The sequence below is a fragment of the Pseudomonas sp. C9D1 genome (genome assembly GCF_056491235.1).
In genome coordinates this window covers 1,916,792-1,972,068 of the sequence record NZ_JBSZIE010000002.1, presented here as the reverse complement: position 1 = coordinate 1,972,068, position 55,277 = coordinate 1,916,792, and the positions used below count along the sequence as shown (strand labels likewise).

Sequence of the window (55,277 nt, the reverse complement as noted above, 5' to 3'; positions counted from 1 at the left end):
CTGCGCCGTGCCTACAAGGTGGTCTACCGCCAGGGGCTGACCGTCGAGCAGGCGCTCGCCGAGCTGGCCGAATCCTCCGAACAGTTCCCCGAGGTTGCGGTGTTCCGCGACTCGATCCAGTCCTCGACCCGCGGCATCACCCGCTGAGCCCATGACCCGTCCATTGCGCATCGCGCTGGTCGCCGGCGAGGCGTCCGGCGACATTCTCGGCTCCGGCCTCATGCAAGCCCTCAAAACCCGTCACCCCGATGCCGAATTCATTGGCGTCGGTGGACCGTTGATGGAGGCCGAAGGGCTGGTTTCCTATTTCCCCATGGAGCGTCTCGCGGTGATGGGGCTGGTCGAGGTACTCGGCCGCCTGCCTGAGCTGCTGCGCCGTCGCAAGCGGCTGATCGCCACCCTGATCGACGCGCGCCCAGACGTTTTCATCGGTATCGACGCCCCCGACTTCAACCTGGGCGTCGAGCTCAAGTTGCGTCGCGCCGGCATTCGCACCGTGCATTACGTCAGCCCCTCCGTGTGGGCCTGGCGGCAGAAGCGCGTGCTGAAGATTCGTGAAGGCTGCGACCTGATGCTCACCCTGTTCCCCTTCGAGGCGCAGTTCTACGAGGCCCATCAGGTGCCCGTGCGTTTCGTCGGGCACCCGCTCGCCGACACCATTCCGTTGCAGGCCGACCGTGCCGCCGCCCGCGCGGCCATCGACGTCCCGGAGGATGTGTCGCTGGTTGCGCTGATGCCCGGCAGCCGGGGCGGCGAGGTGGGCAAGCTCGGCAGCCTGTTCCTCGATGCCGCCGAGCGCATGCGTTCCATGCGTTCGGGCCTGCACTTCGTACTGCCGTGCGCCAGCCCCGCTCGACGCCAGCAGCTGGAGCAGATGCTGGCGGGCCGGAACCTGCCGCTGACGCTGCTCGATGGCCGCTCGCACCAGGCCCTGGCGGCCTGCGACGCGGTGTTGATCGCATCGGGCACTGCGACCCTGGAAGCCTTGCTGTACAAGCGCCCGATGGTGGTGGCCTACAAGGTTGCCCCCATGACCTATCGCATCCTCAAGCGATTGGTGAAAAGCCCCTATGTTTCGCTGCCCAACCTGCTGGCCCAGCGCCTGCTGGTTCCCGAGTTGCTGCAGGACGCGGCCACGGCGGAGGCGCTGGCGCAGACGCTGGTGCCGCTGCTCGATGGCGGTGATGTGCAGACCGAGGGCTTCGACGTGATCCATCGTACCCTGCGCCTCGACGCTTCCAAGGAAGCGGCCGGTGCAGTACTCGAGCTGATAGGGAGCCGCTGATGCAACTCGGACTGGATTTCGCCCTGGTGGAAGAACTGGTTGCCGGCGTCGACGAGGTGGGCCGTGGCCCGCTTTGCGGCCCCGTGGTCACCGCTGCGGTGATCCTCGATCCCGCGCGCCCCATTCTTGGCCTCAATGATTCGAAGAAGCTCACCGAGGCACGCCGTGAGGCGTTGTTCGACGAGATCCGCGAGAAGGCCCTGGCCTGGTGCATTGCCCGCGCCGAGGTGGAGGAGATCGATCGCCTGAATATCCTCCACGCCACCATGCTGGCTATGCAGCGTGCGGTCGAAGGGCTGAGCATCACCCCGAAACTGGCGCTCATCGACGGCAACCGCTGCCCGAAGCTCGCCGTGCCCAGCGCACCGGTGATCCAGGGCGACGCCAAGGTGCCGGCCATCGCCGCTGCCTCGATCCTGGCCAAGGTCAGCCGTGACCGCGAGATGCAGGAACTGGACGCGCTGTACCCCGGCTACGGCATGGGCGGGCACAAGGGTTACCCCACTCCCGTGCATCTGGAAGCCTTGCGCCGCCTGGGCGCTACGCCCATTCACCGGCGCTCCTTCGCGCCGGTACGGGCGGTGATCGAAGGCGCCGACTGACGCTCGTCAGCCCGCCTGATCCTCATTTGATCGGCCTGCCGGAGCGCGTTCCGGCAAGCGGCCGTTTCCGACTTGAAGCCTGCTGCCGCTTCCGCTGTACAATCCCGGCCTTGCCGTTTTTGCGTTTTGAATAGGACCGCCATGACTGTCGCCTTCGTCCATCTCCGTCTGCATTCCGAATACTCCCTGGTCGACGGCCTGGTACGGGTCAAGCCCCTGATCAAGGCTGTTGCGGGGGCCGGTATGCCCGCCGTCGCGGTCACCGACCAGAGCAACATGTGCTCCCTGGTCAAGTTCTACAAGGCGGCCATGGGCGGTGGCATCAAGCCGATCTGCGGCGCCGACATCTGGCTGGCCAGCCCTTATGAGGACGGCCCGCTGACGCGCATGACCCTGCTGGTGATGAACGCCAAGGGTTATCGCAACCTTACCGAACTCGTGTCCCGGGGCTGGTCGGAAGGCCAGAGCAACGACCTGGTGATCATCCAGCGCGACTGGGTGAAGGAGGCCGCCGAAGGCCTGATCGCCCTCTCCGGTTCCAAGGAGGGCGAGATTGGCATGGCGCTGCTCAGCGGCGACCAAGCGGGGGCCGAGGCCTTGCTGGCCGAGTGGCAGGCCGTTTTCCCCGATCGCTTCTACCTGGAGCTGCAGCGCACCTCCCGGGTCAACGATGAGGAGCACGTGCACGCAGCCGTCGCCCTGGCAGACCGCTGTGGTGCCCTGCTGGTGGCGACCAACGACGTGCGCTTCATCAAGCCCGGCGACTTCGATGCTCACGAGACCCGCGTCTGCATCGGCGAAAGCCGTGTCCTTGACGATCCGCGCCGGCCACGCAACTTCTCCGACCAGCAGTACCTGAAGTCCCCGGAGGAGATGGCCGAGCTGTTCGCCGACATTCCCGAGGCGCTGCAGAACACCGTCGAGATCGCCAAGCGTTGCAACATCGAGGTGCAGCTGGGCAAGCACTTCCTGCCCGACTTCCCGACGCCCAACGGCATGGGCATCGACGACTACCTGCGCCACGCCTCCTACGAAGGGCTGGAAGAACGCCTCAAGGTGCTCTGGCCCAAGGACACCACGCCCGACTACGAGGAAAAGCGCCAGCTTTACATCGACCGGCTGGAGTTCGAACTGGGCACCATCATCCAGATGGGCTTCCCCGGTTACTTCCTGATCGTTGCCGACTTCATCCAGTGGGCCAAGAACAACGACGTGCCGGTGGGCCCTGGTCGGGGCTCGGGTGCCGGCTCCCTGGTGGCTTACGTACTCAAGATCACCGACCTCGACCCGCTGGCCTATGACCTGCTGTTCGAACGTTTCCTCAACCCCGAGCGGGTCTCCATGCCCGACTTCGACGTCGACTTCTGCATGGACGGCCGTGACCGCGTGATCGACTACGTGGCCGACAAATACGGGCGCAACGCGGTAAGCCAGATCATCACCTTCGGCTCCATGGCGGCCAAGGCGGTGGTGCGCGATGTGGCGCGGGTGCAGGGCAAGTCCTACGGCCTGGCCGATCGCCTGTCGAAGATGATTCCCTTCGAAGTGGGCATGACCCTGGAGGCCGCCTTCAATCAGGAGGAGGCGCTGCGCGACTTCCTCAAGGTCGACGAGGAAGCCCAGGAAATCTGGGACATGGCCCTGAAGCTCGAAGGCATCACCCGTGGTACCGGCAAGCACGCCGGTGGCGTGGTGATTGCGCCGACCAAGCTCACCGACTTCTCGCCCATCGCGTGCGACGAGGAGGGTGGCGGCCTGGTGACCCAGTTCGACAAGGATGACGTTGAAGCCGCCGGCCTGGTGAAGTTCGACTTCCTCGGCCTGCGTACGCTGACGATCATCAAGTGGGCCATGGAGATGATCAACCGGGAGCGGGTCAAGGAAGGCAAGCCCCTGGTGGATATCGACCGCATCCCGCTGGATGACAAGAAAACCTACGACATGCTGCAGAAGGCGGAGACCACTGCGGTCTTCCAGCTCGAATCCCGCGGCATGAAGGAGCTGATCAAGAAGCTCAAGCCCGACTGCCTGGAAGACATGATCGCCCTGGTGGCGCTGTTCCGCCCGGGCCCGCTGCAATCGGGCATGGTGGACGACTTCATCAACCGCAAGCACGGTCGGGCCGAGCTGTCCTACCCGCACCCGGACTACCAGTACGCGGGCCTCGAGCCCGTGCTCAAGCCCACCTACGGCATCATCCTGTACCAGGAACAGGTGATGCAGATTGCCCAGGTGATGGCGGGCTACACCCTCGGCGGCGCGGATATGTTGCGCCGTGCCATGGGCAAGAAGAAGCCCGAGGAGATGGCCAAGCAGCGTGGCGGCTTCATCGAAGGCTGCTCCAGCAACGGTATCGACGAGAACCTCTCGGGCAACATCTTCGACCTGGTGGAAAAGTTCGCCGGCTACGGCTTCAACAAATCCCACTCGGCAGCCTACGGCTGGGTCTCCTACCAGACCGCCTGGCTCAAGGCGCACTTCCCGTCGCCCTTCATGGCTGCGGTACTCACGGCGGACATGCACAACACCGATAAGGTGGTGACGCTGATCGAAGAGTGCCGGAACATGAAGCTGCGCATCGTCGCGCCGGACGTGAATAACTCCGAATACCGCTTCACCGTCGATGACGCCGGGCAGATCATCTACGGCCTGGGCGCCATCAAGGGCGTGGGCGAGGGCCCGGTGGAGGCGATCACCGAGTGCCGCGCCGAGGGCGGCCCGTTCAAGGACCTCTTCGATTTCTGCAACCGCATCGACCTCAAGCGCGTCAACAAGCGCACCCTGGACGCCCTGATCCGAGGCGGCGCACTGGATCGCCTCGGCCCGTTCTTCAGTGAAGAGCCCAAGGCCTACCAGGCGGGCATCGACCGCAACCGCGGGGTGCTCCTGGCGTCCATGGAGGAAGCCATCCAGGCTGCCGAGCAGACGGCGCGCAGCCACGACAGCGGACACATGGACCTGTTCGGCGGCCTGTTCGCCGAACCCGAAGCGGACATGTACGCCAACCATCGCAACGCCAAGGAGCTGTCCCTCAAGGAGCGGCTCAAGGGCGAGAAGGATGCCCTGGGGATCTACCTCACCGGGCACCCGATCGACGAATACGAAGGCGAGGTGCGTCGCTTCGCCCGCCAGCGCATCGTCGAGCTGAAGCCTGCGCGTGACACCCAGACCATCGCCGGCCTGATCGTCAACCTGCGGGTGATGAAGAACAAGAAGGGCGACAAGATGGGCTTCATCACCCTCGACGACCGTTCCGGTCGCATCGAGGCGTCGCTGTTCGCCGATGCCTTCAACTCCGCCAGTGCATTGCTGCAGACCGACGCGCTGGTGGTGGTCGAGGGCGAGGTCAGCCACGACGATTTCTCCGGCGGCCTGCGCCTGCGTGCCAAGCGCGTGATGAGCCTGGAGGAGGCCCGCACGGGGCTCGCCGAGAGCCTGCGGATGAAGGTCGACCACAGCGCCCTGCAGGGCGATCGCCTGCGCTGGCTGGCTGATCTGTGCAATCGCCATCGTGGCTCCTGCCCGATCACGCTGGACTACAGTGGAGCGAGTGCCAAGGCGTTGCTGCAGTTCGGTGAGCAGTGGCGGATCGACCCCGCCGACGCTTTGATTCAGGCATTGCGTGACCAGTTTGGGCGCGACAACGTCTTCCTGCACTACCGCTGAAGCGAAGGGGCGCCCGGTCGCCCCTCGTTTTCTCGACCCACACGCGCCCTTCCTTTAAGGTAGGGCGCCAAATGGAACCAGCCGCCTGGCCCCACGCGCACGACGGAAGCCTATGAACCCGAATTTTCTGGATTTCGAACAGCCGATCGCTGACCTGCAAGCCAAGATCGAGGAGCTGCGCCTGGTCGGCAACGACAACGCGCTGAACATCACCGACGAAATCTCCCGCTTGCAGGAGAAGAGCAGCGCGCTCACCGAAAGCATCTTCGGCAACCTGACCAGCTGGCAGATCGCCCAGTTGGCACGCCACCCGCGCCGCCCCTACACCCTCGATTACATCGAGCACATCTTCACCGAGTTCGACGAGCTGCATGGCGATCGCCACTTCTCCGACGACGCGGCCCTGGTCGGTGGCGTTGCCCGCCTGGATGACCAGCCGGTGATGATCATCGGCCACCAGAAAGGCCGTGAAGTGCGCGAAAAGGTACGCCGCAACTTCGGCATGCCGCGCCCCGAGGGTTATCGCAAGGCCTGCCGCCTGATGGAAATGGCGGAACGCTTCAAGATGCCGATCCTCACCTTCATCGACACCCCCGGCGCCTACCCGGGCATCGATGCCGAAGAGCGTGGCCAGAGCGAAGCCATCGCCTGGAACCTGCGCGTGATGGCGCGCCTGAAGACCCCGATCATCGCCACCGTCATCGGTGAGGGTGGTTCCGGTGGTGCGCTGGCCATTGGCGTCTGCGACCGCCTGAACATGCTGCAGTACTCCACTTATTCGGTGATCTCGCCGGAAGGCTGCGCGTCCATCCTGTGGAAAACCGCCGAGAAGGCACCAGATGCCGCCGAGGCGATGGGCATCACCGCCGAGCGCCTCAAGGGCCTGGGCATCGTCGACAAGGTGATCGGCGAACCCCTGGGTGGCGCCCATCGCGAACCGGCCGTAGCGGCCGCGTCGATCCGTGCGGAACTGACCTCGCAACTGCAAGCCCTGAAGAAACTCGACACCGACGACCTGCTGGCTCGCCGTTACGAGCGCCTGATGAGCTATGGCGTGGCCTGACGGCCATGGGGACGAGCGCGTGACCGCAAGCGGCCACTCGCTCGTCCTGAAGCTCGAATCCCTCCTGTTGGTTGCCGTCGCCCCCTGGCGTGACGCACCGGCCTGGCGGGTGGCCTTCTCCGGAGGGTTGGATTCCACCGTCCTGCTGCACCTCCTGGTGCGCCTCGCCGAGCGCGAGCGCCTGCCACCTCTCTCCGCCATCCATGTTCACCACGGCCTGCAGCCCGCTGCAGAGGCCTGGCCTGCCCATTGCCAGCGCATATGCGACGGGCTGGGTGTGCCGCTGGATGTGGCGCGGGTGCGGGTGGCGCCGGGCAACAGCCTGGAGCGTGCTGCGCGCGATGCCCGTTATGCCGCCTTCATCGCTCGGCTCGGGGCAGGGGAGGTGCTGATGAGTGCCCAGCACCGTGACGACCAGGCGGAAACCCTGCTGTTCCGCCTGCTGCGTGGCGCAGGGGTGCGTGGCCTGGCGGGTATGCCGGGCAGTCGCGTGCTGGGGGGTGGTGTTCTGCTTCGGCCGCTGCTGCAGGTGCCTCGCGCTGAACTCGAAGCCTGTGCGCGTGAGCTGGGGCTGGAGTGGGTCGAGGACCCGTCCAACGATGACACCGAATTCTCCCGCAACTACTTGCGTCAACGGATCATGCCGGCACTTGCCGAGCGCTGGCCGCAGGCGTCGTCGAGTATCGCCCGCAGTGCCGAGCATCTGGCCGAAGGCGAAGCGCTGCTCGGCGAACTGGCGCAACTGGATTTGCAGGCGGCACGTACCGACAGCGCTTTCCCCTGGCTGCTGCTGCCGTCCCTGGAGCTGGCGCCGTTGATCGGCTTGTCTCCGGCCCGGCAGCGCAATGCCCTGCGCCACTGGCTCAACGCGTTCACCGCGATGCCGGACAGCGGGCACTGGGCTGGCTGGGACGACTTGCGTGATGCCGGCTCCAGTGCCAGCCCGGTCTGGAAACTCCAGGGCGGAGAACTACGGCGCGCCGACGGACGGCTGTGGTGGTTGCCCGGCAGTTGGCAGCAGGGGCTGTTGGCGGGCGGGCAATGGCCTGAGCCCGGCAAGGTGCTGGAGTTGCCCGGCAACGGCCAGTTGCAGCTTGTCGGCGAGCCCCCGCAAGGTGCGCTCGAGGTGCGCTACCGCCAGGGCGGTGAAGTGCTCGATGTCGCGGGGCGTGGGCGTCGCGACCTCAAGCGCCTCCTCAACGAGAGCGGCTTGCCGGCGTTCGTCCGTGGGCGCCTGCCACTGCTCTACCGCAGGGGGGAACTGCTTGCCGTGGCCAATCTCCCGGGCCTCGCCGGGCCTGCGGATGCGCGCTGGCGACTGCGCTGGACACCGCCGACGAATGACCAAGGTTTGAGCTGAAAGGGTCTTTCCGGTAGACTACGCTCCCGTCTTACAGAGCTCTTGCTGATTCCTTCGGAGTCGGCGGGAGTTTGCCGTTTTGGCACTGTTCCAGATTGCAGGCTTCGGCCTTACTTCGCTCTCCCCGGCGGCCTTCCGCCTAAACGCAGACTTCTAGGGTTTTTCATGACGCGCTACATCTTCGTCACGGGTGGTGTTGTTTCTTCATTGGGGAAAGGCATCGCCTCGGCATCCTTGGCCGCCATTCTGGAAGCGCGGGGGCTGAAGGTCACCATGCTCAAGCTGGATCCGTACATCAACGTCGATCCCGGCACCATGAGCCCCTTCCAGCACGGTGAAGTGTTCGTCACCGAGGACGGCGCAGAGACCGACCTCGACCTGGGCCACTACGAGCGCTTCGTGCGCACCACCATGACCCAGAACAACAACTTCACCACCGGCCGCGTCTACGAGGACGTGCTGCGCAAGGAGCGCCGTGGTGACTACCTGGGCGCCACCATCCAGGTCATCCCGCACATCACCGACGAGATCAAGCGTCGCATCATCAAGGGCGCCGGCGATGCCGACGTCGCGATGGTCGAGATCGGCGGCACCGTGGGTGACATCGAGTCCCAGCCCTTCCTCGAAGCCATTCGCCAGTTGCGCGTGGAAGTGGGCGCCAAGCGCGCCATGCTGATGCACCTGACCCTGGTCCCCTACATCGCCACTGCCGGCGAGACCAAGACCAAGCCGACCCAGCACTCGGTGAAGGAACTGCGCTCCATCGGTCTGCAGCCCGACGTACTGATCTGCCGCTCCGACCATGAAGTCGACCTGTCTTCGCGTCGCAAGATCGCCCTGTTCACCAACGTGGAAGAGCGCGCGGTCATCGCCCTGCAGGACGTCGACACCATCTACAAGATTCCTTCCGTGCTCCACGCCCAGGGCCTGGACGACTTCGTCGTCGAGCGCTTCGGCCTGCAGTGCGGCGGTGCCGATCTTTCCGAGTGGGATCGCGTCGTCGATGCCAAGCTGAACCCGGAGAAGGACGTCACCATCGCCATGGTCGGCAAGTACATGGAGCTGCTGGACGCGTACAAGTCGCTGATCGAAGCGATGAGCCATGCCGGCATCCAGAACCGCACCAAGGTCAACCTGCGCTACATCGATTCCGAAGATATCGAGAACCAGGGCACCAGCCTGCTGGAAGGCGTCGACGCCATCCTGGTTCCCGGCGGCTTCGGCCTGCGCGGCGTGGAAGGCAAGATCACCACCGTCAAATACGCACGCGAGAACAAGATCCCCTACCTGGGCATCTGCCTCGGCATGCAGGTGGCGGTCATCGAGTTCGCCCGCAACGTGCTGGGCTGGACCGACGCCAACTCCACCGAATTCGACAAGGCCAGCGGCCACCCGGTCGTGGGCCTGATCACCGAGTGGGAAGATGCCACCGGTGCCACCGAGATCCGTACCGAGGCGTCCGACCTGGGCGGCACCATGCGCCTTGGCGCCCAGGCCTGCCAGCTGGAAAGCGGCTCCCTTGTGCATGCCTGCTACGGCAAGGACGAGATCGTCGAGCGCCACCGCCACCGTTACGAAGTGAACAACAACCTGCTGCCGCAACTGCGCGAAGCGGGTCTGAAGATCACCGGTCGCTCCGGCGACGGCGCCCTGGTCGAAGTGGTCGAGGCTCCGGATCATCCCTGGTTCGTCGCCTGCCAGTTCCACCCGGAGTTCACCTCCACGCCGCGTTACGGTCACCCGCTGTTCAGCGGCTTCGTCAACGCCGCCCTGGCGCAGAAAGCGAAGAAGGCCTGACCTATGGCGCAGAAGATCATCCGCGTCGGTGACATCGAGATCGCCAACGACAAGCCCTTCGTGCTGTTCGGCGGCATGAACGTGCTGGAGTCCCGCGACCTGGCACTGAAGGTCTGCGAGGAATACGTCAGGGTCACCGACAAGCTCGGTATCCCCTACGTCTTCAAGGCCAGCTTCGACAAGGCCAACCGCTCGTCGGTGACCTCCTTCCGCGGCCCCGGCCTGGAAGAGGGCCTGAAGATCTTCGAGGAAGTGAAGAAGACCTTCGGCGTGCCGATCATCACCGACGTGCACGAGCCGCATCAGGCCGCGCCCGTCGCCGAAGTCTGCGACATCATCCAGCTGCCGGCCTTCCTTTCCCGCCAGACCGACCTGGTCGTGGCGATGGCGAAGACCGGTGCGGTGATCAACATCAAGAAAGCCCAGTTCCTCGCGCCCCAGGAGATGAAACACATCCTGGCCAAGTGCGAGGAGGCGGGTAATGACCAGTTGATCCTCTGCGAGCGCGGCTCCTCCTTCGGGTACAACAACCTGGTGGTGGACATGCTCGGCTTCGGCATCATGAAGCAGTTCCAGTACCCGGTGTTCTTCGACGTCACCCATGCCCTGCAGATGCCGGGTGGTCGCGCCGACTCCGCCGGTGGCCGCCGCGCCCAGGTCACCGACCTGGCCAAGGCCGGCATGAGCCAGGGCCTGGCCGGCCTGTTCCTGGAGGCGCACCCGGATCCGGACAACGCCAAGTGCGACGGCCCCTGCGCCCTGCGCCTGGACAAGCTGGAACCGTTCCTCGCCCAGCTCAAGCAGCTGGATGATCTGGTCAAGAGTTTTCCGCCGATCGAGACTGCCTGAACGGGCAAATCTCCGGTAAAGTGCCGGGCGCGCGTTATCTGACCGATCGGTCAGGTCAAGGGCCGGATCTGCCCAAGTGAACGTCCGCCCGCGCCGCCCCTCTAATTCCGCTGCAGCGTCATCGTCAACTTTGGAGTGCTAACAACAATGGCAAAGATCGTCGACATCAAGGGCCGTGAAGTCCTGGATTCCCGCGGTAACCCCACCGTCGAGGCGGATGTGATCCTGGACAACGGTATCGTCGGCAGCGCCTGCGCGCCGTCCGGTGCCTCCACCGGTTCCCGTGAAGCCCTCGAGCTGCGCGATGGCGACAAGAGCCGCTACATGGGCAAGGGCGTGCTGAAAGCCGTTGCCAACATCAACGGCCCGATCCGCAGCCTGCTGCTGGGTAAAGACCCGGTCGACCAGAAAGCACTCGACCAGGCGATGATCGCCCTCGACGGCACCGAGAACAAAGCCTCCCTGGGCGCCAACGCCATCCTCGCCGTGTCCCTGGCCGCCGCCAAGGCCGCCGCCCAGGACCAGGACCTGCCGCTGTACGCGCACATCGCCAACCTCAACGGCACCCCGGGCCAGTACTCCATGCCGGTGCCGATGATGAACATCATCAACGGTGGCGAGCACGCCGATAACAACGTCGACATCCAGGAGTTCATGGTCCAGCCGGTTGGCGCCAAGACCTTCTCCGATGGCCTGCGCATGGGCACCGAGATCTTCCACCACCTCAAAGCCGTGCTGAAGGCCCGTGGCCTGAACACCGCCGTGGGTGACGAAGGTGGCTTCGCCCCGAACCTGACCTCCAACGAAGACGCCCTGGCCGCCATCGCCGAAGCCGTCGCCAATGCCGGCTACAAGCTGGGCACCGACGTGACCCTGGCCTTGGATTGCGCTGCCAGCGAATTCTTCGAAGACGGCAAGTACAACCTGTCCGGTGAAGGCAAGTCGTTCGACGCCGAAGGCTTCGCCGACTACCTGAAAGGCCTGACCGAGCGCTTCCCGATCATCTCCATCGAAGACGGCCTGGACGAGTCCGACTGGGCTGGCTGGAAGATCCTCACCGACAAGATCGGCGAGAAGATCCAGCTGGTGGGCGACGACCTGTTCGTCACCAACACCAAGATCCTCAAGGAAGGCATCGAGAAGGGCATCGGCAACTCGATCCTGATCAAGTTCAACCAGATCGGCTCGCTGACCGAAACCCTGGAAGCCATCCAGATGGCCAAGGCCGCTGGCTTCACTGCGGTGATCTCCCACCGCTCCGGTGAAACCGAGGACAGCACCATCGCCGACCTGGCCGTAGGCACCGCCGCCGGCCAGATCAAGACCGGCTCCCTGTGCCGTTCCGACCGCGTGTCCAAGTACAACCAGCTGCTGCGCATCGAAGAGCAACTGGGCGGAAAGGCGCCTTACCGTGGTCGTGCCGAGTTCCGCGGCTAAGCCGGGGATGATAAAAAGGGCAGCGAAAGCTGCCCTTTTCGTATGGAAACCTCTCTTTCGATGGCCAAATCCCCTTACTGGTTGTTCGTCGTACTGATCCTGGCCTTGTCCGGGTTGCAGTATCGCCTGTGGGTGGGCGACGGCAGCCTGGCGCAGGTGACGGACCTCGAGCGGCAGATCGCCGACCAGAAGGGCGAGAACGAACGCCTGCTGGAACGTAACCGCATCCTCGAGGCCGAAGTTTCCGAGCTCAAGAAGGGCATGGAGACCGTGGAAGAGCGCGCGCGTCACGAACTGGGCATGGTCAAAGAGGGCGAAACCCTCTATCAGTTGGCCGAATGAGTCCCCCCGAACTCCCCGCCTTCTGGGCCGTGATCCCGGCCGCCGGTGTCGGCGCCCGGATGCGTGCCGACCGCCCCAAGCAGTATCTGGAACTGGCCGGGCGGACCATTCTCGAACACAGCCTCGCCTGCTTCCTCGACCATCCGAACCTCAAGCGCGTGGTGGTCGGCCTGTCCGTCGATGACCCGTACTGGCCCGAACTGGATTGCGCCAGCGATTCGCGCATTGAGCGGGTGGATGGCGGCAAGGAACGTGCCGATACCGTGCTCAAGGCGCTGCTGCGCCTGGACGAATTGGGCGCACGCCCGAATGACTGGGTGCTGGTGCACGACGCTGCCCGGCCCAACCTGTCGCGCGGTGATCTCGACCTGCTGCTGGCCGAATTGGCCCATGACCCTATCGGCGGCCTGCTGGCGGTGCCGGCACGCGACACCCTGAAGCGTGCCGGGCCTGATGGCCGTGTGGCCGAGACCGTCGACCGCAGCGTCATCTGGCAGGCCTATACGCCGCAGATGTTCCGCTTTGGCAGCCTGCATCGCTCCCTGGCCGATGCCCTGGTCTCAGGCGTCGCCGTGACCGACGAGGCCTCGGCCATCGAATGGTCGGGACAGGCGCCGCGCCTGATCGAAGGACGTGCGGACAACCTCAAGGTCACCCGCCCGGAAGACCTCGACTGGCTGCGTCAGCGCTGGGCCGGCCGGCACTGATCGCGATAGGCCGGATGGTTCGCCAGGCCTTCCTTCAACAAATCCACCAATTGGCGCACCTTGGGCGACAGGTGACGCTGTTGTGGATAAATCGCCCAGACTGCCGTGTTCGGCGGCTGATGCTGCTCCAGCAGTGAAACCAGCCGGCCGTTCTGCAGGTGTTCCAGCACGTAGTAGTCCGGCAGCTGGCATAGGCCGAAGCCTCGCAGCGCCGCATCCAGCACCGCCTCGCCACTGTTGCAGCGCCAGTTGCCCTGAACCCGTACCGTCTGTTCCCGCCCTTCGGCGAGGAAGCTCCACTGGTCCGAGCTGCCGATCAGGCAGTTGTGCCGGCCGAGCTCCGACAGGCTGTGGGGGCGACCGTAGCGTTCCAGGTAGGAAGGCGCGGCACACAGGTACATGACCCGGGGTGCCAGGCGCGTGGCCACCAGCCGCGAGTCCTGCAGGCGGCCGAGGCGGATGGCCAGGTCCAGGCCTTCGTGGACCAGGTCCAGCGGGCGGTTGCTCAGCTCGATCTCCACCCGCAGTTGCGGGTGCCGGGCCATGAACTCATTCACCAGGGGCACGATGAAGCGCTCGCCGTAGGCGACGGCGCAGGTCATGCGCAGCAGCCCCTTGGGTTCGCCGGTGAGGTCGTTGACGGCGCGCAGGGCTTCGTCACGCGCGTCCACCAGGCGCTGGCAGTGCTGCAGGAAGGTCTGCCCGGCTTCGGTCAGTGCCACCTTGCGCGTGCTGCGATAGAACAGCCGGGTCTGCAGCCGCTCTTCCAGTCGCGCCACCTGGCGGCTGATATGGGACGAGGACAGTCCCAGGCGTTCGGCGGCGGCGGTGAAGCGGCCGGTCTCGGCCACGGCGACGAATTCGTCCAACCCTTCCCAACGGCTCATCGATTATCCCCATTCAGCAATAATGTTTTGCTTTGTGGCGGATTATTTACCATTGAGCGCTCATCTACACTCCCCGTCATCGTTAAATCCACTGGAGAGTCACCATGATCAAGTCGCGCGCCGCCGTTGCCTTCGAGGCCGGCAAACCCCTGCAGATCGTCGAAGTGGACGTCGCTCCGCCGAAAGCCGGCGAAGTGCTGGTGCGCATCGTTGCCACCGGCGTCTGCCACACCGACGCCTACACCCTCTCCGGTGCGGATTCCGAAGGCGTGTTCCCCTGCATCCTCGGCCACGAAGGTGGCGGCATCGTCGAGGCGGTGGGTGAGGGCGTGACCTCCCTGGCTGTGGGCGACCACGTGATCCCGCTCTATACGGCCGAATGCCGCGAGTGCAAGTTCTGCAAATCCGGCAAGACCAACCTGTGCCAGAAGGTGCGCACCACCCAGGGCAAGGGCCTGATGCCCGACGGCACCAGCCGTTTCTCCTACAACGGCCAGCCGATCTACCACTACATGGGCACCTCGACCTTCTCCGAGTACACCGTGGTGCCGGAAATTTCCCTGGCGAAGATTCCCAAGGAAGCGCCGCTGGAGAAGGTCTGCCTGCTGGGTTGCGGCGTGACCACCGGCATCGGCGCGGTGCTCAACACCGCCAAGGTGGAGGAGGGCGCCACCGTGGCCATCTTCGGCCTGGGTGGCATCGGCCTGGCGGCGATCATCGGCGCCAAGATGGCCAAGGCCTCGCGCATCATCGCCATCGACATCAACCCGGCGAAGTTCGATGTGGCCCGTGAGCTGGGCGCGACCGACTTCATCAACCCGAAGGACCACGACAAGCCGATCCAGGACGTGGTGGTCGAGCTGACCGACGGCGGCGTCGACTATTCGTTCGAGTGTGTCGGCAACGTGCAACTGATGCGCGCCGCCCTCGAGTGCGCCCACAAGGGCTGGGGCGAGTCGGTGATCATCGGTGTCGCCGGTGCCGGCCAGGAGATCAGCACCCGTCCGTTCCAACTGGTGACCGGTCGCGTCTGGCGCGGTTCGGCCTTCGGCGGCGTGAAAGGCCGCACCGAGCTGCCGAGCTATGTGGAAAAGGCCGAGAAGGGCGAGATCCCGCTGGATACCTTCATCACCCACACCATGGGGCTGGACCGCATCAACGAAGCCTTCGACCTGATGCATGAAGGCAAGAGCATCCGCACCGTCATTCATTACTGAGCTAGCTAGAAGCCTGAAGCTTGAAGCTGGAGGTAGCGATGCCTTTTGCTTCGGGCTTCCAGCTTCTGGCTCACTGCTCGGACGGAGTCCGTTCAATGACCCTTGAAATCGTTTCCAGCAACAAGAGCTTCGGTGGCTGGCACAAGCGCTATCGCCACCGTTCCACCACGCTCAACTGCGACATGATCTTCGCCGTCTACCTGCCGCCCCAGGCCGAACAGGGTGCGAAGCTGCCGGTGCTGTACTGGCTGTCGGGGCTGACCTGCAGCGACGAGAACTTCATGCAGAAGGCCGGTGCCCATCGCCTGGCCGCCGAGCTGGGGCTGATCATCGTCGCCCCGGACACCAGCCCGCGCGGTGCCGATGTGCCGGGTGACCCGGACGGTGCCTGGGACTTCGGCCTGGGCGCCGGCTTCTACCTCAACGCCACCCAGGAACCCTGGGCGCGCAACTACCGGATGCACGACTACGTGGTGCAGGAGCTGCCGGCGCTGATCGAGGCCAACTTCCCGGTCTCGGACAAGCGCGGCATCAGTGGGCATTCCATGGGCGGCCATGGTGCGCTGGTCTGCGCGCTGCGCAACCCGGGTCGCTATCAGTCGCTGTCGGCCTTCGCGCCGATCGTCAACCCGATGGCGTGCCCCTGGGGTGAGAAGGCATTTTCCCGCTACCTCGGTGATGACCGCTCGCGCTGGCGCGAATGGGATGCCTGTGCCCTGATCGCCGAGGCGGGCGAGCGCCTGCCTATCCTGGTGGACCAGGGCGACCGCGATGATTTCCTGGTCAACCAGCTCAAGCCCGAGGCGCTGCAGGCCGCCGCCAAGGCTGCCGATCATCCGCTGACGCTGCGCCTGCAGCCGGGCTACGACCATAGCTACTACTTCATCGCCAGCTTCATCGACGATCACCTGCGGCACCACGCCGCTGCGTTGAAAGGCTGATGAGTCGGCTTGGGGTGATCTGAGGGCTGGAAGCCGGTCTGGCTTCCCGCTTCCCGCTTCCGCTTTCAGTTAGAATCGCGCCCTGACTTTTCAGGGCGTTTTTCTGACTATGCGAATTGGCCACGGTTACGACGTGCATCGCTTTGGCGAAGGGGATTTCATCACCCTGGGCGGCGTGCGCATCCCTCACAAGTTCGGGCTCATTGCCCATTCCGACGGCGACGTGCTGCTGCACGCACTCTCTGACGCGCTGCTGGGCGCGGCGGCGCTGGGTGATATCGGCAAGCACTTCCCGGACACCGACCCACAGTTCAAGGGCGCCGACAGCCGCGCGCTGCTGCGCCATGTGTTGGTGCAGGTGCGCAACAAGGGCTGGAAGGTCGGTAACGTCGACGCCACTATCGTCGCCCAGGCGCCGAAGATGGCCCCGCATATCGAGACCATGCGTGCGCTGATCGCCGAAGACCTCGGCGTCGAGCTGGACCAGGTCAACGTCAAGGCCACCACCACCGAGAAGCTCGGTTTCACCGGGCGCGAGGAGGGGATTGCGGTTCACGCAGTCGCCCTGTTGCTGAAGGCATGAACGAACTCGAACTGCTGGGCCCGCGTGCCTATGGGGAGCCCCTGGGGCAGGCCGTGCTCAAGGCCATCGCCGAGGACTTCCAGGTAGACGAAGTGCTGGACATCCCCCTCGCCGGCGAGGGCGAGCACCTGTGGCTGTGGGTGGAGAAGCGCGAACTGAACACCGAGGAGGCCGCACGGCGCATCGCCCGTGCCGCCGGAGTGCCGGTGCGTACCATCAGCTACGCCGGCCTGAAGGATCGTCAGGCACTGACCCGCCAGTGGTTCAGCCTGCACCTGCCGGGCAAGGCCGACCCGGACCTTTCCGCTGCCGAGAACTCGAGCCTGCGCATCCTCAAAAGCGCCCGCCACAAGCGCAAGCTGCAACGCGGCGCGCACTCGGCCAACGGTTTTACCCTGCGCCTCACGCGCCTGGCCGCTGACCATGAGGCCCTGGATGCACGGCTGACCGCCATGGCTGCCGGCGGCGTGCCCAACTACTTCGGCCTGCAGCGCTTCGGCCATGGCGGTGGCAATGTCGTCGACGCCCGTGCCTTTGCCGAGCGGCGTGAGCTGCCGGAGCAGCGCAACCTGCGTTCACGTCTGCTGTCGGCCGGGCGTAGCTACCTGTTCAACCGCGTGCTCGCCGAGCGTGTCGCCAGCGGCAACTGGAGCCGTGCCGAAGTCGGCGACCTGCTGGCCTTTACCGACAAGCGCAGCTTCTTCATGGCCGGCGAGGAGGAGTGCCGGGACCCGCGCCTGGCGATCCTCGACCTGCATCCGACCGGTGCCCTGTGGGGCGAAGGCCCGTCCCCGGCGGGCGGCGACAGTGCCGCGCGCGAGCAAGCGCTGGCCGATGCCGAGCCCGCCTTGCGCGACTGGTTGGTGGATGCGGGCATGGCGCACGAACGGCGCATCCTCCGCCTCCCCATCGGCGGCCTTACGTGGCATTATCCCGAGCCTGACGTTCTGCAACTGGAATTCGTCCTGCCGGCTGGATGCTTCGCTACCGCAGTGGTTCGCGAGCTTGTCGATCTGGTGCCGGCAGGGCAGACGGACAACCCATGCGTATTCTGATTTCCAACGACGACGGGGTGAATGCACCCGGCCTCGCCGCCCTGCATGCTGCGCTAGAAAGTTATGCCGATTGCGTGGTCATCGCCCCTGACCAGGACAAGAGCGGTGCCAGCAGCTCGCTCACCCTGGATCGGCCGCTGTGCCCGCAGCGCCTCGACAACGGCTACATCAGCATCAACGGTACGCCCACCGATTGCGTGCACCTCGGGCTCAACGGCCTGCTGGAGCAGACGCCGGACATGGTGGTTTCCGGTATCAACCTCGGTGCCAACCTGGGTGACGACGTGCTTTATTCCGGCACGGTCGCGGCTGCTCTCGAGGGCCGCTTCCTCGGGCTGCCGGCGTTCGCCTTCTCGCTGCTTTCGCGGCAGCCGGAGAACCTCGCCACTGCCGCGCATTTCGCTCGCAAGCTGGTCGAGGGGCATGCCCAGCTCGATCTGCCGCCGCGTACCGTGCTCAACGTGAACGTCCCCAACCTGCCGCTGGATCGCATCCGCGGCATCCAGGTGACCCGCCTCGGCCATCGCGCCCGTGCGGCGGCGCCGGTCAAGGTGGTCAACCCGCGGGGCAAGGAAGGTTATTGGATCGCGGTCGCCGGCGACGCCGAGGATGGCGGCCCGGGTACCGACTTCCATGCGGTGATGCAGGGCTACGTCTCCATCACGCCGTTGCAGCTGGACCGTACGTTCACCCAGGGCCTCGACAGCCTCGAAGGCTCACTGGGGAGGCTGTTCTGATGGCTCGCGAGCAGGACGATCTGCTGCGCCGGGGGATCGGCATGACTTCCCAGCGCACTCGCGAGCGTCTAATCCAGCGCCTCTATGAGGAAGGGCTGTCCAACGCCCATGTGTTGGAAACCATCCGTCGCACGCCACGTCATCTGTTCGTCGACGAGGCGCTGGCGCATCGCGCCTATGAAGATACGGCGCTGCCCATCGGGCACAACCAGACCATCTCCCAGCCGTACATGGTGGCCCGCATGAGCGAGCTGCTGCTGGCGGCAGGGCCGTTGGACAAGGTGCTGGAGATCGGTACCGGCTCCGGCTACCAGACCGCCATCCTGGCGCAGCTGGTGGAGCGGGTGTTCTCCGTCGAGCGCATCCAGAGCCTGCAGGATCGCGCCAAGGAGCGCCTGGTCGAGCTCAACCTGCGCAACGTGGTGTTCCGCTGGGGCGATGGCTGGGAGGGCTGGTCCGCGCTGGCGCCCTACAACGGCATCATCGTCACCGCCGGCGCAGCCGAGGTGCCCCAGGCGCTGCTGGATCAACTGGCTCCCGGTGGGCGCCTGGTCATTCCGGTAGGTGCGGGCGACGTTCAGCAGCTGATGCTGATCATCCGCGAGGAGCAGGGCTTCTCGCGCCATGTGCTGGATGCCGTGCGCTTCGTGCCGCTGCTCAATGGGCCGCTCGCCTGAACTCGGTGGGTGAGTCGACGTACTATCCTCCGACCTTCGGGGAACCCGCGCGCCGATCGCCTTTCTGATTGGCAGACAGATGATGCGTCGTTGCGGCCCGGCCATGTAGCGGCCAGCCTGGAACGAGCAAAGGGTAACTGGCCCTGAACGATAAATTCGACACAATAAGTACGACCTTTGGGCGTTGGGGAAAGGGGACAGGAATGAGCCTGGCCATTAGGCAGAGGATCAGCATGGGAAGCACACGAGGACTGTTGTCCGTCGTTGCCGTCGGCTTGTTGCTGGCAGGGTGCGCCAGCTCGCCGCCTGGCGGTGTGCAGGTGGTCGACCGCGATGGCCGTGCCGCTGCCCAGCAGCGCCAGCCGGTGACCACGGGTCAGTACCGTGTCCAGCGGGGCGATACCCTCTATTCCATTGCCTTCCGTTTCGGCTGGGACTGGAAAGCCCTGGCTGCCCGCAACAACATTCCCGCGCCCTATGTGATCCGTCCGGGGCAGACGATCCGCTTCGACGGGCAGTCCAATTCCGCTCCGGTACGTTCCGTTGCGACAGCGCCTGTCGTCACTACGCCACCGCCAAAGCAGCCCACTACGCAGCCGAGCCAGCCGGCTCAGAATCAGCCCACCAAGCCCGTGCCGCCACCTGTCGCGACCACGCCGGCAACGACCTCGACCTTGCCTGTAACCCGCTCAGCGACTGGCTGGGCGTGGCCTGCGAACGGCACGATGATCGGCCGTTTTTCCTCAAACGGTAGTTTGAATAAAGGGATTGATATAGCAGGTGAATTAGGCCAGCCTGTTTTGGCTGCATCGGATGGTTCCGTTGTTTACGCCGGGAGTGGATTACGGGGCTACGGCGAATTGGTGATCATCAAGCACAGCGATACCTACGTAAGCGCCTATGGTCACAACCGCAGGCTGCTGGTACGGGAAGGACAGCAGGTCAAGGTCGGACAGACCATTGCAGAGATGGGCTCAACGGGTACTGACCGGGTGAAGCTTCACTTTGAAATTCGCCGCCAAGGTAAGCCTGTAGATCCACTGCAATATCTGCCTCGTCGTTGATCCGACGTCGGCCCGTCACCCACGTGGGATGGACGGGCTCAGGCGTAGCCAGGGAAATGGCGTCGTCAGAGCTTGTTGTCGAACTCAGCAAGGGACAACAACAATGGCACTCAATAAAGAAGCGCCGGAGTTTGACGTCGACGACGAGCTGCTCCTCCTGGAGCCAGGCGTCGTCATGGACGAGGGATTGAGCGAGGAGCACGAGTCTCCCCCCAGCACCAAATCCAAGTCGAGCTCACTCAAGCAGCACAAGTACATCGACTACACGCGCGCCCTAGACGCGACCCAGCTTTACCTCAACGAAATCGGCTTTTCCCCCCCTCCTGACTCCGGAAGAAGAAGTGCACTTCGCGCGCCTGGCGCAGCGTGGTGATCCCGCCGGACGCAAACGCATGATCGAGAGCAACCTGCGCCTGGTGGTGAAAATCGCCCGACGCTATGTCAACCGGGGGCTCTCCCTGCTGGATCTGATCGAAGAGGGCAACCTCGGCTTGATCAGGGCGGTCGAGAAGTTCGACCCGGAGCGGGGCTTCCGCTTCTCCACCTATGCGACCTGGTGGATACGCCAGACCATCGAACGCGCGATCATGAATCAGACCCGGACCATCCGGCTGCCGATCCATGTGGTCAAGGAACTCAACGTCTATCTGCGCGCAGCGCGGGAGTTGACCCACAAGCTCGATCACGAGCCCTCCGCCGAAGAAATCGCCAACCTGCTCGAGAAGCCGGTTGAAGAGGTGAAGCGGATGCTCGGCCTGAACGAGCGGGTTACCTCGGTGGACGTTTCCCTGGGCCCGGATTCGGACAAGACGCTGCTCGATACCCTGACCGACGACCGTCCTACCGACCCCTGCGAGTTGCTGCAGGATGACGATTTGTCGCAGAGCATCGATCAATGGCTTTCCGAATTGACGGACAAACAGCGTGAGGTCGTCGTGCGCCGCTTTGGCTTGCGCGGCCATGAAAGCTGCACGCTCGAGGAAGTCGGCCAGGAAATCGGACTGACCCGGGAACGGGTGAGGCAGATCCAAGTGGAAGCCTTGAAGCGCCTGCGGGAGATTCTTGAGAAGAACGGCCTTTCGAGTGATGCCTTGTTCCAATAACCGATAGTGATCCGAAGAAACCCGGCCTTGGCCGGGTTTCTTTTTGGGGAGCCGATCAGGAACAAGTGGTTATGCCGCCGTTTCGTTGTTTGCGCATAACGTACTTGTAAGTATTCGCTTACAAATGGTGTAAGTGTTATGGGTCAAAAGCCAGTCGATAATGTGGCGAGATCACTGAGGTTTATTTTTAAGTTATTGAAAATAAAGGCTTTTCATTTTTAAGCCTAACGCCGCACGCCGCTGTTTCACCAACAAGTGCCCTTGTTCGATTACCTGGAGTCGCTATCATCAGCCCCATGCAACACGGAACGTTGCGGGCCGATACGGACTTCGGCCAGGAGCGTCACGGGATGTGACTCATCAGGATGATGAAAGGGATTTAAAGGGATAGGGACAAAAGAGTGGGCGGGCAACCGCCCCTTTTTTTGCCTGCAAAAAACAAAGGCCCGCGATTGCGGGCCTTTTTGCTGTCTGTCGATCAGCGCTCCAGTTGCGGGAGCTTGCCTTTGACGCCATCCCACTCTTCGGCGTCTGCCAGGGCGTCTTTCTTCTCGGTGATGTTCGGCCAGACTTCAGCGAGATCACGGTTGAGCTCGATGAACTCCTGCATATCCTCCGGAACTTCGTCCTCGGAGAAGATGGCCTGGGCCGGGCATTCGGGTTCGCACAGTGCGCAGTCGATGCACTCGTCCGGGTGAATGACCAGGAAGTTCGGGCCTTCGTAGAAGCAGTCCACCGGACAGACTTCCACACAGTCAGTGTATTTGCATTTGATGCAGTTGTCGGTGACGACGAAGGTCATTCTAATTCTCTCCTCAGCGGCGGCTCGGAAACCCTGGCTAATTGGGCTCCCCGGCTCTGGAATGGCGTCTCCGGCTCAGGCTTGTGGTCGGAGCTCGTCCAGAGCGCGCGGGATTCTAACAGCTTGTGCGCTATGGCGTTAGATTCGAGCCTTCAATGTATATAACAACTCCAACGCGCGGCGTGGGGTCAGGTCGTCTGGTTGCAGCTTCGCCAGCTCGTCCAGTACCGGGTGCGGGAGGCTCGCGAACATGTCGCTCTGCATCGGCGGTACGGGTTGCCCAGGTGCTGCTTTCGGCGCTTCGTGGGGCAGGCTGGTGGTCTCCAGGCGCGCCAGATGCTGGCGGGCGCGCTGGATCACGTCGGCTGGAACGCCCGCAAGCTGAGCCACCGCCAGGCCATAGCTCTGGCTGGCAGGGCCAGGTAGCACATGGTGCAGGAAGACGATGCGCTCGTTGTGCTCGGTGGCATTGAGGTGGACGTTGGCCACCACCGGCTCGCTTTCCGGCAGCACGGTCAGCTCGAAATAGTGGGTGGCGAACAGCGTGTAGGCGCGCAGGCGCGCCAGGTGCTCGGCGGCGGCCCAGGCCAGGGACAGACCGTCGAAGGTGCTGGTGCCACGGCCCACTTCGTCCATCAGCACCAGGCTGCTGTCGGTGGCGTTGTGCAGGATGTTGGCGGTCTCGCTCATCTCCACCATGAAGGTGGAGCGGCCGCCGGCGAGATCGTCGCTGGAGCCGATGCGGGTGAAGATGCGGTCCACCGGCGACAGTTCGCAACTGGCTGCCGGCACGAAGCTGCCGATATGGGCCAGCAGGACGATGAGGGCGGTCTGGCGCATGTAGGTCGATTTACCGCCCATGTTCGGGCCGGTGATGATCAGCATGCGCGTGGCGTCGTCCAGCGACAGGTCGTTGGCCACGAAGGGGGTATCCAGTACCTGTTCCACCACCGGATGGCGGCCTTGCACGATGCGCATGCAGGGCTCTTCGACGAAGCGGGGGCGATTCAGGTCGAGGTTCAGCGCGCGCTCGGCCAGGTTGCTCAGCACGTCCAGCTCGGCCAGAGCGGCAGCGGTGTCCTGCAGCGGCGCCAGCTGTTCGATCAGCTGCTCCAGCAGTTCCTCGTAGAGCATCTTTTCACGGGCCAGGGCGCGACTCTTGGCCGATAGCGCCTTGTCCTCGAATGCCTTGAGCTCGGGGGTGATGAAGCGTTCGGCACCCTTGAGGGTCTGTCGACGGATGTAGTCGGCGGGAGCCTGCTCGGCCTGCACGCGGGGCAGTTCGATGAAGTAGCCGTGGATGCGGTTGTAACCGACCTTGAGGTTGGGCAGGCCGGTGCGCGCCTTCTCGCGGGCCTCCAGATCCATCAGGTATTGGCCGGCGTTCTCGCTCAGGGCTTGCAGCTCGTCCAGTTCCGCGTCGTAGCCGGTCTTGATCACGCCACCGTCACGGATCACCGCGGGCGGTGTTTCGATGATGGCGCGGGCCAGCAGCTCCGCCAGTTCCGGGTAGGTGCGGATGTTGGTGGCCAGGACGCCAAGGTGCGGTGCTTCCAGGCCGGTCATGGCCTGCTGCAGCTCCGGCAGGGCGGCCAGGGCGTCGCGAAGGCGGGCCAGGTCGCGAGGGCGGGCGTTACGCAGGCCGATACGGGCGAGGACGCGCTCGACGTCGCCGATTTCCTTCAGCTGGGGTTGCAGGCCTTCGAAGCGGAAGCGCTCCAGCAGGCAACTGATGGAGTCCTGGCGTGCTTCCAGTACGGCACGGTCGCGCAGCGGGCGGTTCAGCCAGCGGCTCAGCAGGCGGCTGCCCATGGCGGTCTGGCAACGGTCGACCACCGATTGCAGGGTGTTGTCACGCCCGCCGGCGAGGTTGATGTCCAGCTCCAGGTTGCGGCGGCTTGCGCCATCGAGGATCACCGTGTCATCCAGGCGATCATGGCGCAGGCTGCGCAGGTGGGGCAGGGCGGTGCGCTGGGTTTCCTTGGCGTAGCCCAGCAGGCAGCCGGCGGCGCCGATGGCCAGGGTCAGGTTTTCGCAACCGAAGCCCTTGAGGTCCTGTACGCCGAACTGTTGGCACAGGCTCTTGCGTGCGGAATCCCGGTCGAAGTCCCAGGGCGCGCGACGGCGCACGCCACGGCGTTTCTCCGCTGGCAGGCCTTGGGGCCAATCGTCCGGGATCAACAGTTCGGCAGGGTTCATGCGCTCGAGTTCGGCCAGCAGGTTTTCCCAGCCCTTGATCTCCTGCACGCTGAAGCGGCCGCTGGTGATGTCCAGCACGGCCAGGCCGAACAGGCGTTCGTCGCCCAGTACCGCACCGATCAGGTTGTCGCGGCGCTCATCCAGCAGCGCTTCGTCGCTGATGGTGCCGGGAGTGATGATGCGCACCACCTGGCGTTCGACCGGGCCCTTGCTGGTGGCCGGGTCGCCGATCTGCTCGCAGATGACCACCGACTCGCCCAGCTTCACCAGTTTGGCGAGGTAGCCTTCCACCGAATGGAAGGGAATGCCCGCCATGGGGATCGACTTGCCGGCGGACTGGCCACGGGCGGTGAGGGTGATGTCGAGAAGCTTGGCCGCCTTCTTGGCGTCTTCGTAGAAGATCTCGTAGAAGTCACCCATGCGATAGAACATCAGCTGGTCCGGGTGCTGGTTCTTCAGCCGCCAATACTGCTGCATCATCGGGGTGTGGTCGGAGAGGTCCTGGGTATCTTTGGCCATCTGTCAGCGCATCTGTCTTGAATGTGGGGCGGCAAGGCGCGTTCGGGAGGAGGAATCCATGCCCGGCCTTGCGCGCAAAAGGCGCTAGTGTACGGTATCCCGCTGGCCCGCTTTAACCCCGGAGTGCACATGTCCGATATCGATTCACGGCTGACCGAGCTCGCTGCCCGCCTGGGCGATTCGTTGCGTGAGCTCGCTGCCCAGGTGACCACTGCCGAATCCTGCACCGGGGGAGGTATCGCCGAGGCGATCACTCGCATTCCCGGCAGCTCGGCCTGGTTCGAGGCCGGTTACGTCACCTATTCCAATCGTCAGAAGACCCGGCAACTGGATGTACCCGAAGAGCTGTTCGGTCGCGTAGGCGCAGTCAGCCGCGAAGTGGTCGAAGCGATGGCGCAGGGGGCCCGGCTCGCCAGTGGTGCGCGTTTCGCCGTGGCGGTCAGTGGGGTGGCAGGGCCTGATGGCGGCTCGGCGGAGAAGCCGGTGGGCACGGTCTGGCTGGCCTGGGCCGATGGCGATTCCTTGTCTTCGTGCCGTTGCCGGTTCGATGGCGATCGACAGGCCGTTCGCCGGCAGACGGTCGCCAGGGCCCTGGATGGGCTTATCCGACTAGCTGCAGGAGAAAAAGCGTCCGAGGGGTAGGCGTGGGTCTTGCCCTATGGAATAATACTGGCTACTTATACAGTTGTTGGTGGCCTGTCAGGCCCTCTTGATTAGCGAGGACTTCAATGGACGAGAACAAGAAGCGTGCTTTGTCGGCTGCCCTGGGCCAGATCGAGAAGCAGTTCGGCAAGGGCGCGGTCATGCGCATGGGCGATCATGATCGCCAGGCCATTCCGGCTATTTCCACCGGCTCCCTCGGCCTGGATATCGCTCTCGGCATCGGCGGCCTGCCCAAGGGCCGTATCGTGGAAATCTACGGTCCGGAGTCTTCGGGCAAGACTACTCTCACCCTGTCCGTGATCGCCGAAGCCCAGAAGATGGGCGCCACCTGCGCCTTCGTCGACGCTGAACACGCACTCGACCCGGACTACGCCGGCAAGCTCGGCGTGAACGTCGACGACCTGCTGGTTTCCCAGCCGGACACCGGCGAACAGGCCCTGGAAATCACCGACATGCTGGTGCGTTCCAATGCCGTTGACGTGATCATCGTCGACTCCGTCGCGGCCCTCGTGCCCAAGGCCGAGATCGAAGGCGAGATGGGTGACTCCCACGTTGGTCTGCAAGCCCGCCTCATGTCCCAGGCGCTGCGCAAGATCACCGGCAACATCAAGAACGCCAACTGCCTGGTCATCTTCATCAACCAGATCCGTATGAAGATCGGCGTGATGTTCGGTAGCCCGGAAACCACCACCGGTGGTAACGCCCTGAAGTTCTACGCCTCCGTCCGCCTCGACATCCGCCGCATCGGCGCGGTGAAGGAAGGCGAGGAAGTGGTGGGTAGCGAAACCCGCGTCAAGGTCGTGAAGAACAAGGTCGCTCCGCCTTTCCGTCAGGCCGAGTTCCAGATCCTCTACGGCAAGGGCATCTACCGCAACGGCGAGATCATCGATCTGGGCGTACAGCAGGGCATCCTGGAGAAATCCGGCGCCTGGTACAGCTACCAGGGCAACAAGATCGGCCAGGGCAAGGCCAATTCCGCCAAGTACCTGGAAGACAACCCTGAAGTGGGCAAGGCCGTCGAGAAGCTGATTCGCGAGCAACTGCTCAATCGCGATGCAGTCAAGCCTGATGCCGCTTCCGCCAAGGAAGTCGCTGAAACCGAAGCCGACTTCTAATCCCCATGCCCATCGTGCTCGACAGCCCCGCCGCAGTGCGGCGGGCTGCCATGGACCTCCTGGCACGACGCGAGCACGGGCGAGTCGAGTTGACGCGCAAGCTGCGTCAACGCGGCGCCCCTCCTGAGTTAATCGACAGCGCCCTTGACCGCCTTGCGGACGAGGGCCTGCTCGACGAGTCCCGTTACCTGGAAAGCTTCGTGGCCAGCCGTGCCCGTGCAGGCTATGGGCCGCAGCGTATCCGCGAAGATCTCGCCCAGCGTGGCCTGCCCAGGGATGCTATCGAATCCGCCCTGCGTGAGGCGGGCATCGATTGGGGCAGCCATCTGCGTGATGTCTGGCAGCGCAAGTTCGGGGGAGAACGCCCAAGCGATGCGCGTGAGCGCGCCAAGCAAGGGCGTTACCTCGCCTACCGTGGCTATTCCATGGACATGATCGGCCGCCTGTTGCGCGGCGCTTCACTGGACGACTGAGTTCTCGCCGGCCCTGAGCCATGCGCTGATCGCGCATGGCTGCTTGCCGTTTGGGGGGAGTCGGATGTTCGGGTCAGCTGGCCCAGTGTTGGCGTTCGTTGATGAAGTCGATCAGTTCACGCAGACGCCCGTGGTCGCGGCCATTGAAGGTGAAGGCCAGGCGGACGAGGTCGCAGAACTCGGGCTCGTCCTTTTCCGATTCGCAATACGGGCGCTGTTCGAAGGTGCCTTGCAGGCAGAGGTCGCCGAAGGTTTCACGGACGGTCGTCAGGGCTGCCTCGTTCAAGCCATGGTTCATGCGAACCAGGAAGCTGCCCTTGAGCCAACGGCTTGAATGGTAGTTGCCGTAGAAGCGGGCGATCTCGTCGGCAGCTTCTTCTGCGCTGCTGACCAGGCGCATCAGCCTCAAGTCGGTGGGCAGGATGTAGCGGTTTTGCGCCAGCTGGCGGTCGAGGAAATCCAGCGCGTCCTTCCAGTAGCTACCGTTGGGCTCATCGAGCAAGACGATCGGCACCAGCGGACTCTTGCCGGTCTGCACCAGGGTGAGCACTTCGAGGGCTTCGTCGAGGGTGCCGAAGCCGCCCGGGCAGAGCACCAGTGCGTCTGCTTCCTTGACGAAGAACAGCTTGCGCACGAAGAAGAAATGGAAGGACAGCAGGTTGTCCGTGCCGTCTACCGTGGCGTTGGCGTGTTGTTCGAAGGGCAGGGTGATGTTCAGCCCCAGGCTGTTCTCCAGGCCCGCACCCTCGTGGGCCGCCGCCATGATGCCGCCACCAGCGCCGGTGATCACCATCAGGTCGAGCTTGGCCAACTCCGCGCCCAGATCCCGGGCCAGGGCGTAGATCGGGTGTTCGACCGGCGTCCGCGCCGAACCGAATACGGTGACTTTGCGGCGACGCTTGAACTGTTCGAGAACGCTGAAGGCATGCTCCATCTCGCGGAGCGTCTGCAGCATGATCTTGGCGTCCCAGCGGTTGCGGTCGGCCTGGGCCATGCGCACCACGGTGATCACCATTTCCCGGTACAGCGCGAGGTTGCGGCTGTCCCCCGGGACCGTGAGGTTGATCAGTTCATCGACCTTCTGGTTGAGGTCGATTCCACTGGTCTGGAAGTGTCTCGACAGGTAGTCGTCCGGTTCGTACGGCATAGTGTTCTCCTTGCTCATCAACTGCATCGCAGTGCGTCGAACATCGAGGCCGTCGCATCGCGCAGAGCGTCATCAATTGTCCGGGCCGCATCCACGCGGGCCGCTGAGCGCTCATTTACAGCTTGCTTCAGCCCCGGGATCTTTTCCAGTTGGCGCCCGCCGATACGCGGAGGATAGGAGGGGGATTGTTTCGTCGTGGCTATCGGTCGCGTTTGTCGGAATCTGTCGGCGCCTCCCTTCAGGGCAGTGGCACCGCTCCAGGCCTCACCTAACCTGCCACAGTAGACACACGAAGTTAAAGGGAGGCCCGGGCAAGCCCGGCTTGCGCGGACCGTGCAGGAATAGGCGGAGGAGGGGCAGGCATGCCCAAGCTGAGTCTGGAGATCGACCTCGAGCTTTATCACATGTTGCAGCAGGCCGCGCGCACCAACGGCCTGAGTCTGGAAGAGGAGTGCCAGCGCAGGCTGGACGGCGGCCTGCGCCGGTCACGTTATATGGAGGCGCTGCTGGCGGAGCTTCGCGCCGACGACGAGCAGCGGCGTGCCGCCAAGGATTGAGCGGCGGAGTTTCAGTTCGCAGGCTGGCTCTTGAGGCCGCAGTCGCTGGCAATGAAGCGCTCGCTGCCCACCGGGCGATTGGTCTTGTATTCGCTGAACTCGTAGCGCAGCGCGGCACCGCGGGCCAGCAATTGGCGGTAGCCATTGTTGCGACACACGCTGTTGGCCAGTTGCGCTCGCATGGAGTCCGGGTTGGCGCGCATTTGCGCGGCATGCGCCTCGCGCACGCTCAGGTGGTTCACCAGTTCCGCTCCCGACACGGTGTAACCCTGGTCGAGGATGTCTTCGTTGATCGCCCGCGGCGTGCCGACACTGCTTTCTTCCGCCACCTTTTCCAGCATTTTGGTCAGCTCGAAGTCCTTCAGCGAGGCGGCCTGGGCGGTGAAGGGCAAAGCGAGTGCGAGTGCGAGTACGAGGTGGCGCGGCATGAAAATCTCCAACGGTTGGCAGCCTTTGACCCGAGGTTGGCGCAGGTGTTCAGCGTCACCTTGAAATCGCCCGGCCTCATCGTTGGCGCATCCTGAACAAGCGGGCGAGGCAGATCAAGAGGCAATCGGTCCTTCCCGCAATCTCCCGCCTATCAAGGCTTTCCTCCTGTGCGGCAGCGCGCGGACCTGTCTGCCGTGCCCCGCACGAAATCTCCCTTGAATCAAATTCCAGCGTACCGGTCTGTCGCTTCAGAGGCGGATGGCGATTGGCCGGTTCGCACGGGTTCTATTGCCGTTTTTCGTGAATTTCCCCATGGCGGCGAAATGCTGGCCGCGGCGGGCCTTCGTCGGGAGGTGGCTTCAGGCGGACGGGGCAATCGGTAACAGCGCCATGCGGAGAGGCCCCGGGCCGTTATCCGCCGTGACAGGCGGCGGCATGCCACCCCGCTGCGGATAAGCGAAGCGGCGGTTTTTCGTCGACCAGTCGGTCATCTGTCCTTGGGTGTTACCCCCGTCGCCGACCTTGCGGGTCACCACGACTAAAGGTTGGGGATAGTGCGGGAAACACGAACTGTCACAAAAAACGGACGTCCCCCGGCGTCCAGTGAGGTTGGCCGGCCAAACCCCAGAAACACGTGCGTGCGGGCCAAAGAGGAAAGCTGCGTCAACGGTGCTCCCGAGTGCCGTCTTAAAAAGTTGGGAGTCGAGAACAATGACAATAACTCGTCCTGCCGGCTGGCTTACCGCGTTTTGCGGCGGCAGCCTGGTGCTTACATTTACCCCCCCGGTCCTGGCGTCCGGGTACCACTTCGGTTCGCAATCCGTCTCCGCCCAGGGCACCGCCCATGCCAATGGCGCGGAAGCGGCGGACCCCTCCGTGATTTTCTACAACCCCGCCGGGCTGGCCCGCTTAAAGGGCACCCAGATGACCTCGGGAATGAGCATCCTGATCCCCAAGGGCGAATACGAAGACAAGGGTTCCACCGACCTGTTCGGCAACCCCACCGGCACGGGTGATGGCGATGCCGGTTCCTACCTGCCCGACGCCGCGGCGGCGCCGAACTTTTACTTCTCCAAGGAGATCAACGACAACGTCACCATCGGCATGGGCATCTTCGTGCCCTACGGCGCCAAGCTGGATTACGAGGAAGACTGGAGCGGCCGCTACGGCATCCAGTCGGCGAGCCTGGAGACGGTCAACTTCAACCCCAGCATCGCCTACCGCTTCAACGAGCATCACAGCATCGGCTTCGGCGTCTCGGCCCAGTACATCAAGTCGATCCAGCGTGGCGCGGCGGATGTGAAAGGCGCGTCGAGGCAATTGGCCGGGCAGTTCGTCGCGGCCAACCAGGATGTCACCGAACTGGCGGCGTCGCCTCTCGGGCAGTTCGCGATCCCTCTGCTCTATGGCGTCAACGTGCCCACCGAAATCAGTAGCTGTGACGGGCAGACCGGTGACTCCTTCGTGGACTGTGTGGCGTCCAATTTCTCGGACAACGTCCAGGGCGATGGCTACTTCCGCGCCAAGGGCGATGACTGGGGCTTCGGCTGGAACATCGGCTACCTGTGGGAGCCCACCGAGTTCACTCGCTTCGGCGTCTCCTACCGCTCTCATATCAAGCACACGCTGGAAGGCGAATCGAAATGGAGCTTCGCCGGTGTCCAGGGGGCCGTTCCTTCCCCCACGACAGACCTGAGCGGCGGTATCGATCTCGGGATCATCACCTTGCCGCCACAGGATGCGCTGGAGCAGGTGCTCGATCCATCCAACTGGATCAACCCCGGCGACTTCGCCGCCAGCCGCCTGCACCCCAACTCCAATGCCAGCACCTCGATCGATACCCCCGAGTCGCTGTCCATCAACGCCTTCCACCAGCTCAACGACAAGGTCGCGCTGATGGCCGACGTCACCTGGACCCGCCACTCGCGGCTGGGCACCATCGGCGTGGGGCTCGACCAGGTCGCCGGCTATCCCTACTTCAACGGCGTCACCGAGGGCGACCTTAACGTCAAGCAGGACTGGAACGACACCTACAAGATCTCCCTGGGGATGAACTACCAATACAGCGACGACCTGCTGCTGCGTACCGGCGTCGCCTACGACAAGAGCCCGGTCAGCGGCTCCACCACCCGCCACCCGGGCTTCCCCGATGCGGATCGCTACTGGCTGTCCTTCGGCGCCAACTACCAGCTGTTCAAGGACACCTCGGTGGACCTCGCCTACAGCTTCGTGCAGTTCGACACCGGCAAGATGGACTACACCGACAACTGCTCCCCGGCCGGCTGGGTTCCCGGCAGCGGCGGCCCCTATGTCGACAGCGGCGTGCGCTGCACCGGCAACGGCGGCAACTACAAGGGCGAGTACAAGACCCAGATCCACTTCATCGGCCTGGCGCTCAACCACACCTTCTAAGTGCGGGCGCGGACAGAAGGGCGGCTGCGGCCGCCCTTTTCCGTGGAGGCGCAGGTAAACTGCGCGGCATTCCCCCGCCCTTCAGGAGCCCGCCATGCCAGGCCCGGAAACCGCCCTGCCGCTTGCCCAGCAACGCCGCCCCGTGCGTGTCGCCACCGTGCAGTGGGCGCTCGGCCAGAGCAGTGAGCTGCCGGCCCTGCTAGAGGCACTGGAACACACGGTGGCGACCCTCGCCGGCTACGGTGTTGACCTGGCGGTGTTCCCCGAGTTCTTCCACGTCAACCTGCTCAAGGGCGCACGTTTCGCCCAGGGCCCTGCGCAGATGCGCAAGCTCGCCGAGTACACCGAGCCGCTGCTGGCCGCGTTCTCACGCCTGGCCCAGCGTTACCGGGTCAATCTGTGCCCGGGCAGCCTGCCGCTGGAAGAGGGCGGGCGCATGCTCAACATGAGCTGGCTGTGCCACCGCGACGGCAGCCAGGACCGCCAGCCCAAGCTGCACATCACCCCCAACGAGCGTGAAGCCTGGGGCCTGGAAGGTGGCAACAGCCTGCAGGTGTTCGACAGCGATGTCGGCCGAGTCGGCATCCTCGTCTGCTACGACGTGGAGTTCCCCGAGCTGCCGCGGCTGCTGCGCGAGCAGGGGCTGGAGATCCTACTGGTGCCGTTCTGGACCGACACCCGCCACGGCTACCTGCGCGTGCGTCTCTGCGCCCAGGCCCGCGCGGTGGAGAACGAGTGCTACGTCGCCATCGCCGGGGGCGTCGGCCTGCTGCGCGGGGTGGACAACGTCGACACCCAGTACAGCCAGTCGGCGATCTTCAGCCCGGCCGACCTGCCATTCCCGCCCGACGCCGTGCTGGCCCAGGCGGACGCCAATATCGAATCCTTCGCGATCGCCGACCTGGACCTCGCCCGCCTTGCGCAACTGCGCCAGCAGGGTGCCGTGCGCAACGGCCAGGACAGGCGCCACGACCTCTATCAGTTGCACTGGACCGTTACCCGATGAGTCACGCCGTTTCCCGCCTGCGCGCCGAGTGCCTGGCGCGCAGTACCCGCCCCTTCGTCGCCCGTGGCGCCCGTTCGCCACGCTGCCCGGGTTGCCGGGTGATCGCCGAATACTGCTTCTGCGCGCTGCGCCCCCAGGTGGATGTGCGTTCGGGCGTGTGCCTGTTCATGTACTGCTCGGAGCCGATGAAGCCGAGCAACACCGGCTGGCTGATCGCCGACATCGTGGCCGATACGGCCGCATTCGGCTGGTCCCGCACCGAGGTCGACCCGGCGATCATCGCCCTGCTCGACGACCCGCAATGGCAGCCCTACCTGGTGTTCCCGGGTGAGTATGTCGAGCCGCAATCACGGGTGGTCAGCGACGTGCAGGTGGAGGAGGGCAAGCGCCCGCTGTTCATCCTGCTGGACGCCACTTGGAGCGAAGCCCGCAAGATGTTCCGCAAGAGCCCCTACCTGGATCGCTTCCCGGTGCTCAGCCTGCAGCCGGAGCAGATTTCCCGCTATCGCCTGCGCCGCTCCAATCGCGAGGAGCACCTGTGCACCGCCGAAGTGGCGGCGTTGTGCCTGGAACTGGCCGGGGATGAGCGTGCAGCAGGGGCGCTGAACGCCTACCTGGATGTATTCACCGAGCACTACATCGGTGCCAAGCGCGCCCTGCCGCTGGACCTGGCCAGCCCGGCCCACCAGGCACTCAGCCCCTATCTCTGAGAGGCCGCCTCTGCGCTTGCGGCCGCAGCCTTGCGTTGCGGCCACAGCTGCGCGATCAGCATGCCGACGAACATCAGGCCGCAGCCCAGGTAGCCACGGGCATGCAGTGATTCGTCCAGCAACAGGGCACCGGCGATGGCGGCGAACACCGCTTCCAGGGACAGGATGATCGCCGCGTGCGAGGCGATGGCATGTTTTTGCGCCACCACCTGCAGGGTGTAGCCGATGGCTACGGCGATGACGCCGCCATAGAGGATCGCCGGGCCGGCCGCGAGGATGGCGTCGAGGCGGATCTCCTCCAGCACCACGGCCAGCACCATGCTGATCACCGCGCAGGTGACGAACTGCAGGATGGCCAGGCGAATCGGGTCATAGCGGCTGGCGAAGAAGCCCACCAGCAACACATGCACGCCCCAGACGAAGGCGCCGCACAGCTGCAGCCAATCGCCCGAGGCGACCTGGAAGTTCTCACCGACGCTGAGCAGGAACATGCCCGCAACGGCCAGGCCCGCGCCCAGCCAGGTGCCCATGCCGGTGCGGTGACCCAGCAGCAGGCCGAGCAGCGGCACGATGATCACGTACAGCCCGGTGATGAAGCCCGAGTTGGTCACGCTGGTGAACAGCAGGCCCACCTGCTGCAGATTGATGCCCAGCGACAGGGCCAGGCCCATCAGTACGCCGCCCAGCAGCATGCCCCGGTTCAGTGGCGCTTTCGGTGCCGGGCGTGGCAGCAGGAACAGCAGCGGTAGCAGCACCAGCGCACCGAGGGTGAAGCGCAGGCCGGTATAGAGGAAGGGACCGATGGCATCCATGCCCAGGCGCTGAGCGACGAATGCGGCACCCCAGATGGCGGCGGTGATCAGCATCAGGATATCGGCGCGCAGGGCGTGGCTTCGCATGGTGATTCTCGGCGGGCAAAGGCGCAGACTTTGCCGTAAAGATGCCTGCTTGACCACCCCGTTGCGGGTCGGCATGCTGAGCGCCGCTTTACGGCCAACCCGTAAGCAGTTCAGGGCTTGGCAGAGGCGGCACCTCCCCCGTGCCGGGTGTTTCCGACAAGATCGGCAGCATCTCTGGGCCCACAAGAAAAAGGACACGCCCATGGCCGCATACGAAATCCTCATCGCCGACGATCACCCCCTGTTCCGCAGCGCCCTGCACCAGGCGCTGACCCTCGGGCTCGGCCCGGACGTGCGCCTGGTCGAAGCGGCGAGCATCGCCGAACTCGAATCGCGCCTGGCCGAAAAGGCCGACTGGGACCTGGTCCTGCTGGACCTGAACATGCCCGGCGCTTACGGCTTTTCCGGCCTGGTGCTGCTGCGTGGCCAGTACCCGCAGATTCCGGTGGTGATGATCTCCGCTCAGGAAGAGGCGGCGGTCGTGGTCCGCTCCCGTGAGTTCGGTGCCAGCGGCTTCATCCCCAAATCCAGCCCCCTGGAAGTGATTCAAAGCGCCGTGCGCGCGGTGCTCGATGGCGATGCCTGGTGGCCGCCGCAGGTCGAGGAGAATGTCGCGGTGTCGGCCGAGGCCAAGGCTGCCAGCGCCGGCCTCGCCAGCCTGACGCCGCAGCAGTTCCGCGTGCTGACCATGGTCTGCGAAGGGCTGCTGAACAAGCAGATCGCCTTCGAGCTCAGCGTTTCCGAGGCCACGGTCAAAGCCCACGTCACGGCTATCTTCCGCAAGCTCGGCGTGCGCACTCGCACCCAGGCGGCGTTGCTGTTGCAACAGATGGAATCGATTCCGGCGGCCTGAGCCGGCGGTTTTCACGCAAATTTGATTCGTCGCGGGTTAGCCTGCGGCCTTCCTTCCCTAGCAGTCCCTCTATCTATGTCATCGCCATTCAAGGGCCAGACCGGCCTCAAGCGTATCCTCAATGCCGCCGGCTACTCCCTGGACGGCATGCGTGCCGCCTTCACCGGTGAAGCCGCGTTCCGCCAACTGGTGCTGCTCAACGTGGTGTTGATCCCCATCGCCTTCTTCCTCGACGTCAGCCGTGGCGAGCGCGCGCTGATGATCGCCGCCTGCCTGCTGGCGCTGATCGTCGAGTTGCTCAATTCGGCGGTGGAGGCGGCCATCGACCGCATCTCCCTGGATCGCCACCCGCTGTCGAAGAACGCCAAGGACATGGGCAGCGCGGCCCAGTTCGTCGCCCTGAGCCTGATCACCGCCGTCTGGGCCACCATCCTCCTGGGGTGATCAGGCGATCGGTGGCAGCACGATCTCGTCGCTGCGCCGTACGCCCGCCGTCAGTTCGCGGCACTGGTCGAGGAACTCGCGCATCGCTGCCGTCTGGTACTTCTGCTTGTGCCAGATGAAGTAGAACTGCCGGCGCAGGTCGATGCCCGGCGTCTCCAGCGCCACCAGGCTGCCGCGGCGGAAGGCGTCGCGCAGCGCCAGGCGTGAAATGCAGCTGATGCCCAGCCCCGACTCCACGGCCCGCTTGATGGCTTCGGTGTGCTCCAGCTCCAGGCGGATATTCAGCGGCGTAGGGTGGTGGCGCATGGCCTGGTCGAAGGTCAGGCGGGTGCCCGAACCCTGCTCGCGGAGGATCCACGCCTCGCGGCTGAGCTCGTCCAGCGAGGCCTGGCCGCGAACCGCCAGCGGATGCCCGGGCGCACAGAACACCACCAGTTCGTCTTCCACCCAGGGCAACACCTCGATATCCGGGTGCTGGCAATCGCCTTCGATTAGACCCAGATCAAGTTCGTAGTGGGCGATCTGCTGGACGATATTCATCGTGTTCTGCACATGCAGGCTCACCTGGCACTCGGGGTGGCGCTGCATGAAGCTGCCGATCAGCAGGGTCGCCAGGTAGTTGCCCACGGTGAGCGTGGCGCCGACGGACAGGGAGCCGAAGCCGCTCTTGCCGTTGAGCAGGTCCTCGATCTCCCGCGCCTGGTCCAGCAGCCCCACCGCCTGGGGCAGCAACTGGTGGCCCAGGGCGTTGAGGCTGAGGCGCTTGCCGACGCGGTCGAACAGCTGGCAGCCGGATTGGCGCTCCAGCTCGGTCAGCGAGGTGCTGGCGGCAGACTGTGACAGCGACAGTGATTCGGCGGCCCGGGAGACGCTGCCTTGCTGGGCGACGCTGACGAATACCTGCAATTGACGGAGAGTGAATCGCATATCGATATAACCGATAACCTATATCTTGATAATCCAGTTAACAGATATTGTGGCTATCAATACAATGTCGCGCAATTGCGCCCCGCGTGGCGCTGGCGACATCCCAATTTTCGGAGCCCCCGTAAATGAGCAACATGAACTCCGAGCGCGTCCTCAGCGTTCACCACTGGAACGACACGCTGTTCAGCTTCAAGTGCACCCGTGACCCGGGCCTGCGCTTCGAGAACGGCCAGTTCGTCATGATCGGCCTGCAGCAGCCCAACGGCCGCCCGCTGATGCGCGCCTATTCCATCGCCAGCCCGAACTGGGAAGAGCACCTGGAGTTCTTCAGCATCAAGGTGCCGGACGGTCCGCTGACCTCCCAGCTGCAGCACCTGAAGGAAGGCGACGAGATCATCATCAGCAAGAAGCCCACCGGCACGCTGGTACTCGATGACCTCAACCCCGGCAAGCACCTGTACTTGCTCAGCACCGGTACCGGCCTCGCGCCCTTCATGAGCGTGATCCAGGACCCGGAAACCTACGAGCGCTTCGAGAAGGTGATCCTGGTCCACGGCGTGCGCTACGTGAACGAAGTCGCCTACCGCGAGTTCATCACCGAGCACCTGCCGCAGAACGAGTTCTTCGGCGAGGCGCTGCGTGACAAGCTGATCTACTACCCCACCGTCACCCGCGAGCCCTTCGAGAACCAGGGCCGCCTGACCGACCTGATGCGCAGCGGCAAGCTGTTCGCGGACATCGGCCTGCCGCCGATCAACCCGCAGGACGACCGCGCGATGATCTGTGGCAGCCCGAGCATGCTCGATGAGACCAGCCAGGTGCTCGACAGCTTCGGCCTGAAGATCTCCGCGCGCATGCGCGAGCCGGGCGATTACCTGATCGAGCGTGCATTCGTCGAGAAGTAAGCGTTCCCCGCGCCATGAGAAAGCCCGCTGATCAGCGGGCTTTTTCGTTTCTGCGTTTCGTCGATGGCAGGCGACAGGGGCTCAGATCGGCGAGCCGAAGCGCTGGCCCGAAATCGCCGGGTGGTAGATCGGCTGGATCTTGTTCCCCGCCGGGTCCAGCACGTGGAAGCTGTGGGCGCCGTCGCCATGGGCGAAGGGGCGGTCGAGCAGGGTCACGCCGCTGGCCTTGAGGTAGTCGTACCAGGCCCGCAGCTCGTCCAGGCTGTCCACCACGAAACCGTAGTGATCCACCGCCTGCATGCCGCTGCTGGGCACGTCGGAACGGCCCAGGGAGAGGTTGTCGTTACCGCAGGTGAGGTAGACCAGGTCTTCGTTGGCGCGGTTGAGCACTTGCATGCCGAGGATGTCCACGTAGAAACGTTCGCACTCCTCCAGGTTGGGCACCACGATCGCCAGGTGGCGAAGACCGTTGAGGCGGCTCGGACGGACAGGCATGAGCGGGATTCCTTTTTTGTATACAATTTTCACGGAATATAAAACAAAAGGACTCCAACGTGTATTGCCTTCTGCTCAAGACCCAGCTCAAGCCCGGCAGCCTCGATGCCTTCATGGACGCCATGCGCGTCAACGCCGCCGCCTCCGTACGCAATGAGCCCGGTTGTCTGGTGTTCGACGTATTGCGTGATCGCCGCGACCCCGACCTGGTGTGGCTCTACGAGGTCTACACCGACGAAGCGGCCTTCGAGGCGCATATGGAAACGCCGCATTTCCTCGCCAGCCGCCCGCTGGTGAACCCGCTGATCGTCCAGCAGGACGTCATCGAGGCGGATGTGCTGGCGCTCAACGCGGCGCGTTAGTTGATCGAGGGGAGGGTGGCCATTCAGGCCGAGGGGCTGATTTCCAGCACACGGATCAGCCCCGGGCGGGGGTAGTGCCAGCGCACGTCCAGGTCCCAGAGGCGCGCACCGTAGCGGCGCTCCGGCTCCGGCTGCTGGTAGGCCGGGCGCGGGTCCTGGGCCAGGCACTGCTCGACCAGTTCCACCAGCGGTTCGCCCAGGCGCAGGGCGTGCTCGCGGGCCTGGACCAGCGCTGCCTCTTCCCACTTCACCGGAATCGGTTCCGGCGCCGCCTCGGCGATGCGGTTGGTGGCGCCGTCCTGGCGGTCGACATAGGGCACGTAGGGCTTGATATCAAGCACCGGGGTGCCGTCCAGCAGGTCGATGCCGGAGAGCCAGAGCCGCCCGGGCTCGACCTTGTCCAGCTTCACCACCGACTGGCCGATGCCGTTGGGCCTGTGGGTCGAGCGCGTGGCGAACACCCCGAGCGAGCGATTGCCGCCGAGGCGAGGCGGGCGCACCTTGAGGCGCGGCTTGTCTTCCAGTGCCTGGTGGAAGAGGAACAGCAGCCAGACGTGGCTGACCTCCTCCAGCCCCTGCACCGCATCGCCGCTGTCGAAGGGCGGCAGCAGTTCCAGCACGCCACGGGCGGCGGGCGCCAGGTGCGGCTGGCGGGGGATGGCGAATTTTTCCTTGAAGCAGGAACGGACGATGCCCACGGGCGAAACGGAATACTGCATGACGGGTGGGCTCAGCGGCTGCGGATCGGGGCGTCGAGGGGGACGCGGCAGCCCGCGTCGCGATAGGGGCCGCTGTGGCGCAGCCAGCCTTCGCCGGGTTGTACCTGGGCGCAGCTGTAGTGGCCGTCCAGCTTGCTCTGCCAGAGGTAGAACGGGGCCGGCGCGGCGAAGGCCGGGGCGGCGAGGGCGAGCGAAAGGAGCAGGGACAGCAGGCGCATGGTGCGGAAATCCGGGGCGGTGGCGCGGCTACCCTAGCGCCCCGGCCTGGCCTTGCGCAAGCCGCCGTTGCCCGGCGGCCCGCACAGTGTCATCAGAGGTGGAAGCCACCGTCGATGGGGATGATGTTGCCGGTCATGTAGGCGCCGGCGGTGCTGGCCAGGCTCAGGGCCAGGGCGGACATTTCTTCCTCTCGGCCCCAGCGCTTCATGGGGATGTGCGCCACGTCGGCGGCCAGGGCCTCGCTGTCGTTGGCGATGAACTGGGTCATCTTGCTGGGGAAGCGGCCGGGGGCGATCACGTTGACATTGATGTGGTCGGCCACAAGCTCCTTGGCCAGCATGCGCGAGAGCTGGTGCAGTGCCGCCTTGCTCGGGCCGTATGCGTAGGCTTGCTCGCCGAGGGAGCTGATACCCGCCACCGAGCCGATGTTGATCACCCGCGCCGGGCTCTCGGCATTGCCGGCCTTGCGCAGCAGCGGTAGCAGTTGCTGGATGCAGCTGAATACCGAGGTGACGTTGAGCTGCATGACCTTTTCCCAGCCTTTCACCGGGTAGCTTTCCAGGGGCGCGCCCCAGGTGGTGCCAGCGTTGTTGACCAGGATGTCGAGGTGCTCGATGCGCCCGGCCAGCTCGTTGGCCAGGGCCTTGGCGCCTTCTTCGCTGGAGAGGTCGGCCGCCAGGCCGATGCACTCGCCGTAGGTGGACAGCTCGGCGGCGGTCTCGGCGCAGGCGTCGGCATTGCGGGCACAGATGAACACGCGGGCGCCGGCTTCGAGGAAGCCCTGGGCGATCATTCTGCCGATGCCGCGGGTGCCGCCGGTCACCAGGGCGGTGCGGCCCTGGAGGCTGAAGTAGTGGTGCATGGAAACCTCGTCGCTGATCGGGTGAGGTCCATACCCTAGCCCGGCGCCACCGGTCGCGGCGGCATTATCGAGGCGCGGAATGCGCCGCCATTCCGCCGCTGCGCTTCAGCCGGCTTCCTGCGCTGCGGCCAGCTCCGCGTCCTTGGCCCTGGCCTTCTGCACGGCGGGGCGGGCGAGGAAGCGATCGACATAGGCGCGGAACACGGGCCGCTCGGGGATCAGGCCGTAGGCCATGGTCCAGTTCAGTGCGGTGCCCCAGAGTACGTCGGCGGCGCTGAAGTCATCCCCCAGGACCCAGGTGCGCCCTTGCAGGTGGTTGGCAAAGGTATCGAGCACGGTGGCGAAATCGCCGTAAGGCGAGCGGGAGGGTTCTACGGGCGCGCGTTGCAGCGCGTGGTCCACCACCGCCGGTTCGAAGCAGGTACCGGAGAACACCATCCAGCGCAGGAAGGTGCCGCGCTGCGGGCTTTCCAGCGAGGGCGTGAGCCCGGCGTCGGCATAGAGGTCGGCGAGGTAAAGGTACACCGCGACCTGCTCGGTGACGATGGTTTCGCCGTGGCGAATGGCCGGGACCTTGCCCATGGGGTTGATGGCCAGGTACGCGGGCTGGCGCTGCTCGCCCTTGTGCATGTTCATCAGGTGCAGGTCGTAGTCGGCACCCAGTTCCTCCAGCAGGGTGAGGATGCCGGAGGAGCGGGTGTGCGGGCAGTGGAACAGGGTGATGTGGCGGTTCATCTCTACTCCTACTCGAGCGATCAATAGAGGTGGGCGTAGCCGTACTGCGGGCCGATGCCCAGGCTCGGCTTCATGCCCAGTTCGATGATATGCACCTGCACGTCGGTGAAGGTCTGCTTGAAGGCGTTGATGCTGTGGGGCACGCAGGTACCGCAGCAGTCGATCTCGCTGACCAGGGTGACGTCAGTGAGGTGGCCGATGAAGCCCGGGCGGCCGTGGATGTAGTTGATCAGCCGAGGCTCGGTATGGAACTGGCCCATGCCGCCGCAGGCGAAGGTGCGGATATTGGTCGCCACGTCGGGCACGAACTCCACGCCCCATTCGTGCACCAGCTTGTTCAGGGCCGTCTTGCTGAAGGAGCTCATGGCCGAGAAGGAGAACAGGTTCAGCGGCGGGGCGTTGTTGAAGGTGCAGTGGGCGATGCACAGGTTGTGCGCTTCGGGGTTGAAGTTCGAGAGCTTCTGGTTCTTCTCGAAGGACTCGTTGACGGCGTAGCGCAGGGTGGCGATCAGCTCGTGGGCGTCCTGGTGGTTCATGGCGGGCATGGAGGGGTCTTCCTTGGTCGAGAGCTTCCTGTATAGGCGAGTCTCGCCGCGGCGCAAGGTCGAACCGACAGCGGGTGCCGGCCAATGCCAACCGCATCCCACCCTAGCCCGGGATTCAGCTCCGGGGCTGATCGGCACCCATAAAAAAGCCCCGCATCGGCGGGGCTTCTTCATGGCTCAGGGCGTACTTAGACGCGCTCGGCCCAGAGGTCGTACTCGTCGGCATCGACCACGCGCACCATCACCTTGTCGCCCGGCTTCAGATCGGTGCTGTCGATGAACACGCTGCCGTCGATCTCCGGGGCGTCGGCGAAGGAGCGGCCAACCGCGCCTTGCTCGTCCACTTCGTCGATCAGCACTTCGATTTCCTTGCCGATCTTCAGCTGCAGGCGCTCGGCGGAGATCGCCTGCTGGTGCGCCATGAAGCGATCCCAGCGGTCCTGCTTGACGTCGTCCGGCACCGGCTCCAGGTTCATGTCGTTGGCCGGGGCGCCGTCCACCGGGGAGTACTGGAAGCAGCCGACGCGGTCCAGCTGGGCTTCGCTCAGCCAGTCCAGCAGGTACTGGAAGTCTTCCTCGGTCTCGCCGGGGAAGCCGACGATGAAGGTGGAGCGGATGGTCAGCTCGGGGCAGATCTCGCGCCACTTCTTGATGCGGGCCAGGGTCTTGTCCTCGAAGGCCGGGCGCTTCATGGCCTTGAGCACTTTCGGGCTGGCGTGCTGGAAGGGGATGTCCAGGTAGGGCAGCAGCTTGCCGGCGGCCATCAGCGGGATCACGTCATCGACGTTCGGGTAGGGGTACACGTAGTGCAGGCGCACCCACACGCCCATGCTCGACAGCGCCTGGCACAGCTCCAGCATGCGGGTCTTCACCGGCTGGCCATTCCAGAAGTCGGTCTTGTACTTCATATCGACGCCATACGCGCTGGTGTCCTGGGAGATCACCAGCAGCTCCTTCACGCCGGCTTTTACCAGGCGCTCGGCTTCGCTCAGCACATCACCCACCGGGCGGCTGACCAGCTTGCCGCGCATGGAGGGAATGATGCAGAAGCTGCAGGTGTGGTTGCAGCCCTCGGAAATCTTCAGGTACGCGTAGTGGCGCGGGGTCAGCTTGATGCCCTGCGGCGGCACCAGGTCGATCAGCGGGTTGTGCTCGGTCTTCGGCGGGATCACCTCGTGCACCGCGTTGACCACCTGCTCGTACTGCTGCGGGCCGGTAACGGCCAGCACGCTGGGGTGCACGTCGCGGATGCTGTCTTCGGCCACGCCCATGCAGCCGGTGACGATGACCTTGCCGTTCTCGGCGATGGCTTCACCGATCACGTCCAGGGATTCGGCCTTGGCGCTGTCAATGAAGCCGCAGGTGTTGACCACCACGACGTCGGCATCCTGGTAGGTCGGGACGATCTCGTACCCTTCCATGCGCAGCTGGGTGAGGATGCGTTCGGAATCGACCGTGGCTTTGGGGCAACCAAGGGAGACGAAACCGACTTTGGGCGTTGCGGTGGACATTGGCGGCTAACCTCGAAGGGCACCTCGTTGGGTGCCTCTGATCAAAAAGTGCGCAATTCTAGCGGCAGCCCGCGCGCTTGACCAGCCTCTTCGGGACAAGCTGTCACAGGACGTGGCAAGGCGCGTGAAGCCCGGTAATTGTAGGCGGCAGGCTCTATAGTCAGTCAGTGCGAACTTGTCCGACGCTTGCGTCGACGAATGGGTCGGAGCAGGATGCGCGGAATTTTTTCTGAGGAATTTTGTTACATGTCCGATGCAAGCGCTGGCGCCGTTGAACATGAACAGCCCCATTCCAGCTCCGCGATCGGCCTGATGGTCGGCGCCGTGGGTGTCTGCTACGGCGATATCGGTACCAGCCCGCTGTACACCCTGAAGGAAGTCTTCATCGGCGGTTATGGCGTGCAGGCCAACCACGACGGCGTGCTCGGCGTGCTATCGCTGATCTTCTGGTCGCTGATCTGGGTGGTGTCGATCAAGTACGTGATCTTCGTCCTGCGTGCCGACAACCAGGGCGAGGGCGGGGTCATGGCCTTGTCCGCGCTGGCCCGCCGCGCCGCTGCCGGGCGTCAACGCCTGCAGGCGATGGTGGTGATCGCCGGCCTGATCGGCGCCGCGCTGTTCTACGGCGACAGCATGATCACCCCGGCCATTTCGGTGCTCTCCGCCATCGAGGGCCTGGAGATCGCCTTCGACGGGCTGGAGCACTGGGTGGTACCCCTGTCGCTGATCGTGCTCGTTGGCCTGTTCCTGATCCAGAAGCACGGCACCACACGCATCGGCATCCTCTTCGGGCCGGTGATGGTTGCCTGGTTCCTCGCCCTCGCGGCCCTAGGCATCTACGGCGTGTCGCAAGAGCCGGAAGTGCTCAAGGCGATGAGCCCGGTCTGGGCGATCAACTTCTTCATCTCCCACCCGGGCATCGGCGTCGCCATCCTCGGTGCCACCGTGCTGGCGCTGACCGGCGCCGAGGCGCTGTACGCCGACATGGGCCACTTCGGCCGCAAACCCATTGCCCGTGCCTGGTTCGCCCTGGTGCTGCCGGCGCTGGTGCTGAACTACTTCGGCCAGGGCGCGACCATCCTGGTCAACCCCGAGGCTGCGCGTAATCCCTTCTACCTGACGGCCCCGGGCTGGGCGTTGCTGCCGATGGTGGCGCTGTCCACCGCCGCCACCGTGATCGCCTCCCAGGCGGTGATCTCCGGCGCCTTCTCCCTGACCCGCCAGGCCATCCAGCTCGGTTATGTGCCGCGCATGTTCATCCAGCACACCTCCAGCCACGAGCAGGGGCAGATCTACATCCCGGCGGTGAACTGGGCGCTGATGGTCGGCGTGGTGCTGCTGGTGCTGGGCTTCGAATCCTCCGCCGCCCTGGCCTCGGCCTACGGCGTGGCGGTGACCGGCACTATGTTGATGACCACCCTGCTGATGGGCGTGGTGATCTGGTTATTGTGGAAATGGCCGCTGTGGCTGGCCATCCCCTTCTTCCTGCTGATGCTGCTGGTGGACATCCTGTTCTTCGCCGCCAACCTGCCCAAGGTCATCCAGGGCGGTGCCTTCCCGGTGATCGCCGGTATCGCCCTGTTCATCCTCATGACCACCTGGAAGCGTGGCCGCCAGTTGCTGGTGGATCGCCTCGATGAAGGCTCGCTACCGCTGCCGTTGTTCATCGCCAGCATCCGCTCGCAGCCGCCGCACCGCGTGCAGGGGACTGCCGTGTTCCTAACCGCGCGTTCCGACGCCGTGCCCCACGCGTTGTTGCACAACCTGCTGCACAACCAGGTGCTGCACGAGCAGGTGGTGTTGCTCACCGTGGTCAACGAAGACAGCCCGCGGGTATCGCCGGAGCGGCGCTTCGAGGTGGACGCCTATGGCGAGGGCTTCTTCCGCGTGGTGCTGCACTTCGGCTTCATCGAAGACCCGGACATCCCCCAGGCGCTGAAGCTGTGCCACCTCAACGAGCTGGACTTCAGCCCGATGCGCACCACCTACTTCCTCAGCCGCGAGACGGTGATCCCCTCCAAGCTGATCGGCATGGCGATCTGGCGCGAGGCGTTGTTCGCCTTCCTGCTGAAGAACGCCAACGGCAACCTGCGCTACTTCAACCTGCCGCTCAATCGCGTGATCGAACTCGGTACGCAGGTGGAGATCTAGTCGGCGACGGGGTTCGCCATAACGAAAAAGCCCGGGCATGGCCCGGGCTTTTTCATGGGGTGTCGATCAGTCGCGGCCGGGCAGCATGCGCCGCACGGTGTCGTCCTTGCTGATGAAGTGGTGGAACAGCGCGGCCACCGCGTGCAGGCCGATCAGCCAGTAACCGAGGACGGCCACGGTCTCGTGCACTTCCTTGATCTGGCCGGCGAGGTCGGGGTTCTTGTCGATCAGCGGCGGCAGCTCCAGGCCGAAGAAGGGGATCGGCTTGCCGGCGGCGCTGAGGATCAGCCAGCCAGCGAACGGCAGGCCCAGCATCAGGCCGTACAGCGCCAGGTGCGCCAGCTTCGCCAGGGCGTTCTGCCAGGCCGGTGGGTTCGGGGTGATCGGCGGAGTGGGGGAGAGGAAGCGTGCGGCGATGCGCACGAACACCAGGGCAAATACCGAAAGGCCCAGCATGAAGTGCCATTGCTTGAGCAGTTCGCGGGTTTCGCTGCCCTTGGGGAAGTTGCCCTTCAGCTCGATGGTGGCGTAGACGGCGGCGATCAGCAGCAGCATCAGCCAGTGCAGGGCGATGGAAAGTTTCCCGTAGCGGGAGGTCTGGGTGGTCATCACGGCTCCTTGTTGTCCCGCATCGTGGCGGCGGGCTTGTCCTCAGTTTAGCGGCCGTGGCTTAAGTGAAAATGAAGCAGATCAAAAGTCGCGCCACACGCCACCTGGCGGGTGGCGTGCAGGTGGCGTCATGGGGCAGGCTGGCGCTTGGCGATGGCGGTGACCAGGCGTTCCGCCAGCGCCGGGTAGTTTTCGTCGTAGTGGTGGCCGCCGGGCAGCGCCAGCACTTCACCTGGGGCGCCGGGCTGGGTACAGCCGCTCTCGCTGGCCTCTTCCTTGCCATAGACGCAAAGCACCTTCTCGGCCGGCAGCTTGATCAGTTCCGGGCCGGTGGGCGCTTCCTGGCCGGCCTTGCCGAGCCAGCCCTGCACCTCGATCTCGAAGCTGCCGCTGCGCGCCAGGGCCAGCAGGAGGATGGCGTCCACCTGCTGCTGGTCCGCCTTGGGCAGGCGGTTGTAGAAGGCCGGCAATACATCGGCGCCGAAGGAGTAGCCGGCCAGTACGAAGCGCTGGGCGCCCCATTTCTCGCGGTACTGCTTCATCAGCCGGCTGAGGTCGGCGGCGCCCTGTTCGGGGCTTTTGTGCTGCCAGAAGTAGCGCAGCGCATCGATGCCGACCACCGAGTGGTCGCGCTTGGCCATTTCCTCGGCCACGGCGCGGTCCAGGTCACGCCAGCCGCCGTCGCCCGAATAGAACAGGGTGACGGTGGAGGAGGGCTTGGCGGCGGGCACCTCGACCACCGGCATCTGTGTGCCTTCGCCTTGAAGCAGGGCGCGCAACTGCTCGTTGAGCAGCTGGGGCAGGGTGGTGTCGTAGTCACTGATGCTGGTGTCGGCGTTGGCCTGCTCTCGGGCGAAGGCGGCACTGGGATCGTCCGGGTTGTCGTTCCAGGCGATGCTCCAGTGGCCGTGGGGGGCGGTCTTGGGCAGCGGGGTCGGGCAGTCGGCGTGTTCCAGGCTGAAGTCGATGGACAGGGCGCGTGCCTCGTCCTTGTCCTGGCCGGCCAGCCAACGCCAGGCGAAGGCGGCTCCTGGGCCTATGCCCGCCACCAGGGTCGGTTCGCCCTGGAGCAGCTCCTGCGCGTTCTGGAGCAGGTGCTGCTGGGCGTCGCAATCATTGGCCGGCAGGGCCAGTTGCACGATGCGGGCGGCGCTGTCGTGAGCCAGGGCCAAGAGCTCGGCTTCCTTCAGTTGCTGCTCGGCATCCACCAGCACCAGCACCCGCGCCTTGGCATCCGCTGGCGGGGTCGCCAGGGTGGCGGGGCTGCCGTCCGCCAGCTGCTTCTGTTCGACCCGTGCCTGGGGCGCGGGGCGGCTCCAGAGCGCCAGGCCGACGCCGATGGCGAGAAGGATGACGACCACCAGGATGCGCTGCCATTTATGTTTGAGCATGGTTCCCTCAGCGTTTGACCAGTCCGGTGAAGCCGCCGGCGATAAGCGCGGCGGTATCGGCCAGCGCCACTAGCGGGTCGAGGCCGGCGGGCACTGCCATGTAGCGCGGCTCCCACTCGGGCTGGAACTTGTCCTTGAAGCGGCGCAGGCCCTGGAAGTTGTAGAACTGCTCGCCACGGCGGAACACCAGGGCGCCCAGGCGCTGGGTCAGCGGCGCACCACGGCGCGGCTGCAGGCCGGCCAGGGGCACCATGCCCAGACTGAAGCGTTCATGCCCGCGCTCCTTGAAGTGCAGCAGCAGGTTGAGCATGAGGAATTCCATGGTCAGCTTGGGCGCTTCGGGGTGCACGCGCATCAGGTCCAGGCTGGCCAGGTCGCTGCTGCTGGTCTCCAGCAGGTTGGCAAAGGCCATGGCCTTGCCTTCGAAGGAAACCACCGCAATGCGGAAGTGCTTGAGGTAGTCCGGGTCGAAGCGGCCTAGGGAGAAGCCCTTCTCGCGCACCTGCTTGCCCTGCATCCAGGCTTCGGAGATGGCTTGCAGCGTCTCCAGGGGCGCTAGCCCGGCGTCGAATATCTCCATCGACAGGCCGTCACGCTGGCCCCGGCTGAGGGTGTAGCGCAGATCCTTCATGGCCTTGTTCTTGGCTTCCAGGTCGAAGCGGCGCAAGTCGACCCGCGCCTCTTCGCCGAGCTTCAGGGCGCTGAGGCCGATATCCATGTAGTAGGGCAGGTTCTCCGCACGCACCTGGTAGAACACCGGGCGCGCGTGGTGCACGTCGCAGAGGTCGCGGAACTGCCAGATCAGCTCGGCGCGGTGGTTGGCCTTGCCGATGGGGTCGAACAGCGCCACCAGGCTGCGGCCGCGACGGGCGAACATCAGGAAAGCGTCTTCCTCGGGGTGGAACAGCAGCGCCTTGTCGCCGGTCAGCACCAGGCCGCCGTCGGGCTGGCCGGATGCCTTGACGATCTCGCTGGCCTTGAGCAGTTCTTCCTCGGTGGGCTCGTGGATCACCAGGGGGATCGGTCGCAGCAGCCAGATCAGTGCCAGGCCGGCCAGCAACAGGCCGCTGCCCAGGGTCGCGCGCAGGGTGCGCGGGGCGTCGGCGTCCACGGCGAACTGCCAGAACAACTCATGGCTATAGGGCACGTCCTGGTAGGCGAAGAACATCAGCCACAGCGACGCCGCCAGCACGCAGGCGCTGGCGCCCAGGTTGACCGGCGAGAAGGGCATCTCCAGCAGGCGGCTGGGTCGATAGAAGGCGCTGCGGAACATCGCCAGGAGGATGGCGGTGAGCACCAGCAGGCTGGCCTCTTCCCAATCGAAGCCCTTGAGCATCGACAGGCCGGCACCGGCCAGCAGCAGGATCACCGTCAACGCCCAGGCCGCCGACAGGCGCCGGCGCAGGCCGTGGGCCAGCAGCAGGCAGAGTACGCCCACCAGGCTGGCGGCCAGGTGCGAGGCGTCGATCAGGCGATGGGGGATCAGGAAGCTCAGGTGCTCCAGGCGGGTGTCGATGGCCGGGGTGGCGCCGGAGAACAGCAGCACCACGCCGGAGAGGAACACCATCAACGACAGCACCGGCGCGGCCAGGCCGGAGGCGGCGCGTACCGCCTGGCGCCCGGCGGGCAGGAAGCGCTGCGCCTCGTTGGCCAGCAGCAGCAGGCAGGCGAGGATCAGCGGCAGGCCCACATAGATGAGGCGGTAGAGCAGCAGCGCGGCGGCCAGGGGCGCGGCACCGAGCTGGCCGGCAAAGGCTGCCAGCAGTACGGCTTCGAACACACCGACGCCGCCCGGCACGTGGCTGAGCACGCCGGCGGCCAGGGCCAGCAGGTAGACCAGCAGGAAGGCGCCCAGGGGCGGTGCTTCCGGCAGCAGTACATAGAGCACGGCGGCGGCAGCGCAGACATCGATCAGGGTGATCAACAACTGCAACGCCGACAGCTGCAGGCCCGGCAGGCGCAGGGTGCGATGGCCGATGCGGATGTTCACGCAACCCGGGGTCGGCGCCACCGGCTCACGCAGGCGCGACAGCCAGAGCACGGCGATGACGGTGGCCGCAATCACCGCGCTGGCGATGATCGCCACCAGGGTGGTGGAAATGCGCAGGGCCTGGGCGGCGGCCGGCAGGTCGCTCAACGCGGCCACGGCGGCCAGGGGCGGCAGGGCGCTGCCCAGGGCCAGGCTGGCGAACAGGGTGATGCGGGCGATATCCCCAGTGCCGACGTTGTCGCGGCTGTAGAGGCGGTAGCGCACCGAGCCGCCGGTGATCACCGACAGGCCGATGGCGTTGCCGATGCCGGTGGCGCAGAAGCTGCCCAGGGCCATGCGCGGGAAGGGCAGCTTGACCCCGGCGAAGCGGCAGCCGGACCACTCGTAGCCCATCAGCGCGACGAAGCCGATCGCCGTGGCGCCGATGGCCATCAGCAGGCTGGTGCCGGGCACATCCCGCACCGCCGTGCGCAGCGCATCGGGGTCGAGCTCGCGCAGCAGGTGCCAGCAGGCGACCAGGCCGATGGTGAACAGCAGAAGGGTAAAGGCCAACCCGATGGGCTGTCGGTAGGCGCTTATGCGGTCGAGCCAGCGCAGTTGCGCAGGTTCGTCCTGCAGGGTGGGATCTTCGGGGAGCGGGTTTTCAGCGGTGGAGTTGGCGCGCATCGAGCACCTCATGCAATGTGCGCCACAGGATGTGGGCAGCGCGGGCAAGTTCCAAGCCCCGTCATGCAATATTTTCCATGGCTCATGGCCTGACCGAGGGAGGAGCGGCTATAGCCTAAGAAAAGACGCCCAAACGAAAAAGGCCACTCTTTCGAGTGGCCTTTCCGTATTTGGTTGCGGGAGCTGGATTTGAACCAACGACCTTCGGGTTATGAGCCCGACGAGCTACCAGACTGCTCCATCCCGCGTCTGTGGGTCGGCATTCTAGCGATTTAATTCACCCTGTCAACGCCTGACTCAGAAAAAAATGTTTTTTCTTCATATGCTTAGCGTGGACCGTGCGGTCAGGTACCCGTGCAGCCTTAGTGGCGTGTAGTTTTACAGGGTTTTTACAGGGGGATTACAGGTAAAGGAGAGCAGTTGGGGGAAACCTCGGGGCCGGAACGGGGAACCAGCCCCGAGGGCGACAGGAATTCCCTTTCCTGGTCGCCGGTCGAGAGTACCGGGCGGTGCCTGTAGGAAACTTCCAGCCACCGGTAGGCTCAGGCTGATTCCGGTTCGAGGGCGTTGTAGCGGGCAGGGCGCTGGCGATACTGCCCCGGCTTTCGGGGCGCACCCTTCGGCGCGCCGGCCTTCTACCTGCCGCCCTGTTTCGCCGGGCGCTTAGTTGTGGAGTTCCCATGACCCTCGATTCCCTTCGCCGCCTCGTCCTCGAGCCGGCCCTGTCCCTGCTGCCCGATGAGATGAATAGCCCCGAGGCGCAGTTGATGCTGCTCGCCATCGCCTTGCAGGAAAGCGGCTTGGACAAGCGGCCCCTGGCCGAAGGTGGGCCCCACAGTTACTGGCAGTCAGGCTCGCCCGACGAGATGGTGCATTTCGTTCTGCGTTGCCCGGTCACCCGCGACCTGGCCGTGGCGGTGTGCGATGCCCGCCAGGTGCCGCCGGTGGATGAGCGGGTGCGCGCCGCGCTGGAGCATGACGACGTGCTCGCCGCCGCCTTCGCTCGCTTGCTGCTGTGGACCGACCCGGCGCGCCTGCCTGCTATCGATGAGGTGGACGCCGCCCATGACCTCTATATGAGGACCTGGCGCACGCCCGCCCCCCGCCCGGAGCTTTGGTGTGAGCACCACGCCCGGGCCCTGAAGTCCTGGCTGTCCGCCCCCTGAAACCCGCCGGACAAATCAGCTAGAATTTGCCGCCTCCCGTTCGCGGAGGCCCCCGGCGGCATTCGCCCGCCCGAGCGTGCTTCCTTCGCTCCATCGGTATCAGGCGTTCATGAGTCAAAGGAAGATCATCCACATAGATTGCGACTGCTTCTATGCAGCCATCGAGATGCGTGACGACCCGTCGTTGGCTGGCCGGCCCCTGGCGGTCGGCGGCTCGGCGGATCGGCGCGGGGTGATCGCTACCTGCAACTACGAGGCGCGCGCCTATGGCGTGCGTTCGGCCATGTCGTCGCATCACGCTCTGAAGCTGTGCCCGGACCTGCTGATCGTGCGCCCACGCTTCGACGCCTACCGTGAGGCCTCGCGGGAGATCCACGCCATCCTTCGTGATTTCACCGAGATCATCGAGCCGTTGTCCCTCGATGAGGCTTACCTCGACGTTTCCGAGAGCCCGCACTTCAGTGGCAGCGCCACGCGCATCGCCCGGGAGATCCGCAAGCGGGTCTGGCAGGAGCTGCGCATCACCGTCTCGGCCGGGGTAGCGCCGAACAAGTTCCTGGCCAAGATCGCCAGCGACTGGCGAAAACCCAATGGGTTGTTCGTGATCACGCCCGACCAGGTGGACGACTTCGTCGCCGAGTTGCCGGTGAGCAAGCTGCATGGGGTGGGCAAGGTCACGGCGGACAAGCTCGGCCGCCTCGGCGTCATCAACTGTGTGGACCTGCGCGAGTGGAGCCGTGTGGCCCTGGCCCGCGAGTTCGGCAGTTTCGGTGAGCGCCTGTATGGCCTGGCGCGGGGCATCGACGAGCGCGCGGTGCAGGTGGACAGCCGCCGCCAGTCATTGAGCGTGGAGAACACCTTCGATCAGGACCTGCCCGACCTGGGCGCGTGCCTGGAGCGCCTGCCGGTGCTCTACGAGGAGTTGCAGCGGCGCCTGCAGCGGCTGGATTCCAGCTACAAACCGGGCAAGCCCTTCGTGAAGCTGAAGTTCCACGACTTCTCCCAGACCACCCTGGAGCAGGCGGGCGCGGGGCGTGACCTGGACAGCTACAAGTTGCTGCTGGGGGCGGCCTTCGCCCGGGGCGATAAGCCGGTGCGGCTGATCGGCGTCGGCGTGCGCCTGCAGGACCTGCAAGGCGTCGCCGAGCAACTCAATCTCTTCTGAAACTCAGCGTTCCGGCCACAGGCGCAGCGGCTTGCCTTCGGCGGGCCACAAGCGCAGCTGTTCGATCGCCGAGAAGTCCCAGCGCTGCACGCCCGGCAGGGCGTCGAGGAAGCGCTGTTCCTGCTCCATCAGCGCCGGTGCACACATCTTGCGGGTGCTGCCGGCGGGGCCGAAGCTGATTCTGTCGTCCTTCAGCTCGTAGGAGGCGAACCAGTGGTTGCAGCCGGCGTTGCCATAGGCGCGGCCGTCGCGGCCGAGGGTGATGGTCAGGTGGCTGTTGTCGATCAGCGGGCGTTCGCCGATCCATTCCACCTGGTAGGTGCGTTCGGTCTCGATGCTCGGGCCCTCGCTGGCGCAGCCCGCCAGGGTCGCGGCGGCGAGGCCGAGGATCAGCGCATTGTGGTTCATGGGGTCTCCTTGCGGCATTGCGGGCAGAGGTGCTTGCCGTCCCTGTTCACCCAGCCCAGCTCGGTGATGCGCGCTTCGGCGGCGGGGGCCTGCGCGGCCTTGCCCAGGCTGGAGTCGACGGCGAACTCGAAGTCCAGGCGCTTGGCGCAGGCGTCGCAGTCGACGTGCCAGTTGAGGATGGACAGCTCCTTGAAGACCGGGCCCTTGGCCACGGCCAGCCATTGGCCGGGCGGGTTGATCAGGTGGCGGACCTTCTCCACTTCCAGGCGCATGGCCAGGTCACGGCTGCCCTTGAGGGTGACGACCAGGGTGTCGCCGTTCTGGATCGAGCCACCGGTGCCGGTGACCTGATAGCGGCCCGGCGCGAGCGCGCGGCATTCGCTGAGGGTGTGAGCGGGGTTGAGCAGGTTGTAACGGAAATCGTGTTCGGCCATAGGTCCTCCAGAAGCGCCGCGCATCCTAACACGGCCTAGGTGTCGACCTGGTTGCACGGCCGCCCGGCGGCCCAGGCGGCGATGTTGTCGAGGGTGGTGCGGGCGATGGCCGCCAGCGCCTCGCGGGTGAGGAAGGCCTGGTGCGCGGTGACGATGACGTTGGGAAAGGTCAGCAACCGCGCCAGCACATCATCCTGCAGCGGCAGGTCGGAACGGTCCTCGAAGAACAGGTTCGCTTCCTCTTCATACACATCCAGGCCCAGGTAGCCGAGCTGGCCGCTTTTCAGCGCCTCGATCAACGCCGGGGTCTCCACCAGGGCGCCACGTCCGGTGTTGATCAGCATCGCGCCGGGTTTCATCTGCTGCAGGCTGTCGGCGTTGATCAGGTAGCGGGTGGCGTCGTTGAGGGGGCAATGCAGGCTGATGATGTCGCTCTCCGCGAGCAGCTCATCCAGGGGCAGGTAGCGCGCGCCCAGGGCTTCCACCGCCGGGTTGGGGAAGGGGTCGTAGGCCAGCAGCTGGCAGCCGAAGCCGGCCATGATGCGGGCGAAGGTTTCGCCGATCTGCCCGGTGCCGACCACGCCCACGCGCTTGTTCACCAGGTCGAAGCCGGTGAGGCCGTGCAGGCTGAAGTCGCCTTCGCGGGTGCGGTTGTAGGCGCGGTGCAGGCGTCGGTTGAGGGCGAGGATCAAGGCCACCGCATGCTCGGCGACGGCGTGGGGCGAGTAGGCCGGCACCCGCACCACGGTGAGGCCGAGCTCGCCGGCGGCCTTGAGGTCGACATGGTTGTAGCCGGCCGAGCGCAGGGCGATCAGGCGCGTGCCACCGGCCACCAGGTGCTCCAGCACCGGCGCGGATAGGTCGTCGTTGATAAAGGCGCAGACCACATCGAAGCCGTTGGCCAGGGCCGTGGTGTCCAGGGTCAGCCGGGCTGGCTGGAAGTGCAGTTCGATACCGGCGGCGACGCCGAGGAAGCTGTCGCGGTCGTAGCTCTGGCTGCTGAAAAGAATGGTACGCATCGGCTCTCCTTGTGTTGCCCGGCCGTCTGTGTGGCCAGGCAACATGCGCCTTGCATCAGGTCGGTTCAGGCATTGACCCGGGTTTCCCCGGCCAGGCGGACGATGGCTACGTCCAGGTCGTCCAGGGCCTGGCGGTAGGCCGGGTCGTTCTTCTTCAGCAGGGTTTCGCTGCGCTGGCAGGCCGCGCGCAGTTGCGGCACTCCGCAGTAGCGGGTGGCGCCATGCAGGCGGTGCACGCGCTCCAGCAGCGTGGCGTGGTCGTCGCTGTCCAGTGCCTGGCGGATGGCCTGGCGGTCGGCGGCCAGCGAGGCCAGCAGCATCGCCAGCATGTCGGCGGCGAGATCGGCCTTGCCGGCTGCCAGGCGCAGGCCTTCTTCCGGGTCCAGCACGCTGGGCTCATCGTCGTTGGTCGGGTGTTCGGCGCTGCGGTCGGGGGCGGGGCTGTGCAGGCTCAGGCCCGTCCATTTGAGCACCACCTGGGCCAGTTGGCGCTCGCCGATGGGCTTGGTGAGGTAGTCGTCCATGCCGCCCTGTAGCAGGGCGCGTTTCTCGTTGGCCAGGGCGTGGGCGGTGAGGGCGACGATGGGCACCGGGCTCAACTCGCTGCCGGCTTCCAGGCGGCGGATTTCCTCGGTGGCCTGGCGCCCGTCCATGCCGGGCATCTGCACGTCCATGAGAACCAGGTCGAAGTTGTGCTGTTGCGCGGCCTCGACGGCGGCATAACCGCTGTCCACCGCCGTCACCAGTGCGCCCATGTCGCCGAGCAGGGTTTCCACCAGCAGCAGGTTGGCCGGGTTGTCGTCCACGCAGAGGATCTTCGGCGCGCGGGTGCTCTGTGGCTGCGGCGCTTCCAGGCGGGGTTGCTGGCGCGGGCTGACCAGGCCGGTGAGGGCGCGGTGCAGCTTGCGCGTGCAGGCCGGCTTGGCCTGCAGCTGGTTGTGCGAGTCGGGCAGCACCTGGTGATAGAGCGCCTGTTCGGTGGTGGGGCAGAGCACCAGGCTCTTGCAGCCCAGCTGCTCCAGGTCCCAGATGTACTGGCTGAGGCGATCGGGCGGCAGTTCGCGGGCGGTAACGCCCATGACGGCGAAGGCCACGGCCCGGGGGCCGTTGCGCTGGGTTTCCACCGCCTCCAGCAGGGCATCAAGGCTGGGATGGTCCTGCACCTCCAGGCCGCAATCCTCCAGTTGGTGGTGCAGGGCCTGGCGGGCCAGCTCCTGGGGTTCGAACACGGCGGCGTAACGCCCGGCCAGCAGGGCCTTGGGCAGGTCGTCGGCGTCATCGCGGGCCTTGGGCAGGCTGACGCTGATCCAGAACTCCGAGCCTTCGCCCGGGGTGCTGGCCACGCCGATCTCGCCGCCCATCTGCTCGATCAGGCGCTTGGAGATGACCAGCCCCAGC

At 65.1% G+C, this 55,277-nt stretch carries 53 protein-coding genes, 1 tRNA gene and 1 pseudogene (2 of these 55 running past the window's edge); 33 read left to right on the top strand and 22 right to left on the bottom strand.

Translation table 11 applies throughout. The annotated features are described in order from the left end of the window. The 11 genes from lpxA to ispD form a co-directional block, all read left to right on the top strand. On the top strand, positions 1–147 hold the end of the coding sequence (lpxA, locus tag ACXI0U_RS17355; protein ID WP_021219431.1) for an acyl-ACP--UDP-N-acetylglucosamine O-acyltransferase. It extends 630 nt beyond the left edge of the window; the window shows 147 of its 777 coding nt (coding positions 631–777); its start codon lies beyond the left edge, outside the window; the stop codon is at positions 145–147. 4 nt (positions 148–151) lie between these two features. Next, positions 152–1,285, top strand: coding sequence for a lipid-A-disaccharide synthase (gene lpxB / locus ACXI0U_RS17350; RefSeq protein ID WP_374978750.1), 1,134 nt, complete (start codon positions 152–154; stop codon positions 1,283–1,285). Continuing rightward, positions 1,285–1,887, top strand: coding sequence for a ribonuclease HII (rnhB, locus tag ACXI0U_RS17345; RefSeq protein WP_021219429.1), 603 nt, complete (start codon positions 1,285–1,287; stop codon positions 1,885–1,887). The genes lpxB and rnhB overlap by 1 nt, the downstream gene beginning before the upstream one ends. 141 nt (positions 1,888–2,028) lie before the next feature. Then, positions 2,029–5,553: a DNA polymerase III subunit alpha gene (gene dnaE / locus ACXI0U_RS17340; protein WP_043243651.1), complete on the top strand. Its 3,525-nt coding sequence runs from the start codon at positions 2,029–2,031 to the stop codon at positions 5,551–5,553. A gap of 112 nt (positions 5,554–5,665) precedes the next feature. After that, positions 5,666–6,616, top strand: coding sequence for an acetyl-CoA carboxylase carboxyl transferase subunit alpha (gene accA, locus ACXI0U_RS17335; protein ID WP_021219427.1), 951 nt, complete (start codon positions 5,666–5,668; stop codon positions 6,614–6,616). Positions 6,617–6,662: 46 nt separating this feature from the next. Continuing rightward, a complete protein-coding gene (gene tilS / locus ACXI0U_RS17330) occupies positions 6,663–7,976 on the top strand; it encodes a tRNA lysidine(34) synthetase TilS (protein ID WP_479551103.1) in 1,314 nt (437 codons plus the stop codon). Between the two features lie 165 nt (positions 7,977–8,141). Next, complete coding sequence (locus ACXI0U_RS17325; RefSeq protein ID WP_031287661.1) at positions 8,142–9,773, top strand: CTP synthase; 1,632 nt, start codon at positions 8,142–8,144, stop codon at positions 9,771–9,773. 3 nt (positions 9,774–9,776) lie between these two features. Continuing rightward, positions 9,777–10,622, top strand: a complete 846-nt coding sequence (gene kdsA, locus ACXI0U_RS17320) for a 3-deoxy-8-phosphooctulonate synthase (protein ID WP_184487681.1) — start codon at positions 9,777–9,779, stop codon at positions 10,620–10,622. Positions 10,623–10,769: 147 nt separating this feature from the next. Then, entirely contained in the window at positions 10,770–12,059 is a 1,290-nt protein-coding gene (eno, locus tag ACXI0U_RS17315; protein ID WP_021219423.1) for a phosphopyruvate hydratase, read from the top strand. 60 nt (positions 12,060–12,119) lie between these two features. Then, positions 12,120–12,401, top strand: a complete 282-nt coding sequence (gene ftsB / locus ACXI0U_RS17310) for a cell division protein FtsB (protein WP_021219422.1) — start codon at positions 12,120–12,122, stop codon at positions 12,399–12,401. Then, positions 12,398–13,108, top strand: coding sequence for a 2-C-methyl-D-erythritol 4-phosphate cytidylyltransferase (gene ispD, locus ACXI0U_RS17305; protein WP_431482543.1), 711 nt, complete (start codon positions 12,398–12,400; stop codon positions 13,106–13,108). Before ftsB ends, ispD begins: the two co-directional genes overlap by 4 nt. Here ispD and ACXI0U_RS17300 read toward each other — a convergent pair. Then, positions 13,084–13,995 carry a LysR substrate-binding domain-containing protein gene (locus tag ACXI0U_RS17300; protein WP_271658796.1) on the bottom strand — a complete coding sequence of 304 codons (912 nt, stop codon included), beginning with the start codon at positions 13,993–13,995 and terminating at the stop codon, positions 13,084–13,086. The two genes, ispD and ACXI0U_RS17300, sit on opposite strands and share 25 nt — an antisense overlap. A gap of 104 nt (positions 13,996–14,099) precedes the next feature. On the opposite strand from ACXI0U_RS17300, the gene ACXI0U_RS17295 reads away from it, so the two are divergent. The 8 genes and pseudogenes from ACXI0U_RS17295 (at position 14,100) to rpoS (ending at position 21,372) form a co-directional block, all read left to right on the top strand. Beyond that, positions 14,100–15,212: an S-(hydroxymethyl)glutathione dehydrogenase/class III alcohol dehydrogenase gene (locus ACXI0U_RS17295; RefSeq protein WP_479550604.1), complete on the top strand. Its 1,113-nt coding sequence runs from the start codon at positions 14,100–14,102 to the stop codon at positions 15,210–15,212. Positions 15,213–15,307: 95 nt separating this feature from the next. After that, positions 15,308–16,153 (top strand): S-formylglutathione hydrolase, encoded by an 846-nt coding sequence (gene fghA / locus ACXI0U_RS17290; protein WP_431482542.1) that lies wholly within the window; start codon positions 15,308–15,310, stop codon positions 16,151–16,153. 109 nt (positions 16,154–16,262) lie between these two features. Beyond that, positions 16,263–16,736, top strand: coding sequence for a 2-C-methyl-D-erythritol 2,4-cyclodiphosphate synthase (gene ispF, locus ACXI0U_RS17285; protein WP_021219417.1), 474 nt, complete (start codon positions 16,263–16,265; stop codon positions 16,734–16,736). Continuing rightward, the gene (gene truD / locus ACXI0U_RS17280) at positions 16,733–17,791 is read left to right on the top strand and encodes a tRNA pseudouridine(13) synthase TruD (RefSeq protein ID WP_479550603.1); all 1,059 of its coding nucleotides are present in this window, start codon (positions 16,733–16,735) and stop codon (positions 17,789–17,791) included. Before ispF ends, truD begins: the two co-directional genes overlap by 4 nt. Continuing rightward, entirely contained in the window at positions 17,779–18,528 is a 750-nt protein-coding gene (gene surE / locus ACXI0U_RS17275; protein ID WP_021219415.1) for a 5'/3'-nucleotidase SurE, read from the top strand. The genes truD and surE overlap by 13 nt, the downstream gene beginning before the upstream one ends. A gap of 41 nt (positions 18,529–18,569) precedes the next feature. Further along, the gene (locus ACXI0U_RS17270; protein WP_169708397.1) at positions 18,570–19,205 is read left to right on the top strand and encodes a protein-L-isoaspartate(D-aspartate) O-methyltransferase; all 636 of its coding nucleotides are present in this window, start codon (positions 18,570–18,572) and stop codon (positions 19,203–19,205) included. 203 nt (positions 19,206–19,408) lie between these two features. After that, positions 19,409–20,269: a peptidoglycan DD-metalloendopeptidase family protein gene (locus ACXI0U_RS17265; protein WP_479550602.1), complete on the top strand. Its 861-nt coding sequence runs from the start codon at positions 19,409–19,411 to the stop codon at positions 20,267–20,269. 103 nt (positions 20,270–20,372) lie between these two features. Further along, positions 20,373–21,372, top strand: a pseudogene (gene rpoS, locus ACXI0U_RS17260) (RNA polymerase sigma factor RpoS). Positions 21,373–21,850: 478 nt separating this feature from the next. Here the strand turns inward: rpoS and fdxA are convergent. Beyond that, positions 21,851–22,174, bottom strand: a complete 324-nt coding sequence (fdxA, locus tag ACXI0U_RS17255) for a ferredoxin FdxA (protein ID WP_021219412.1) — start codon at positions 22,172–22,174, stop codon at positions 21,851–21,853. Between the two features lie 138 nt (positions 22,175–22,312). Further along, positions 22,313–24,892, bottom strand: coding sequence for a DNA mismatch repair protein MutS (gene mutS, locus ACXI0U_RS17250; protein WP_350446862.1), 2,580 nt, complete (start codon positions 24,890–24,892; stop codon positions 22,313–22,315). Between the two features lie 129 nt (positions 24,893–25,021). On the opposite strand from mutS, the gene ACXI0U_RS17245 reads away from it, so the two are divergent. From ACXI0U_RS17245 to recX, 3 genes are all read left to right on the top strand, one after another. Continuing rightward, the gene (locus tag ACXI0U_RS17245) at positions 25,022–25,534 is read left to right on the top strand and encodes a CinA family protein (RefSeq protein WP_479550601.1); all 513 of its coding nucleotides are present in this window, start codon (positions 25,022–25,024) and stop codon (positions 25,532–25,534) included. Between the two features lie 86 nt (positions 25,535–25,620). Then, positions 25,621–26,670: a recombinase RecA gene (recA, locus tag ACXI0U_RS17240; protein ID WP_021222513.1), complete on the top strand. Its 1,050-nt coding sequence runs from the start codon at positions 25,621–25,623 to the stop codon at positions 26,668–26,670. A 5-nt stretch (positions 26,671–26,675) separates the two neighbouring features. Continuing rightward, positions 26,676–27,143, top strand: coding sequence for a recombination regulator RecX (recX, locus tag ACXI0U_RS17235; protein ID WP_374978740.1), 468 nt, complete (start codon positions 26,676–26,678; stop codon positions 27,141–27,143). A gap of 73 nt (positions 27,144–27,216) precedes the next feature. On the opposite strand, the gene ACXI0U_RS17230 is transcribed toward recX, so the two are convergent. Further along, positions 27,217–28,290 (bottom strand): LOG family protein, encoded by a 1,074-nt coding sequence (locus tag ACXI0U_RS17230; protein ID WP_263399979.1) that lies wholly within the window; start codon positions 28,288–28,290, stop codon positions 27,217–27,219. Between the two features lie 362 nt (positions 28,291–28,652). On the opposite strand from ACXI0U_RS17230, the gene ACXI0U_RS17225 reads away from it, so the two are divergent. Then, the gene (locus ACXI0U_RS17225) at positions 28,653–28,847 is read left to right on the top strand and encodes a hypothetical protein (RefSeq protein WP_316925704.1); all 195 of its coding nucleotides are present in this window, start codon (positions 28,653–28,655) and stop codon (positions 28,845–28,847) included. An 11-nt stretch (positions 28,848–28,858) separates the two neighbouring features. On the opposite strand, the gene ACXI0U_RS17220 is transcribed toward ACXI0U_RS17225, so the two are convergent. Beyond that, positions 28,859–29,275, bottom strand: coding sequence for a quorum-sensing-regulated virulence factor family protein (locus tag ACXI0U_RS17220; protein WP_021222517.1), 417 nt, complete (start codon positions 29,273–29,275; stop codon positions 28,859–28,861). Positions 29,276–29,987: 712 nt separating this feature from the next. Between ACXI0U_RS17220 and ACXI0U_RS17215 the strand changes: the two genes are divergently transcribed. The 3 genes from ACXI0U_RS17215 to ACXI0U_RS17205 all read left to right on the top strand — a co-directional run bounded on the left by ACXI0U_RS17215 (position 29,988) and on the right by ACXI0U_RS17205 (position 33,404). Continuing rightward, positions 29,988–31,688: an OmpP1/FadL family transporter gene (locus ACXI0U_RS17215; protein WP_374981880.1), complete on the top strand. Its 1,701-nt coding sequence runs from the start codon at positions 29,988–29,990 to the stop codon at positions 31,686–31,688. Between the two features lie 94 nt (positions 31,689–31,782). Further along, positions 31,783–32,694, top strand: coding sequence for a carbon-nitrogen hydrolase family protein (locus ACXI0U_RS17210; RefSeq protein ID WP_374981879.1), 912 nt, complete (start codon positions 31,783–31,785; stop codon positions 32,692–32,694). Next, positions 32,691–33,404 carry a tRNA-uridine aminocarboxypropyltransferase gene (locus tag ACXI0U_RS17205; protein ID WP_021222520.1) on the top strand — a complete coding sequence of 238 codons (714 nt, stop codon included), beginning with the start codon at positions 32,691–32,693 and terminating at the stop codon, positions 33,402–33,404. The genes ACXI0U_RS17210 and ACXI0U_RS17205 overlap by 4 nt, the downstream gene beginning before the upstream one ends. On the opposite strand, the gene ACXI0U_RS17200 is transcribed toward ACXI0U_RS17205, so the two are convergent. Further along, positions 33,395–34,378 (bottom strand): DMT family transporter, encoded by a 984-nt coding sequence (locus ACXI0U_RS17200; protein ID WP_374981878.1) that lies wholly within the window; start codon positions 34,376–34,378, stop codon positions 33,395–33,397. The genes ACXI0U_RS17205 and ACXI0U_RS17200 overlap by 10 nt on opposite strands. Before the next feature lie 127 nt (positions 34,379–34,505). Between ACXI0U_RS17200 and erdR the strand changes: the two genes are divergently transcribed. Both erdR and ACXI0U_RS17190 read left to right on the top strand, forming a co-directional pair. Further along, positions 34,506–35,156, top strand: a complete 651-nt coding sequence (gene erdR, locus ACXI0U_RS17195) for a response regulator transcription factor ErdR (protein WP_374981877.1) — start codon at positions 34,506–34,508, stop codon at positions 35,154–35,156. Positions 35,157–35,231: 75 nt separating this feature from the next. Then, positions 35,232–35,600 (top strand): diacylglycerol kinase, encoded by a 369-nt coding sequence (locus ACXI0U_RS17190; RefSeq protein ID WP_021222523.1) that lies wholly within the window; start codon positions 35,232–35,234, stop codon positions 35,598–35,600. On the opposite strand, the gene ACXI0U_RS17185 is transcribed toward ACXI0U_RS17190, so the two are convergent. Then, positions 35,601–36,527 carry a LysR family transcriptional regulator gene (locus tag ACXI0U_RS17185; RefSeq protein WP_043243618.1) on the bottom strand — a complete coding sequence of 309 codons (927 nt, stop codon included), beginning with the start codon at positions 36,525–36,527 and terminating at the stop codon, positions 35,601–35,603. 125 nt (positions 36,528–36,652) lie between these two features. Between ACXI0U_RS17185 and fpr the strand changes: the two genes are divergently transcribed. Continuing rightward, complete coding sequence (gene fpr, locus ACXI0U_RS17180; protein ID WP_021222525.1) at positions 36,653–37,432, top strand: ferredoxin-NADP reductase; 780 nt, start codon at positions 36,653–36,655, stop codon at positions 37,430–37,432. Positions 37,433–37,513: 81 nt separating this feature from the next. On the opposite strand, the gene ACXI0U_RS17175 is transcribed toward fpr, so the two are convergent. After that, the gene (locus ACXI0U_RS17175; RefSeq protein WP_021222526.1) at positions 37,514–37,927 is read right to left on the bottom strand and encodes a VOC family protein; all 414 of its coding nucleotides are present in this window, start codon (positions 37,925–37,927) and stop codon (positions 37,514–37,516) included. A 59-nt stretch (positions 37,928–37,986) separates the two neighbouring features. On the opposite strand from ACXI0U_RS17175, the gene ACXI0U_RS17170 reads away from it, so the two are divergent. Beyond that, on the top strand, positions 37,987–38,289 hold the full coding sequence (locus ACXI0U_RS17170; protein WP_374981876.1) for a putative quinol monooxygenase: 303 nt from the start codon (positions 37,987–37,989) through the stop codon (positions 38,287–38,289). A gap of 23 nt (positions 38,290–38,312) precedes the next feature. Here the strand turns inward: ACXI0U_RS17170 and tsaA are convergent, their stop codons facing one another. The 6 genes from tsaA to rimO all read right to left on the bottom strand — a co-directional run bounded on the left by tsaA (position 38,313) and on the right by rimO (position 42,880). Beyond that, entirely contained in the window at positions 38,313–39,008 is a 696-nt protein-coding gene (gene tsaA, locus ACXI0U_RS17165; RefSeq protein WP_374981875.1) for a tRNA (N6-threonylcarbamoyladenosine(37)-N6)-methyltransferase TrmO, read from the bottom strand. An 11-nt stretch (positions 39,009–39,019) separates the two neighbouring features. Further along, positions 39,020–39,226: a hypothetical protein gene (locus tag ACXI0U_RS17160; RefSeq protein ID WP_021222529.1), complete on the bottom strand. Its 207-nt coding sequence runs from the start codon at positions 39,224–39,226 to the stop codon at positions 39,020–39,022. Positions 39,227–39,318: 92 nt separating this feature from the next. Continuing rightward, on the bottom strand, positions 39,319–40,089 hold the full coding sequence (locus ACXI0U_RS17155) for a RhlG family 3-oxoacyl-ACP reductase (protein ID WP_184487699.1): 771 nt from the start codon (positions 40,087–40,089) through the stop codon (positions 39,319–39,321). 105 nt (positions 40,090–40,194) lie between these two features. After that, the gene (locus ACXI0U_RS17150) at positions 40,195–40,824 is read right to left on the bottom strand and encodes a glutathione S-transferase family protein (protein WP_043243615.1); all 630 of its coding nucleotides are present in this window, start codon (positions 40,822–40,824) and stop codon (positions 40,195–40,197) included. A gap of 20 nt (positions 40,825–40,844) precedes the next feature. Next, a complete protein-coding gene (locus tag ACXI0U_RS17145; protein WP_021222532.1) occupies positions 40,845–41,369 on the bottom strand; it encodes a hypothetical protein in 525 nt (174 codons plus the stop codon). 188 nt (positions 41,370–41,557) lie between these two features. Then, positions 41,558–42,880, bottom strand: coding sequence for a 30S ribosomal protein S12 methylthiotransferase RimO (rimO, locus tag ACXI0U_RS17140; RefSeq protein ID WP_184487700.1), 1,323 nt, complete (start codon positions 42,878–42,880; stop codon positions 41,558–41,560). A gap of 246 nt (positions 42,881–43,126) precedes the next feature. Here rimO and ACXI0U_RS17135 point away from each other — a divergent pair, with 246 nt between their 5' ends. Continuing rightward, entirely contained in the window at positions 43,127–45,031 is a 1,905-nt protein-coding gene (locus ACXI0U_RS17135; RefSeq protein ID WP_021222583.1) for a potassium transporter Kup, read from the top strand. Between the two features lie 66 nt (positions 45,032–45,097). On the opposite strand, the gene ACXI0U_RS17130 is transcribed toward ACXI0U_RS17135, so the two are convergent. The 4 genes from ACXI0U_RS17130 to ACXI0U_RS17115 form a co-directional block, all read right to left on the bottom strand. Continuing rightward, the gene (locus ACXI0U_RS17130) at positions 45,098–45,640 is read right to left on the bottom strand and encodes a cytochrome b (RefSeq protein ID WP_184487702.1); all 543 of its coding nucleotides are present in this window, start codon (positions 45,638–45,640) and stop codon (positions 45,098–45,100) included. 128 nt (positions 45,641–45,768) lie between these two features. Next, a complete protein-coding gene (locus ACXI0U_RS17125) occupies positions 45,769–47,031 on the bottom strand; it encodes a virulence factor family protein (protein WP_479550600.1) in 1,263 nt (420 codons plus the stop codon). A 7-nt stretch (positions 47,032–47,038) separates the two neighbouring features. Then, on the bottom strand, positions 47,039–49,687 hold the full coding sequence (gene mprF / locus ACXI0U_RS17120; protein WP_374981872.1) for a bifunctional lysylphosphatidylglycerol flippase/synthetase MprF: 2,649 nt from the start codon (positions 49,685–49,687) through the stop codon (positions 47,039–47,041). A gap of 171 nt (positions 49,688–49,858) precedes the next feature. Beyond that, positions 49,859–49,935 (bottom strand) — tRNA-Met (locus ACXI0U_RS17115). A gap of 432 nt (positions 49,936–50,367) precedes the next feature. Between ACXI0U_RS17115 and ACXI0U_RS17110 the strand changes: the two genes are divergently transcribed. Both ACXI0U_RS17110 and dinB read left to right on the top strand, forming a co-directional pair. Then, positions 50,368–50,853, top strand: a complete 486-nt coding sequence (locus tag ACXI0U_RS17110) for a hypothetical protein (protein WP_479550599.1) — start codon at positions 50,368–50,370, stop codon at positions 50,851–50,853. 109 nt (positions 50,854–50,962) lie between these two features. Continuing rightward, positions 50,963–52,018, top strand: coding sequence for a DNA polymerase IV (dinB, locus tag ACXI0U_RS17105; RefSeq protein ID WP_479550598.1), 1,056 nt, complete (start codon positions 50,963–50,965; stop codon positions 52,016–52,018). Between the two features lie 3 nt (positions 52,019–52,021). Here dinB and ACXI0U_RS17100 read toward each other — a convergent pair whose 3' ends face one another. From ACXI0U_RS17100 to ACXI0U_RS17085, 4 genes are all read right to left on the bottom strand, one after another. Continuing rightward, positions 52,022–52,426, bottom strand: a complete 405-nt coding sequence (locus ACXI0U_RS17100) for an META domain-containing protein (RefSeq protein WP_184487707.1) — start codon at positions 52,424–52,426, stop codon at positions 52,022–52,024. Next, complete coding sequence (locus ACXI0U_RS17095; protein ID WP_021221474.1) at positions 52,423–52,860, bottom strand: hypothetical protein; 438 nt, start codon at positions 52,858–52,860, stop codon at positions 52,423–52,425. The genes ACXI0U_RS17100 and ACXI0U_RS17095 overlap by 4 nt, the downstream gene beginning before the upstream one ends. 35 nt (positions 52,861–52,895) lie before the next feature. Beyond that, the gene (locus tag ACXI0U_RS17090) at positions 52,896–53,879 is read right to left on the bottom strand and encodes a 2-hydroxyacid dehydrogenase (RefSeq protein ID WP_431482533.1); all 984 of its coding nucleotides are present in this window, start codon (positions 53,877–53,879) and stop codon (positions 52,896–52,898) included. Positions 53,880–53,944: 65 nt separating this feature from the next. Beyond that, positions 53,945–55,277 carry the 3' portion of an ATP-binding protein gene (locus tag ACXI0U_RS17085; RefSeq protein ID WP_021221472.1) on the bottom strand. It continues 1,427 nt past the right edge of the window, so 1,333 of the gene's 2,760 nt are visible here — the last part of the coding sequence; the start codon falls outside the window, past its right edge; the stop codon is at positions 53,945–53,947.

Bases quoted from the DNA above. Each gene is read 5' to 3' on its own strand.
- ACXI0U_RS17300 (WP_271658796.1), bottom strand. From the start codon at position 13,995: ATGAGCCGTTGGGAAGGGTTGGACGAATTCGTCGCCGTGGCCGAGACC.
- ACXI0U_RS17295 (WP_479550604.1), top strand. From the start codon at position 14,100: ATGATCAAGTCGCGCGCCGCCGTTGCCTTCGAGGCCGGCAAACCCCTG.
- tsaA (WP_374981875.1), bottom strand. From the start codon at position 39,008: ATGCAGTATTCCGTTTCGCCCGTGGGCATCGTCCGTTCCTGCTTCAAG.
- ACXI0U_RS17215 (WP_374981880.1), top strand. From the start codon at position 29,988: ATGACAATAACTCGTCCTGCCGGCTGGCTTACCGCGTTTTGCGGCGGC.
- ACXI0U_RS17135 (WP_021222583.1), top strand. From the start codon at position 43,127: ATGTCCGATGCAAGCGCTGGCGCCGTTGAACATGAACAGCCCCATTCC.
- mutS (WP_350446862.1), bottom strand. From the start codon at position 24,892: ATGGCCAAAGATACCCAGGACCTCTCCGACCACACCCCGATGATGCAG.
- ACXI0U_RS17270 (WP_169708397.1), top strand. From the start codon at position 18,570: ATGACTTCCCAGCGCACTCGCGAGCGTCTAATCCAGCGCCTCTATGAG.
- recA (WP_021222513.1), top strand. From the start codon at position 25,621: ATGGACGAGAACAAGAAGCGTGCTTTGTCGGCTGCCCTGGGCCAGATC.
- kdsA (WP_184487681.1), top strand. From the start codon at position 9,777: ATGGCGCAGAAGATCATCCGCGTCGGTGACATCGAGATCGCCAACGAC.
- rimO (WP_184487700.1), bottom strand. From the start codon at position 42,880: ATGTCCACCGCAACGCCCAAAGTCGGTTTCGTCTCCCTTGGTTGCCCC.
- ACXI0U_RS17160 (WP_021222529.1), bottom strand. From the start codon at position 39,226: ATGCGCCTGCTGTCCCTGCTCCTTTCGCTCGCCCTCGCCGCCCCGGCC.
- ACXI0U_RS17245 (WP_479550601.1), top strand. From the start codon at position 25,022: ATGTCCGATATCGATTCACGGCTGACCGAGCTCGCTGCCCGCCTGGGC.
- lpxB (WP_374978750.1), top strand. From the start codon at position 152: ATGACCCGTCCATTGCGCATCGCGCTGGTCGCCGGCGAGGCGTCCGGC.
- fpr (WP_021222525.1), top strand. From the start codon at position 36,653: ATGAGCAACATGAACTCCGAGCGCGTCCTCAGCGTTCACCACTGGAAC.
- fghA (WP_431482542.1), top strand. From the start codon at position 15,308: ATGACCCTTGAAATCGTTTCCAGCAACAAGAGCTTCGGTGGCTGGCAC.
- ftsB (WP_021219422.1), top strand. From the start codon at position 12,120: ATGGCCAAATCCCCTTACTGGTTGTTCGTCGTACTGATCCTGGCCTTG.
- ACXI0U_RS17230 (WP_263399979.1), bottom strand. From the start codon at position 28,290: ATGCCGTACGAACCGGACGACTACCTGTCGAGACACTTCCAGACCAGT.
- rnhB (WP_021219429.1), top strand. From the start codon at position 1,285: ATGCAACTCGGACTGGATTTCGCCCTGGTGGAAGAACTGGTTGCCGGC.
- erdR (WP_374981877.1), top strand. From the start codon at position 34,506: ATGGCCGCATACGAAATCCTCATCGCCGACGATCACCCCCTGTTCCGC.
- ACXI0U_RS17325 (WP_031287661.1), top strand. From the start codon at position 8,142: ATGACGCGCTACATCTTCGTCACGGGTGGTGTTGTTTCTTCATTGGGG.
- ACXI0U_RS17090 (WP_431482533.1), bottom strand. From the start codon at position 53,879: ATGCGTACCATTCTTTTCAGCAGCCAGAGCTACGACCGCGACAGCTTC.
- eno (WP_021219423.1), top strand. From the start codon at position 10,770: ATGGCAAAGATCGTCGACATCAAGGGCCGTGAAGTCCTGGATTCCCGC.
- ACXI0U_RS17225 (WP_316925704.1), top strand. From the start codon at position 28,653: ATGCCCAAGCTGAGTCTGGAGATCGACCTCGAGCTTTATCACATGTTG.
- dnaE (WP_043243651.1), top strand. From the start codon at position 2,029: ATGACTGTCGCCTTCGTCCATCTCCGTCTGCATTCCGAATACTCCCTG.
- ACXI0U_RS17210 (WP_374981879.1), top strand. From the start codon at position 31,783: ATGCCAGGCCCGGAAACCGCCCTGCCGCTTGCCCAGCAACGCCGCCCC.
- ACXI0U_RS17205 (WP_021222520.1), top strand. From the start codon at position 32,691: ATGAGTCACGCCGTTTCCCGCCTGCGCGCCGAGTGCCTGGCGCGCAGT.
- mprF (WP_374981872.1), bottom strand. From the start codon at position 49,687: ATGCGCGCCAACTCCACCGCTGAAAACCCGCTCCCCGAAGATCCCACC.
- ACXI0U_RS17185 (WP_043243618.1), bottom strand. From the start codon at position 36,527: ATGCGATTCACTCTCCGTCAATTGCAGGTATTCGTCAGCGTCGCCCAG.
- ACXI0U_RS17110 (WP_479550599.1), top strand. From the start codon at position 50,368: ATGACCCTCGATTCCCTTCGCCGCCTCGTCCTCGAGCCGGCCCTGTCC.
- ACXI0U_RS17150 (WP_043243615.1), bottom strand. From the start codon at position 40,824: ATGAACCGCCACATCACCCTGTTCCACTGCCCGCACACCCGCTCCTCC.
- ACXI0U_RS17145 (WP_021222532.1), bottom strand. From the start codon at position 41,369: ATGCCCGCCATGAACCACCAGGACGCCCACGAGCTGATCGCCACCCTG.
- recX (WP_374978740.1), top strand. From the start codon at position 26,676: ATGCCCATCGTGCTCGACAGCCCCGCCGCAGTGCGGCGGGCTGCCATG.
- dinB (WP_479550598.1), top strand. From the start codon at position 50,963: ATGAGTCAAAGGAAGATCATCCACATAGATTGCGACTGCTTCTATGCA.
- ACXI0U_RS17130 (WP_184487702.1), bottom strand. From the start codon at position 45,640: ATGACCACCCAGACCTCCCGCTACGGGAAACTTTCCATCGCCCTGCAC.
- fdxA (WP_021219412.1), bottom strand. From the start codon at position 22,174: ATGACCTTCGTCGTCACCGACAACTGCATCAAATGCAAATACACTGAC.
- ACXI0U_RS17175 (WP_021222526.1), bottom strand. From the start codon at position 37,927: ATGCCTGTCCGTCCGAGCCGCCTCAACGGTCTTCGCCACCTGGCGATC.
- ACXI0U_RS17125 (WP_479550600.1), bottom strand. From the start codon at position 47,031: ATGCTCAAACATAAATGGCAGCGCATCCTGGTGGTCGTCATCCTTCTC.
- ACXI0U_RS17220 (WP_021222517.1), bottom strand. From the start codon at position 29,275: ATGCCGCGCCACCTCGTACTCGCACTCGCACTCGCTTTGCCCTTCACC.
- accA (WP_021219427.1), top strand. From the start codon at position 5,666: ATGAACCCGAATTTTCTGGATTTCGAACAGCCGATCGCTGACCTGCAA.
- ispF (WP_021219417.1), top strand. From the start codon at position 16,263: ATGCGAATTGGCCACGGTTACGACGTGCATCGCTTTGGCGAAGGGGAT.
- ispD (WP_431482543.1), top strand. From the start codon at position 12,398: ATGAGTCCCCCCGAACTCCCCGCCTTCTGGGCCGTGATCCCGGCCGCC.
- ACXI0U_RS17155 (WP_184487699.1), bottom strand. From the start codon at position 40,089: ATGCACCACTACTTCAGCCTCCAGGGCCGCACCGCCCTGGTGACCGGC.
- ACXI0U_RS17095 (WP_021221474.1), bottom strand. From the start codon at position 52,860: ATGGCCGAACACGATTTCCGTTACAACCTGCTCAACCCCGCTCACACC.
- ACXI0U_RS17200 (WP_374981878.1), bottom strand. From the start codon at position 34,378: ATGCCGACCCGCAACGGGGTGGTCAAGCAGGCATCTTTACGGCAAAGT.
- ACXI0U_RS17190 (WP_021222523.1), top strand. From the start codon at position 35,232: ATGTCATCGCCATTCAAGGGCCAGACCGGCCTCAAGCGTATCCTCAAT.
- ACXI0U_RS17100 (WP_184487707.1), bottom strand. From the start codon at position 52,426: ATGAACCACAATGCGCTGATCCTCGGCCTCGCCGCCGCGACCCTGGCG.
- ACXI0U_RS17265 (WP_479550602.1), top strand. From the start codon at position 19,409: ATGAGCCTGGCCATTAGGCAGAGGATCAGCATGGGAAGCACACGAGGA.
- surE (WP_021219415.1), top strand. From the start codon at position 17,779: ATGCGTATTCTGATTTCCAACGACGACGGGGTGAATGCACCCGGCCTC.
- truD (WP_479550603.1), top strand. From the start codon at position 16,733: ATGAACGAACTCGAACTGCTGGGCCCGCGTGCCTATGGGGAGCCCCTG.